This window comes from Leptospira chreensis, from assembly GCF_016919165.1.
GTDB lineage: Bacteria > Spirochaetota > Leptospiria > Leptospirales > Leptospiraceae > Leptospira_A > Leptospira_A chreensis.
Map to the genome: position 1 here is coordinate 113,135 of NZ_JAFFPS010000008.1, position 57,671 is coordinate 170,805.

General features: G+C 41.6%; 53 protein-coding genes (2 of these 53 running past the window's edge). 24 read left to right on the forward strand and 29 right to left on the reverse strand.

What is annotated here, in order from left to right; all coding sequences use genetic code 11:
* Together JWG41_RS02325 and JWG41_RS02330 are read right to left on the reverse strand one after the other, a co-directional pair.
* A protein-coding gene (locus JWG41_RS02325; protein WP_205268460.1) for a tetratricopeptide repeat protein crosses the window boundary here: on the reverse strand, positions 1-34 show its beginning. 1,409 nt of this gene lie to the left of the window's left edge; the window shows 34 of its 1,443 coding nt (coding positions 1-34); the start codon lies at positions 32-34; the stop codon falls past the left edge of the window.
* Between the two features lie 32 nt (positions 35-66).
* Positions 67-447, reverse strand: a complete 381-nt coding sequence (locus JWG41_RS02330; protein ID WP_205268346.1) for a YopX family protein — start codon at positions 445-447, stop codon at positions 67-69.
* A gap of 94 nt (positions 448-541) precedes the next feature.
* Here JWG41_RS02330 and JWG41_RS02335 point away from each other — a divergent pair, with 94 nt between their 5' ends.
* The gene (locus tag JWG41_RS02335; RefSeq protein WP_205268347.1) at positions 542-1,315 is read left to right on the forward strand and encodes a ParA family protein; all 774 of its coding nucleotides are present in this window, start codon (positions 542-544) and stop codon (positions 1,313-1,315) included.
* Positions 1,316-1,339: 24 nt separating this feature from the next.
* Here JWG41_RS02335 and JWG41_RS02340 read toward each other — a convergent pair whose 3' ends face one another.
* Positions 1,340-2,704 (reverse strand): cyclic nucleotide-binding domain-containing protein, encoded by a 1,365-nt coding sequence (locus tag JWG41_RS02340; protein ID WP_205268348.1) that lies wholly within the window; start codon positions 2,702-2,704, stop codon positions 1,340-1,342.
* A 79-nt stretch (positions 2,705-2,783) separates the two neighbouring features.
* Between JWG41_RS02340 and JWG41_RS02345 the strand changes: the two genes are divergently transcribed.
* Positions 2,784-3,104, forward strand: a complete 321-nt coding sequence (locus JWG41_RS02345; protein ID WP_002982683.1) for a YbaB/EbfC family nucleoid-associated protein — start codon at positions 2,784-2,786, stop codon at positions 3,102-3,104.
* A gap of 107 nt (positions 3,105-3,211) precedes the next feature.
* On the opposite strand, the gene JWG41_RS02350 is transcribed toward JWG41_RS02345, so the two are convergent.
* Positions 3,212-3,943, reverse strand: coding sequence for an OmpA family protein (locus JWG41_RS02350; RefSeq protein ID WP_205268349.1), 732 nt, complete (start codon positions 3,941-3,943; stop codon positions 3,212-3,214).
* A 101-nt stretch (positions 3,944-4,044) separates the two neighbouring features.
* Positions 4,045-4,893 (reverse strand): flagellin N-terminal helical domain-containing protein, encoded by an 849-nt coding sequence (locus JWG41_RS02355; RefSeq protein WP_205268461.1) that lies wholly within the window; start codon positions 4,891-4,893, stop codon positions 4,045-4,047.
* A gap of 204 nt (positions 4,894-5,097) precedes the next feature.
* On the opposite strand from JWG41_RS02355, the gene JWG41_RS02360 reads away from it, so the two are divergent.
* Positions 5,098-5,664, forward strand: a complete 567-nt coding sequence (locus JWG41_RS02360; RefSeq protein ID WP_205268350.1) for a cob(I)yrinic acid a,c-diamide adenosyltransferase — start codon at positions 5,098-5,100, stop codon at positions 5,662-5,664.
* The gene (locus JWG41_RS02365; RefSeq protein WP_205268351.1) at positions 5,643-6,974 is read left to right on the forward strand and encodes a peptide MFS transporter; all 1,332 of its coding nucleotides are present in this window, start codon (positions 5,643-5,645) and stop codon (positions 6,972-6,974) included. Before JWG41_RS02360 ends, JWG41_RS02365 begins: the two co-directional genes overlap by 22 nt.
* Positions 6,975-7,050: 76 nt before the next feature.
* On the opposite strand, the gene ptsP is transcribed toward JWG41_RS02365, so the two are convergent.
* The 6 genes from ptsP to JWG41_RS02395 all read right to left on the reverse strand — a co-directional run bounded on the left by ptsP (position 7,051) and on the right by JWG41_RS02395 (position 13,714).
* Positions 7,051-8,778: a phosphoenolpyruvate--protein phosphotransferase gene (gene ptsP / locus JWG41_RS02370; RefSeq protein WP_205268352.1), complete on the reverse strand. Its 1,728-nt coding sequence runs from the start codon at positions 8,776-8,778 to the stop codon at positions 7,051-7,053.
* 62 nt (positions 8,779-8,840) lie between these two features.
* Positions 8,841-9,749, reverse strand: coding sequence for a UDP-3-O-acyl-N-acetylglucosamine deacetylase (lpxC, locus tag JWG41_RS02375; protein WP_205268353.1), 909 nt, complete (start codon positions 9,747-9,749; stop codon positions 8,841-8,843).
* Positions 9,750-9,928: 179 nt separating this feature from the next.
* Positions 9,929-10,702 carry a mammalian cell entry protein Mce gene (mce, locus tag JWG41_RS02380; RefSeq protein ID WP_205268354.1) on the reverse strand — a complete coding sequence of 258 codons (774 nt, stop codon included), beginning with the start codon at positions 10,700-10,702 and terminating at the stop codon, positions 9,929-9,931.
* A 32-nt stretch (positions 10,703-10,734) separates the two neighbouring features.
* Positions 10,735-11,523, reverse strand: coding sequence for an ABC transporter ATP-binding protein (locus tag JWG41_RS02385; protein WP_205268355.1), 789 nt, complete (start codon positions 11,521-11,523; stop codon positions 10,735-10,737).
* 8 nt (positions 11,524-11,531) lie between these two features.
* Complete coding sequence (locus JWG41_RS02390) at positions 11,532-12,308, reverse strand: MlaE family ABC transporter permease (RefSeq protein WP_205268356.1); 777 nt, start codon at positions 12,306-12,308, stop codon at positions 11,532-11,534.
* Complete coding sequence (locus JWG41_RS02395; RefSeq protein ID WP_205268357.1) at positions 12,305-13,714, reverse strand: hypothetical protein; 1,410 nt, start codon at positions 13,712-13,714, stop codon at positions 12,305-12,307. The genes JWG41_RS02390 and JWG41_RS02395 overlap by 4 nt, the downstream gene beginning before the upstream one ends.
* A gap of 47 nt (positions 13,715-13,761) precedes the next feature.
* On the opposite strand from JWG41_RS02395, the gene JWG41_RS02400 reads away from it, so the two are divergent.
* A complete protein-coding gene (locus JWG41_RS02400; RefSeq protein ID WP_205268358.1) occupies positions 13,762-14,811 on the forward strand; it encodes a D-alanine--D-alanine ligase in 1,050 nt (349 codons plus the stop codon).
* Here the strand turns inward: JWG41_RS02400 and JWG41_RS02405 are convergent.
* From JWG41_RS02405 to JWG41_RS02425, 5 genes are read right to left on the reverse strand one after another with little or no spacing between them, the layout of a single operon-like run.
* The gene (locus JWG41_RS02405) at positions 14,780-16,180 is read right to left on the reverse strand and encodes a high affinity choline transporter 1 (RefSeq protein WP_205268359.1); all 1,401 of its coding nucleotides are present in this window, start codon (positions 16,178-16,180) and stop codon (positions 14,780-14,782) included. The genes JWG41_RS02400 and JWG41_RS02405 overlap by 32 nt on opposite strands.
* A 3-nt stretch (positions 16,181-16,183) precedes the next feature.
* Positions 16,184-16,459, reverse strand: a complete 276-nt coding sequence (locus JWG41_RS02410; RefSeq protein ID WP_205268360.1) for an exodeoxyribonuclease VII small subunit — start codon at positions 16,457-16,459, stop codon at positions 16,184-16,186.
* A 9-nt stretch (positions 16,460-16,468) separates the two neighbouring features.
* The gene (gene xseA / locus JWG41_RS02415) at positions 16,469-17,743 is read right to left on the reverse strand and encodes an exodeoxyribonuclease VII large subunit (RefSeq protein ID WP_205268361.1); all 1,275 of its coding nucleotides are present in this window, start codon (positions 17,741-17,743) and stop codon (positions 16,469-16,471) included.
* Complete coding sequence (locus tag JWG41_RS02420; protein WP_205268362.1) at positions 17,744-18,853, reverse strand: AI-2E family transporter; 1,110 nt, start codon at positions 18,851-18,853, stop codon at positions 17,744-17,746. It lies immediately after the preceding gene.
* 2 nt (positions 18,854-18,855) lie between these two features.
* On the reverse strand, positions 18,856-19,287 hold the full coding sequence (locus JWG41_RS02425) for a hypothetical protein (RefSeq protein ID WP_205268462.1): 432 nt from the start codon (positions 19,285-19,287) through the stop codon (positions 18,856-18,858).
* A gap of 120 nt (positions 19,288-19,407) precedes the next feature.
* Here JWG41_RS02425 and JWG41_RS02430 point away from each other — a divergent pair, with 120 nt between their 5' ends.
* The 5 genes from JWG41_RS02430 to clpA are packed head-to-tail and all read left to right on the forward strand — an operon-like array spanning position 19,408 to position 26,980.
* On the forward strand, positions 19,408-20,019 hold the full coding sequence (locus JWG41_RS02430; protein WP_232373626.1) for a DedA family protein: 612 nt from the start codon (positions 19,408-19,410) through the stop codon (positions 20,017-20,019).
* Between the two features lie 27 nt (positions 20,020-20,046).
* On the forward strand, positions 20,047-23,196 hold the full coding sequence (locus JWG41_RS02435; RefSeq protein WP_205268364.1) for a PP2C family protein-serine/threonine phosphatase: 3,150 nt from the start codon (positions 20,047-20,049) through the stop codon (positions 23,194-23,196).
* Positions 23,197-23,211: 15 nt separating this feature from the next.
* Positions 23,212-24,375 carry a GNAT family N-acetyltransferase gene (locus JWG41_RS02440; protein WP_205268365.1) on the forward strand — a complete coding sequence of 388 codons (1,164 nt, stop codon included), beginning with the start codon at positions 23,212-23,214 and terminating at the stop codon, positions 24,373-24,375.
* Positions 24,375-24,716, forward strand: a complete 342-nt coding sequence (clpS, locus tag JWG41_RS02445) for an ATP-dependent Clp protease adapter ClpS (protein ID WP_015679845.1) — start codon at positions 24,375-24,377, stop codon at positions 24,714-24,716. The genes JWG41_RS02440 and clpS overlap by 1 nt, the downstream gene beginning before the upstream one ends.
* Positions 24,713-26,980, forward strand: coding sequence for an ATP-dependent Clp protease ATP-binding subunit ClpA (clpA, locus tag JWG41_RS02450; protein ID WP_205268366.1), 2,268 nt, complete (start codon positions 24,713-24,715; stop codon positions 26,978-26,980). Before clpS ends, clpA begins: the two co-directional genes overlap by 4 nt.
* On the opposite strand, the gene JWG41_RS02455 is transcribed toward clpA, so the two are convergent.
* Both JWG41_RS02455 and JWG41_RS02460 read right to left on the reverse strand, forming a co-directional pair.
* Positions 26,977-27,525, reverse strand: coding sequence for a hypothetical protein (locus JWG41_RS02455; protein ID WP_205268367.1), 549 nt, complete (start codon positions 27,523-27,525; stop codon positions 26,977-26,979). The genes clpA and JWG41_RS02455 overlap by 4 nt on opposite strands.
* On the reverse strand, positions 27,522-27,980 hold the full coding sequence (locus JWG41_RS02460; RefSeq protein WP_205268368.1) for a RidA family protein: 459 nt from the start codon (positions 27,978-27,980) through the stop codon (positions 27,522-27,524). Before JWG41_RS02460 ends, JWG41_RS02455 begins: the two co-directional genes overlap by 4 nt.
* A gap of 155 nt (positions 27,981-28,135) precedes the next feature.
* Between JWG41_RS02460 and JWG41_RS02465 the strand changes: the two genes are divergently transcribed.
* Positions 28,136-28,579: an Hsp20/alpha crystallin family protein gene (locus tag JWG41_RS02465; protein ID WP_205268463.1), complete on the forward strand. Its 444-nt coding sequence runs from the start codon at positions 28,136-28,138 to the stop codon at positions 28,577-28,579.
* Between the two features lie 10 nt (positions 28,580-28,589).
* The gene (locus JWG41_RS02470; protein ID WP_205268369.1) at positions 28,590-28,988 is read left to right on the forward strand and encodes an Hsp20/alpha crystallin family protein; all 399 of its coding nucleotides are present in this window, start codon (positions 28,590-28,592) and stop codon (positions 28,986-28,988) included.
* Positions 28,989-29,094: 106 nt separating this feature from the next.
* On the opposite strand, the gene hisC is transcribed toward JWG41_RS02470, so the two are convergent.
* From hisC to JWG41_RS02485, 3 genes are read right to left on the reverse strand one after another with little or no spacing between them, the layout of a single operon-like run.
* Positions 29,095-30,162: a histidinol-phosphate transaminase gene (gene hisC / locus JWG41_RS02475; protein WP_205268464.1), complete on the reverse strand. Its 1,068-nt coding sequence runs from the start codon at positions 30,160-30,162 to the stop codon at positions 29,095-29,097.
* 31 nt (positions 30,163-30,193) lie between these two features.
* Positions 30,194-31,711 carry a 2-isopropylmalate synthase gene (locus tag JWG41_RS02480; protein ID WP_205268370.1) on the reverse strand — a complete coding sequence of 506 codons (1,518 nt, stop codon included), beginning with the start codon at positions 31,709-31,711 and terminating at the stop codon, positions 30,194-30,196.
* A 9-nt stretch (positions 31,712-31,720) separates the two neighbouring features.
* Positions 31,721-33,088: a hypothetical protein gene (locus tag JWG41_RS02485; protein ID WP_205268371.1), complete on the reverse strand. Its 1,368-nt coding sequence runs from the start codon at positions 33,086-33,088 to the stop codon at positions 31,721-31,723.
* 46 nt (positions 33,089-33,134) lie between these two features.
* Here JWG41_RS02485 and JWG41_RS02490 point away from each other — a divergent pair, with 46 nt between their 5' ends.
* A complete protein-coding gene (locus JWG41_RS02490; RefSeq protein WP_332461274.1) occupies positions 33,135-33,524 on the forward strand; it encodes a VOC family protein in 390 nt (129 codons plus the stop codon).
* On the opposite strand, the gene JWG41_RS02495 is transcribed toward JWG41_RS02490, so the two are convergent.
* Together JWG41_RS02495 and JWG41_RS02500 are read right to left on the reverse strand one after the other, a co-directional pair.
* A complete protein-coding gene (locus JWG41_RS02495; protein WP_205268372.1) occupies positions 33,482-34,252 on the reverse strand; it encodes a glycerophosphodiester phosphodiesterase in 771 nt (256 codons plus the stop codon). The genes JWG41_RS02490 and JWG41_RS02495 overlap by 43 nt on opposite strands.
* 7 nt (positions 34,253-34,259) lie before the next feature.
* On the reverse strand, positions 34,260-34,970 hold the full coding sequence (locus JWG41_RS02500; RefSeq protein WP_205268373.1) for a queuosine precursor transporter: 711 nt from the start codon (positions 34,968-34,970) through the stop codon (positions 34,260-34,262).
* A 145-nt stretch (positions 34,971-35,115) separates the two neighbouring features.
* On the opposite strand from JWG41_RS02500, the gene JWG41_RS02505 reads away from it, so the two are divergent.
* Together JWG41_RS02505 and JWG41_RS02510 are read left to right on the forward strand one after the other, a co-directional pair.
* Positions 35,116-36,687, forward strand: a complete 1,572-nt coding sequence (locus JWG41_RS02505; protein WP_205268374.1) for a glycosyl hydrolase family 18 protein — start codon at positions 35,116-35,118, stop codon at positions 36,685-36,687.
* Position 36,688: 1 nt separating this feature from the next.
* On the forward strand, positions 36,689-37,696 hold the full coding sequence (locus tag JWG41_RS02510; protein WP_205268375.1) for an L-threonylcarbamoyladenylate synthase: 1,008 nt from the start codon (positions 36,689-36,691) through the stop codon (positions 37,694-37,696).
* 23 nt (positions 37,697-37,719) lie between these two features.
* Here the strand turns inward: JWG41_RS02510 and JWG41_RS02515 are convergent, their stop codons facing one another.
* On the reverse strand, positions 37,720-39,354 hold the full coding sequence (locus JWG41_RS02515; RefSeq protein ID WP_205268376.1) for a S49 family peptidase: 1,635 nt from the start codon (positions 39,352-39,354) through the stop codon (positions 37,720-37,722).
* A 40-nt stretch (positions 39,355-39,394) separates the two neighbouring features.
* Here JWG41_RS02515 and uvrA point away from each other — a divergent pair, with 40 nt between their 5' ends.
* Together uvrA and JWG41_RS02525 are read left to right on the forward strand one after the other, a co-directional pair.
* Entirely contained in the window at positions 39,395-42,286 is a 2,892-nt protein-coding gene (uvrA, locus tag JWG41_RS02520; RefSeq protein ID WP_205268377.1) for an excinuclease ABC subunit UvrA, read from the forward strand.
* A 6-nt stretch (positions 42,287-42,292) separates the two neighbouring features.
* On the forward strand, positions 42,293-43,348 hold the full coding sequence (locus JWG41_RS02525; RefSeq protein ID WP_205268378.1) for an acyl-CoA dehydrogenase: 1,056 nt from the start codon (positions 42,293-42,295) through the stop codon (positions 43,346-43,348).
* Here JWG41_RS02525 and JWG41_RS02530 read toward each other — a convergent pair.
* Genes JWG41_RS02530 through JWG41_RS02540 form a run of 3 tightly spaced genes read right to left on the reverse strand, consistent with a single transcriptional unit; the run spans position 43,345 to position 46,019 of the window.
* A complete protein-coding gene (locus JWG41_RS02530; RefSeq protein WP_205268379.1) occupies positions 43,345-44,298 on the reverse strand; it encodes a cation diffusion facilitator family transporter in 954 nt (317 codons plus the stop codon). The two genes, JWG41_RS02525 and JWG41_RS02530, sit on opposite strands and share 4 nt — an antisense overlap.
* On the reverse strand, positions 44,291-45,337 hold the full coding sequence (locus JWG41_RS02535; RefSeq protein WP_205268380.1) for an OmpA family protein: 1,047 nt from the start codon (positions 45,335-45,337) through the stop codon (positions 44,291-44,293). Before JWG41_RS02535 ends, JWG41_RS02530 begins: the two co-directional genes overlap by 8 nt.
* Entirely contained in the window at positions 45,327-46,019 is a 693-nt protein-coding gene (locus tag JWG41_RS02540; protein ID WP_205268381.1) for a hypothetical protein, read from the reverse strand. The genes JWG41_RS02535 and JWG41_RS02540 overlap by 11 nt, the downstream gene beginning before the upstream one ends.
* A gap of 65 nt (positions 46,020-46,084) precedes the next feature.
* Here JWG41_RS02540 and mgtE point away from each other — a divergent pair, with 65 nt between their 5' ends.
* Both mgtE and JWG41_RS02550 read left to right on the forward strand, forming a co-directional pair.
* A complete protein-coding gene (mgtE, locus tag JWG41_RS02545) occupies positions 46,085-47,485 on the forward strand; it encodes a magnesium transporter (protein ID WP_205268382.1) in 1,401 nt (466 codons plus the stop codon).
* Positions 47,486-47,547: 62 nt separating this feature from the next.
* A complete protein-coding gene (locus tag JWG41_RS02550; RefSeq protein ID WP_205268383.1) occupies positions 47,548-48,177 on the forward strand; it encodes an LA_2219 family laminin/E-cadherin/plasminogen-binding protein in 630 nt (209 codons plus the stop codon).
* Between the two features lie 61 nt (positions 48,178-48,238).
* Here the strand turns inward: JWG41_RS02550 and JWG41_RS02555 are convergent, their stop codons facing one another.
* Positions 48,239-49,210 (reverse strand): LEA/WHy family protein, encoded by a 972-nt coding sequence (locus JWG41_RS02555; RefSeq protein ID WP_205268384.1) that lies wholly within the window; start codon positions 49,208-49,210, stop codon positions 48,239-48,241.
* A gap of 32 nt (positions 49,211-49,242) precedes the next feature.
* The gene (locus tag JWG41_RS02560; protein WP_205268385.1) at positions 49,243-50,013 is read right to left on the reverse strand and encodes an exodeoxyribonuclease III; all 771 of its coding nucleotides are present in this window, start codon (positions 50,011-50,013) and stop codon (positions 49,243-49,245) included.
* Positions 50,014-50,063: 50 nt separating this feature from the next.
* On the opposite strand from JWG41_RS02560, the gene JWG41_RS02565 reads away from it, so the two are divergent.
* The 5 genes in view from JWG41_RS02565 to panC are tightly spaced (at most 43 nt apart) and all read left to right on the forward strand, a layout consistent with a single transcriptional unit that may run on beyond the window.
* On the forward strand, positions 50,064-52,814 hold the full coding sequence (locus JWG41_RS02565; protein ID WP_205268386.1) for an adenylate/guanylate cyclase domain-containing protein: 2,751 nt from the start codon (positions 50,064-50,066) through the stop codon (positions 52,812-52,814).
* A gap of 5 nt (positions 52,815-52,819) precedes the next feature.
* Positions 52,820-54,943: a FecR domain-containing protein gene (locus JWG41_RS02570; protein WP_205268387.1), complete on the forward strand. Its 2,124-nt coding sequence runs from the start codon at positions 52,820-52,822 to the stop codon at positions 54,941-54,943.
* Positions 54,933-56,114 carry an LIC11435 family protein gene (locus tag JWG41_RS02575; protein ID WP_205268388.1) on the forward strand — a complete coding sequence of 394 codons (1,182 nt, stop codon included), beginning with the start codon at positions 54,933-54,935 and terminating at the stop codon, positions 56,112-56,114. Before JWG41_RS02570 ends, JWG41_RS02575 begins: the two co-directional genes overlap by 11 nt.
* Before the next feature lie 43 nt (positions 56,115-56,157).
* Positions 56,158-57,450, forward strand: coding sequence for a histidinol dehydrogenase (gene hisD, locus JWG41_RS02580; RefSeq protein WP_205268389.1), 1,293 nt, complete (start codon positions 56,158-56,160; stop codon positions 57,448-57,450).
* On the forward strand, positions 57,447-57,671 hold the 5' end (the start) of the coding sequence (gene panC, locus JWG41_RS02585; RefSeq protein WP_205268390.1) for a pantoate--beta-alanine ligase. 630 nt of this gene lie beyond the right edge of the window; 225 of the gene's 855 nt are visible here — the first part of the coding sequence; the start codon lies at positions 57,447-57,449; the stop codon falls past the right edge of the window. Before hisD ends, panC begins: the two co-directional genes overlap by 4 nt.

Sequence of the window (57,671 nt, forward strand, 5' to 3'; positions counted from 1 at the left end):
CTAAGAGATTGGCACTTAAAGGAAAACAAAACAAAACTAAGGTTGTGAAACTTAAGTATAAAAATCTCAAGATTTACTTTTTAGATACAAATCGAACAAAATGGGATTTTCGTAAGGGTTTCCTACTTTGCGGATAGAAAATAATTGGAGGAGCGGTGGTCCATTTTCTATGTAAAAAGCACCGTGTTCATTGTTGTACCGTATAATGCCTGTATGTTGGGTTAAATTTCCCCCTTTGGCAACGGTATGTTCGATGATGTCTTCTTCGAATAAGTCTTTGTCGTATTTGTCTTTTAAACCGGTAAAACTATTAACAATATAATTGTCTTCGTTAGGGATGGGTTGTCCAAATTTCAAAAGTTTCCCTTCGAGGGTTAGACTAAAGCCTTTCTGAGTGAATTCTTTTTCTTGTTTGTCCCAAACTCGGAACCGAATTGTGAATGCCATAACTGAACCCAAATTAAGTACTACGAAGTCCTTTCCAAGGAAAATTCAAAAAAAATCAGTGGCCAAAGGAAGAATTCAGAGAATTCTATGCCCCATGAAGGTCATCTCTGTTTCCAATATTAAGGGGGGAAGTGGGAAATCCACGACGGCAGCCCACTTGGCCTGTGCTCTTGCCCGGCGAGGAAAAACCCTGGTTGTAGATATGGACATGCAAGGGGACTTGACTGACTACTGTTTGCCCGATTTGGATCTCGCAAAGTTGGAAGAATCCAATGTCATGACGGTTTTACTCGGAATGAAACGGATGACAGATTGCATTCGCGAAACCAAACAATTCGATGTTTTGCCTTCCACTCTCAGTTTGGCCAAACTCACCAAATACAATCCCGATTCCAGTAGCCTTTGTTTGCAATTCAAACGTGCTTTAGACGAGGTTCGTAGTATATATAAATTTGTGATTATCGATACTCCAGGTTCTGCCAAACATGAACTCACCACTGCCATTTATAATTCTGAACTCATTCTGATTCCTGTAACTCCGAGTAAGTGGACGATCCGTGCAGTGAATTTGCTTCTAGATGAAATCACACAAACAGAAACTATTTTTAGCCAAAAGAAAAAAACTGCCTTTGTTCCCTCTTGGTTTGGCCCTTCCAAAAAACATAGAGAACTTCTCGAACGGCTCAAACAAATTGAAGAGATTCCTTGTTTGGGAGAGATTCCCAAATCAGAATCCATCAAAACCAAAACAGAAAAACAAGAACCATTAAAGAAAGATAGCAATGCTTGGCATGCCTTTGATCGTTTGGCAGACGAATCCATTTCCCTTGTGGATCCTGAAAATTCGATTCTTTCGCTAAAACCTTAATTATAGAATCCTATTTAACTAAGATTAGGTTTTTGTTTTTTGAATTCGTTTAGTCGATTGGCTTTTTTTACGTTCCTTGGCAATGTTTTGGATGTGTTTGGCAAACCCTGGATGGTGTTTTAGGATTTCTGCGAACCTATCTTTTCCTAAGGTATACACATCACAATAAGATCCTGCTTTGATCGTTGCGGTTCGCAAAGAATCATCTATCAAACTCATTTCTCCAAAAAAAGATCCAGAGTTCAGAGTGGCGAGTAACTCACCCGATTTTTCTTTGAGTACTTCCACATGACCTTTGGATAGAAAATACATATTGTGCGGAACATCGCCCTCTTTAAAAATGATATCTCCCTTCATATAGAAGGCTGGCTTTAATTCCAAAACCACTTCTCTTTTTAATTCTTCCGGAGCATTTTTAAAAAAGGGAACTACGGAAATCAAATGGTTGTGCAAAAAAAGTGACACATCAATTTTAATTCCGGAAGGAAGGTTGTCCCAAATTTCTGTTTCATCAATCCCGTGTTTGTTTTCCCAAAGATTGACATAGTAGGAACGAATGCGATTAGCGAGGTGGGGTGGTAGTTTTTTATATTTAATGAAACTATCTATGGTGTTTAGTTTTTCTTGAAAGGTAACACGGGAGACATCTAGGTTCGATAATAGTGTAGCAATATTACCAATCACATAACCATAAATACCGACTCCTAAAATCATCACACCCATTGTATATACCGTCTGTTTGTTGGTTATGGGAGTGATGTCTCCATAACCAATAGTGGTAAGAGTGGTCACAGACCAGTAGAGGGCTCGGATGTATCTTGTTGTTATATCTTTGTCTGGTAAAAATTCAGGACCCAGTTGGATCCAACCGCAAGCCACCCAGTGGGCAAATAGACTTGTCCAATACACAAAGAAGATTAGGCGGAAGGTCATGGGGTTGATCACTTCTACCAATTTGAACCGGTCATCCGAGTCCGCACCGAGGGCAAGGAGGCGGAGTGATTTGAATAGTTCAAAGACACGAACCGACCTCAATAGCCGCAAAATTTTTAAGCTATCAGTCACTCCAAAGTATTGAAAGAAAAATCCACCAAAAAGATCGAAGGGAAAAGCAGATAAAAAATCGATGAGGAACCAGGTACGTAAGTAGGTTTTGGTAACAATCTTGCGATTGTGAATCAGAAGGCGGTCTTTTAGAATCGCCGTATTAAAATTCAAAATGACATCGATCCCAAATACAATTTGGATGAACCGTTCGAAGTAATTGACCCCGGCGGAAAGTTTATAATGAAAGACCAGTCGAATCGGAACTTCTATGGCGAAGTAAGTGATACAAATAAAAACAAAAAGATCCCAGATTCGTTTGTATGGAGAATTGGGATGGATCATAGATTCAGTATCGACAAAGACATGTTTTATATTTGCCTTCTTTTAAAGAAAAATAATCCTGAAAGGAAAAGAGGTGCTTATGTTCGGTGGAGCGGGCGGAAACAAGTTTGATATGCTCAAACAGATGAAAAAGATGAGATCGCAGGTGAAAACCATGGAAAAGGAACTTGCCGGTCTCAATTTTGTAGGAATTTCCAAAAACAAACTTCTATCTGTGACTTTGGATGGAAAATTCCAAATGAAATCCATTCAAATCGAAGATGAATTGATTGATAAAAAAGATAAAAATCTTCTAGAAAAGTCCATCCAAGAAGCCTATACCAAGGCCTTACAGGATGCGCAGGCTGGGGCCGCAAAACAGATGCAAGCTATGGGTGGATTCCCTGGTCTTGGAATGTAACTCGAATCATTCTAGATCTTAAAATAGAAAAGCCTACAAAAATGTAGGCTTACTAAAACAACCAAAGGGATCCAGAATCGGATCCCTTTTTTTATGTCTTAAAACTCTTAGCTTGCTGGAACGATTTCTACTTCCACACGTCGGTTGGATCCGTCTTTTGGATCTACACCTTTGATAGGAGTCGTAGAACCTAGTCCTTGAACGGTTCCAATTCGTTTTCCTTCCACACCGTTTTCAGTGATTGCATTCTTTGCAGTCACAGCGCGGTCTTGAGACAATCTTTGGTTTAGATCTTCTGCACCGGTTCGGTTCGCGTGGCCAGAGATATTGATTTTAGTTTCTGGGTAAGCTGCAAGTGCTTCTGCCAGTTTGTCAATGTTCTCTTTTCCTTTTCCTTTAAGGTCTGCCTTTCCATCTTCGAAAGCAATTCCGCCATCCATAGTTGCTGTGAGAGCCACTGTTTCGCCGCCTCTTTCGCTTTTTTCAAGAGTGATTCCTTGTTTTTTCATCTCTTCCGCCATGTTGTCGTACATAGTGTTGAGATAAAAACCAGTTCCAAGTCCTGCCAAACAACCAGCACCAAGACCAACAATCTTACCTTTGTTTTGCGGTTTCTTTTTTTCTAATGCCAAAGAAGATTTGATTTGTCTTTGGATGTCGTTCTTTTTGTCTTTTGAATCTTTTTTTCTTTGTGCTTCATCATAAACGGCACCGAGTGCAAGACCAACTCCGCAACCGATGGAAGTACTAAGAATTAGCCTTTTTGTGTTTTCGGATAGTCCACATGATATAGTGGAAAGTAATGATAGGGAAAGAAGTCCCGAGATGATTTGTTTCAAAGTTAATGTCCTCGCTTACACTCTTCTGTGAAGTATAAGGACAAAGTTTGAAGAAATCCTCCCTGTTTGCAAGGAGGATTTCCGTTTCTTTTTCGGTCGGATTAGTATCTGTCCGTGAGGAGTTTTACTACGGATTCCGGTCGAAGGTTCGCTTGTGCAAGCATTGCCACACCTGATTTGGTTAGGATTTGGTTTCTGGAATATTCTACCATTTCCGTTGCCATGTCGGCATCCCTTACTTGCGATTCAGAAGAAACAATGTTCACATAGTTGTTACTCAGTGATTTCAAAGTTAAATCCAATCGGTTGTAATAGGCACCTAGGTCAGACCGGAGTCGGTTGACTTTGGTGATGGCATCATCCAAAACCTGGAGTGAATCGGAAGCTTTGTTTGGAGTTGAGAGAGTCAACTTGTTTCCCGCTTGTTTCAGTTTGAGGGAAGAACTGGTCATCGTATTGATGTAGAGTTCTATTTTCTCTGAACCGTTTGCACCCACTTGTAATGTCATTGGATTTTTAGAGGAACGTGAAAACCTTCCATCCAATGGTTTGACTTTGTTAAACTCAGCAGAAGTTCCGATCCTTTCCACTTCTTCCACAAGTTGAGATACTTCTAACTGGACAAGTTTTCTGTCTTCGTTAGAATAAATCCCGTTTGAAGATTGAACGGAAAGTTCGCGTAACCTCTGTAAGATCGAGTTTACTTGATCCAAAGATCCTTCGGTGACTTGGAGGAACGACATACCATCCTGGGTATTTCGTTCTGCTTGGCCGAGGCCCCGAATTTGTGATCTTAGTTTTTCGGACACAGCAAATCCCAGAGAATCATCCCCTGGTCTATTGATTCGCATACCCGTTGCTAGGTGCTCCATGGACTTGTCCATGTCACGACCGGTGTTTGTGAGCGCCCGTTTCGCAACTAGCGCGCTGATGTTGTGATTGATAATCATTGTCACACCCTCCTGTGTGTCCATGACCCGCTTGTTTCCCTACATGCGGAGAAAAGTAAAAACCACTGTCCCGGGTATCCGTTCCCATCGAGAAGATAAGGGGTTGCCTTCCCTTGGTTCTTCCGTGAATTTTGCCTTTCCAGAATATTCTATACCAAAAAACTTAAGCCTGTAAAGAAATTTTAGAGCTTAAGGAGTCGGAAATTGAAAATCTACACCAAATTTGGCGATGGTGGCCAGACCTACCTTGCCTCCGGAATCAAGGTTTCCAAAACAGATCGTAGGGTAGACCTCTACGGAAGTTGTGATGAATTGAATAGCACCATTGGCCTTGCTCTTTCTTTTACCAAAGATCTAAACTTAGAAACCGAATTTCTCGATTATGTAAAAAACATCCAAAGTTTTCTTTTTGAAATTGGTTCCGAGCTTGCCGGTTATGTGCCGCGGGAATCCAAGGAAGGAACAGTCGTTTTGCGATCTGATGTAGAAAGTTTGGAAAAGGAAATCGACCGCCTGATGGAAGTTCTTCCAGAAATTAAGTTTTTTATTTTGCCTGCGGGAAGTCCTACCTCAAGTGCCCTTCATATGGCTCGTACCATTTGTCGGCGTTTAGAAAGAGACCTTCTGGTTTACATTGAGTCTGGTGGGGAGATCCATTCTGACTTACGAATTTATATCAATCGACTCTCTGATTATCTTTTTGCGGCGGCGCGGTTTGTTAATTTTTCTATAGGACAAGAGGAAACTATTTGGAAAAGCAGAACCAAATAGAAGCTCATATGCATCCCAAGGGAATCACACCTCTTTTTCTTACGGAAATGTGGGAAAGACTCAGTTATTATGGAATGCGAGCACTTCTTGTTTTGTATTTGGTGAAGTCACTTGGATTTTCTGATGTGGATGCCGGTGCTGTGTATGCATTTTATACTAGTTTTGTATATCTAACGCCTGTTCTCGGGGGATACCTCACCGACCGGTTCCTGAGTTACAAATTTTCAATTTATCTCGGAAGTTTTCTGATGTTTTGCGGGCATATCTCGCTTGCTTTTTCTGATTTATCTTTTTTCTATTTAGGTCTTGTTTTATTAGCCCTCGGAAATGGTTTTTTTAAACCCAATATGTCTACCATCTTTGGAAGATTATACGCAGGAAAACCGGGACTTCGAGATAGTGGATTTACCATTTTTTATATGGGAATCAATTTGGGTGGTCTTATCGGTCCTATCGTCTGCGGGAGTTTAGGCGAACGAGTGGATTGGCATTTGGGTTTTTTATCGGCAGGCCTTGGAATGGCTATCGGAATGGTTGTATTTTATTTCGGTAGCAAACGCCTACCCAATACCATTTGGGAAAAACAAAGGGATTTGGGAGGAACTTTAGCCAATACGACAAACGATTCCCAAACAAAACCGAAGATTCTACTCATTGTTCTTCTCTCCTTTTTTAGTATCTTCTTTTGGATGGCTTTTGAACAAATGGGATCTTCTCTCAATCTATTTGCCTTACGTAATACCGATAGGTCTTTGTTTGGTGTAGAAATTCCTGCATCGGTTTTACAATCCATCAATCCACTCTTTATCTTGTTATTTGGTCCGATTGTTTCGACTCTTTGGGCAAGGCTTGCCAAACGAGATCAAAATCCCAATCCTGTTTTGAAATTTGTTTTCAGTTTGATACTCCTTGGAATCGGATTTTTGGTGATGGTGGTCGCAGCAAAGTATGCAGAAACAGGCATTGCTGTTTCGATTCTATTTTTGGTTTTTGTTTATTTTTGGAATACCTTAAGTGAACTTTGTCTTTCTCCAGTGGGACTTTCCTTTGTGAGTCATATGGCACCGGTAAAATACGCATCTCTTCTTATGGGGATTTGGTTTTTATCCAATGCCTTTGGGCACTACGCAGCAGGAATCCTTTCTGGATATCAAAACCGATGGGGAAGTATGACAAACTTCTACGGCTTTTTTGTTCTTTGTTCTTGGTTTGGAGCCATTCTTTTGTATGGAATCTATTCTTTGAAAAAGAAATCCATTTTAGCTTTGTTAAAAGGGAAGGAAGAAGAAAGAATCATTCCTGTTGCTTAACAAAAAACAAAACCAATGAATCCGTTGGTTTTATAAGTTCTTAGTTAGATCCTGTCTATTGATTTTCGATTTACCATTAGCCCTTGGTTTCTAAAACCAAGGCTTCTATTTCATCAAATTTTTCTTCACCGGCAAGGTTGATCACTTGTTCGGCGAGTAGTTTTGCTTTCCAACTGGAAATCTCCTGTACTTTTTCACCGACTTCTCTCATCAGAGGCAAAGCAGAACTCAAATCCCGAAATCCAAGCCCAATGAGAACTGCGGTAAACATGGGATCACTTCCAATCTCTCCACAGATACTAATGGGTTTCTTTTGTGAATTGGCCACATCGGCAATATTCTTTAGAAGTAACAAAAACACCACTTGCCAAGGATTGTATAGATCTCCCACCAAATGGTTGTTCCGTTCCACGGCCAAAAGATACTGTAAAAGGTCGTTGGTTCCCACACTATAAAAGTCTACATGATTTCCAAGAAAGGGAAGGTTGAGCGCACAGGCAGGAGTTTCTACCATAATCCCTAAGGGAATTTTTTTGGTGATCGAAAGCCCTGTGGTTTTTAACTCTTCCAAACATTCGGCAAACAATACTTTGGTTTGTAAAATTTCAGACCTGGTGGTGATCATCGGAAGCATGATGCGCATGGTTCCAAATTCGCTGGCACGAAGCAGGGCTCTTAATTGTTCCTTAAAAAAATGCGGATGGCGAAGAAGGTAACGAATCCCTCGGTTTCCGAGAAAGGGATTGGCCTCTTCATATCCATTCTCCATTTTATCTGCCCCGATATCCCAAACTCGAAAAGTTACAGGCCGGCCTACCATCTTTAGTAGAATTCGTTTGTAGACTGCAAACTGTTCTTCTTCCGTGGGTTTGAATTCTACATAACGAATGAAAAGGATTTCGGTTCTGACAAGTCCAATCCCATCGGCTCCTTGTTCAAAGGCCAGATCCACTTCATCTTCCGAATCAATATTAGCACGAAGGGAAAACTTTTTCCCATCTTTGGTTTTGATTTCTTTTGGCCCATCACTGATTTCACGAATCGGTTGGACTTTATGAATTTCGCTTCTGATTCCAGCTAGTTTGATTTCATCAATCCCTGGAGAGCGGTTGAGGATTCCTTTCGTGGCATCTAACAAAATGTAGTCGTCGTCTTCTACATGTGAGGTGATATTTTTTAAACCCACAATGGTGGGGATTCCATAATTTCTCGCAATGATGGCAGTGTGACCAGTTTTCCCACCAAAGTCTGTGGCAATTCCTCGGAGGCGTGATTTTCCGAGTTGGATCATTTCCGAAGGAGTGATCTCACGTGCGATGAGGATGACATCTTCTGGAATTTTGGTTTGGTCGGCTAGTTTATCGGGATAAAGATTGGACTCAATTCGTTTGCCGATGTCCAAAATATGGTCGGCCCGTTCCCGAAAGAATTCATCAGGGATGGATTGGAATTCGTCGTATAACGAACTAACTGCGGTTTCCAGAGCAAGGCCCGCCGATTCATTGTTTTGTGCAATTCGTTCAAAAACCCGGGCACGAAATAGGGGATCATTCAAAAAGACAATTTGGGATTCTAAGATTTCTGAAAGTTCGCGATTTGTTTTTGATTTTTGGACGAGGTCGGCAAGATCATCCTCGGTTTTTTGTAGGCCTTTTTTTAAGAGTTCTACTTCTTCTCTGATTTCATCGGGAGATAGATCCGTGCGGTCTTCTCGTTTTCGTTTGGATTGTTTCCAACGAAAAACCTTGCCATAAACTGTGCCTGGATAGGCAGAAATGCCTTTGAATGTGGTTTTTTCTTCCATCCGTCCCTTTGCCAAAAATACTTTCGGCAAGGCCTCGTTTGGAAAGTAAAAAAAGGCGGATTCTAACGAGCTGCTTGTTTTTTAGCGAAAAGTGGAACTCTTTTGCTTTTGAACTGAGTGAGTTCGTTTCCTGTGACTTGGCTCATAATGCACTTGGCAAGAGAGATGTCTAGAGCGTGACCCGCTTTGGAAGCAATCAAGTGGCCTCGGAAAGGGCGACCCATCACAGCCAAGTCCCCAATGAGGTCGAGGATCTTGTGACGAACGCATTCATTGTCGTAACGCAAAGTTTCGTTCAAATACCCATCATCGGTCAAAACTACAGCATTGTCTAGAGATCCACCCATGGCAAGGCCACGAGCTTGGAGGGCTTCCACGTCTTTCAAAAACCCAAAAGTCCGGGCAGGAAGGATGTCTGTTCCCAAAATGGATTCGTCAAGAGTGGTGGTGTAGGATTGGCCTCTGAGGAGAGGATGATTGAAATCGATGCTATAAGTGACTTTGAGTTCGTCGGAAGGTAACATAACGAGGTATTTGTCCCCGTCTACCACCCAAATGGGGTTGGCGATGGTAATGGGTTCAATGGTTTCATCCAGAACCCGGATTCCTGCAGAACGAATCCCTTCCCAAAACGGCAGGGAGGAACCATCCATAATCGGAACTTCTACGGAATCAATTTCAAAAATACAATCAGTAATGCCTAGAGTGTGAACGGCGGCGAGAAGGTGCTCTATGGTTTGCACCCGGTTGGAACTTCCATCTCCAATGGTAGTGGCGTTACTTGTGTCGACAACATGGTCGAGGGAGATGGGGATTCGAATCTTTTGGATGCCTTTGTAAAGGTAGAAAATAAGTCCTGTATTTGCTTCTGCCGGATGGAGCCGTAAGGTCACCATTTTTCCGGAATGTACGCCAATTCCCCGAAGTGTGATCGAGTTTTGGATCGTTTTTCTGTGTATCGCCGTTACCATAAATCAGTTCCTACTTACAAATTTGTAGAAAAGGGGGGAGGGACAATTCCAAAACCGTGGACCCAAGTCAAAAAAATGTCTCCTTTTTACAACAGTGTGGTGGGAATGTGACGGCCCCCATTTGTGCACCAAACCAAAGATTTTTACTACAAAATGGGTCGTATTTTACGTGTTAGCGCTTAAAAAGCACTGAGGGCAGAGCGAATGAAACTGGTCACAGGTGCTTGTTCCCTTGTGTCTTCTAGGCCTTCCCGGAGCTCTTTCAAAACGACCTGAGCATCCCCAAGGGTGGTATTTACCGACTTGTGGACATCGCTTTCGTTGATGAGTTTTCCTAGAGTTCCCTGGCCTTCGTTGATTTTCCCCGTGATATTGGCTATATTTTGCACGGTTTTACGAATGTCAGAGCGGTTTTCGGCTATGAGTTCAGATAGAGAAACGAGTGGGTCTTGCGTGACCTTTCCTTGGATGGGCATCAGTTTTCCTGACCTAGGAGAGATCTCTACTTTGGTGAGGGCCGGTTCTGCGAGCATGTATTCTTTGGTTTTGGGATCGACCGGAAACTTGGAACCAGGATCGAGAGCCACGACACGACCAGAAAGGAGGCTTTCGTTTTTGATTGTGATTTCGTAATTGGAGAAGAGTTGCACCTTTCCTTTCAAAAGGAGGGTGAGTTCCACCTTGGTTCCAATCCCGGTTTCGCCATCCGGAAGAAGAGTTCCATACTCATCAATCTGCACCAAACGAATTTTGGAAACATAACCAAAGGGAACCCCGTGGATTGTTACTTTGTTTCCAATTTTAATCCCTTCGGCATCAGGAAAGTAGACGGGGAGTTGGTATCCTGATTTTTGGAAGGGGCCACCTTCTGTGACGATGGTAAAGTAACCCACAGCCAAAAGTGAAAAGATAAAAAGTAGTCCGACGATGAGAGCGCGACCTATGGTAGGCATTCCCTAAAGTTCTCCTAAAGTTAGAGGCAAAGTCAATTGGATTTTCCTTTTTTTAATTCAGAATGATCGAGAATCATTGGACCTACTGTATTTCCATGAATGAACTGTTGGATGATGGGATTCGGTGAATTTTGGATCTCTTCCGAAGTCCCGCAAAACAGAACTTTCCCGCCGTAGAGAAAACTAATCCTGTCAGCAATCCTATAGGCTGAATTCATATCATGAGTGACCACAATGGATGTTAGACCTAATTCTTTTTGCAAACGGATGACTAAATCATTGATGACATTGGACATCACCGGGTCAAGGCCCGAGGTGGGTTCATCGTATAACACGATTTTAGGTTGGGAGGTAAGAGCTCGGGCAAGACCCACACGTTTTTTCATCCCTCCAGAAATATTACTGGGTAACGTGTCTTTGGCGGGAACCAGATCCAACCATTTTAATTTTTCCATTACAATGCGATCAAGCTCTGCCCCTGATGCAATTTTATGTTCTCGCAAAGGAAGGGCGACATTTTCATAAACAGTGAGCCAATTGATAAGGGCGCCTGACTGGAATAAGACGCCAAGCTTAGAACGAAGTTCTTCTCTTTTCCTTTCGTTCCCATGGACAATGGATTCCCCAAAAATATAACAGTCTCCTTCATCGGGATCAAGTAATCCCGTGATATGTTTGAGACTGACGGACTTTCCGGTTCCAGAAGGACCAAGGATGACCATAGTCTCTCCTTGTTTTACCTGTATGTTCATTCCTTGTAAAATCTTTCGTTTGCCAAAAGTTTTATGGACGTTTTTCATTTCAATGGCAAAGGTTTCCATACTTTCCTTCATTTATAAAATAGAGCTGTCAGCACATAACCAGAAAAAATGACCATTAGAAAAGAAGTGACCACTGCTTTTCTTGTGGTTTGGCCCACACCAATGGCTCCACCTTCCGTGCGAAGTCCTTGGCTGCAAGAAATTGTGGAAATAGCGATTCCAAAAACATATCCTTTCAAAAGTCCGACATACAAATCTTTTAGGCCTGGAACCGAGGAGATCCGATAGTATACATCTTGAAAGTAACTAATCATATCAATACCGAGTTGGAAATGGCCTACAATTCCTCCACCTAAGATTCCTAAGGCGGCAGAATATACACAAAGTACAGGAACCATGAGTGAAAAACCGATAATCCTTGGCATCACGAGATAACGAACGGGATTGATAGACATCACTTCTAGGGCGTCAATTTCTTCCGAGACTTTCATGGTTCCAATTTCTGCGGCCATAGCAGAACCGACGGACGCCGCAAGAATCAGAGAGGTCATAAAGGGAGACATCTCCCGAGTGAGGGTGATCGTAAGTAAAAGTCCAATTTGCCCTTCTGCCCCAAAGTCCCGAAGGCCAAGGCCGGTGTTCAGACCCAGGATCATTCCCGTAAAAATAGAAACAATGGAGACAACAAAAAGAGAACCTACACCCGCAATGAACATTTGTTCCAAGATTTCTTTTCGTTTGAAGAAGAGATGGTGGGACTGGCCAATGGATCGAAATAGTAGGAGAACCGTATAACCAACGGCATAGAGTAGTGGTTCCAATGTTTTGGAGTACAGACGTTTCATAGTTCCCACCAAAGGATTTTGTATTTGTTTTTTGTTTCTCTTGTATCAATGCCGAGAAAACCGTAACCCAATTCATACCGAAAACCTGATTGTGATTTTGAATATTCCACAAGGATCGGTATATGGATATGAGTTTCTTCCTCTGTCCATCGATGGCTATAGAGTCTTGTGATTAAATGCAGACGTTTCTCTCCATTGGAGGACCTTTTGTATTCAATAATGGAAAAAATGGGTTCCCAAACATCTTCCATCACTTCAAAACGAACCGGAATGATGGCAAGGGTATTCCATCCAAAATTTCCATCGGGGTCTTTGTGATACCGAAACAGAGGCCAAAGTTTCCAATAATAATCTTCTCTACCTGTTTGGACATATTCACTTTTCATATGGGAATAAAAAGGTAATAAAAAATGCGAAGTTGCTTTTAAGTGGGAAGTATTTTGCGACAAACGGATGTAAAACGGAGTGATGAATTCGGCTTCCTTGTTTGCAAAATAAGAAAATCCATAGAAAGGAAAAAACACGAGTTTCTGTGTATCCTTTTTCTCCGAAGTTGTGTATTGGAAAAAGATAAAGAGCGCCGTGTAATTGGTTTGTCCTGTTTTTTTGTCATACCCATAAGAAAATAAGGAATTGAGAATGGGAAACCAAAGATAGGCCCGACTTTTCATATTCCCATCTTTCGAATCTTTGCTGTTATACAGTGGAAAAAAAATCGAATAGGTTGTGGGTTCCTTTTTATCCAACCGTTCTTCCCCCCATTGGAAAAAAGGCCAGAGAAAGGATTGGCGTTTGTATTTTCCTTCATGTTCTTTCTTTGAATATAAAGGAAAGATCCGAAAGTCACTCCTTGTTTCGGAACCACCCCACATCACAAAGGGCCAGAGGATGGATTTGGCTTCATAGGTTTTGTATTTCCATTCGGAATACACTGGAAATAAAACATAACTTAGTTCTTGGTAAGAAAGTTTGTTTCGAATTTTGCCATAGATCGGAAAGACACTAAAATAGTTTTCTCTTTGGGACTCACCCTTACCCCAAATGAAAAGGGGAGTGAAAAGGATGTCTTCGTCTTCGTCTCCCTCTTCATGTTTGAATCCCGTCCCACTAAAGAAAAATAAAGAAGACCAAGTATACCAGTAATTGGTTTCTTCTTTGTAATAAAAAGGAGAGAGATAACTTTTAAATCGGAAGGCATAGGTTTTGTCTTGGAAACCCATATAGAATGGACGAAAGGCTAAATAACTTTGGCGGCCCCTCTTTTCCGATTCATATAAAAACCAAAACTGGTGGTAGTCGGATTTGATGTCTTCGGTAAAGGAATTGGGAAGTTTGGCAAAAAGAGTGGCACTCTGAAAGAAGAGACAAAAAACAATTCCGAATTGAATTTTAAAGCGGGAATCCACGTAATTTCAATATCTTCAAGTTTCAAGAAAAGGAATCAAGTGATTTCATGATCCAAACCAAAATCGCACTGCTTTTCGGAGGTATCTCCGGGGAACATATCATCTCCATTCGTTCTTCTTATTTCATTTTCAATACAATCGATCGGGACAAATACCAAATTTGTCCTGTTTACATTGACCAAACCGGAAAATTTTGGATTCCCCAAGGTAACGATCCGGTTTACCCAGACCCCACAGGCAAAACAGAATCGGAATTTTTAAAAGAATTTTCTGCGCTCAACCAAATTTCCGAACCCAAATCAGGGGCTGGACTTCTTGAATATGGATTTCAGGCCGCCTTTCTCGGATTACACGGGGGAGCGGGAGAGGACGGACGGATCCAAGGATTTTTAGATGTATTAGAAATCCCTCATACAGGATCGGGTGTGTTGGCTTCGGCTCTGGCCATGGACAAATTCAGAGCCAATCTTTTATTCCAAACCATCGGCATTCCCGTGGCTCCTTTTGTGGATTTAGAAAAGGGAAAATCTGATGCGAGAAAAACAGTTTTAAATCTTCCTTTTTCTTTTCCTGTTTTCATTAAACCGACGCTAGGTGGGTCCAGTGTCAATACGGGAATGGCAAAAACACCAGAAGAGGCCATGGTTCTTGTGGATAAAATTTTTGTCTCTGAAGACCGAGTGCTCATCCAAAAGTTGATTTCAGGAACAGAAGTATCCATTGGTGTTTTGGAACGAAAGGAAGGAGGAAAACGAATTCCTTTTGCACTTGTGCCAACAGAAATCAGACCCAAGTCCGAGTTCTTTGACTTTGAAGCCAAGTATACCAAAGGAGGAAGTGAAGAAATCACTCCCGCACCGGTGGGTGATGAGATCACAAAAAAACTCCAGGAGTATACATTGCAGTGTCACGAGGTGCTTGGTTGCAAAGGATATTCGCGTACCGATTTTATCATAAGTGACGGTGTGCCTTATGTTTTAGAAACAAACACTCTCCCAGGAATGACAGGGACAAGTCTTATCCCCCAACAAGCAAAGGCTCTCGGGATAGAGATGAAAGATGTGTTTACTTGGCTTCTAACGATTGCTCTTTCTTAGGAAAGAAGTACATTCCGACAAGGATGGCGATAAGACTGGCTATGGTTCCATAGAAATGGCTTGTCATATCGTCGCCGTAAACTTCCAAAACAAGCCAAGTTCCGATTCCCACAAATAGAGAAAAGAGAGCGGCTCTTTCATCAGCCTTTTGGCTCATCAGTCCAAAGACCATCGGGATAAATAGTGTGACAAGGGAGATGCCACCAGAGTCTTCCACAAGAGCGTAGATAGATGGTTTTCCCACAGCCAGTAAAAAAGAAATCCCCGCAATGATAAGGACTGATGTTCTAGAAAGCAGGAGTAACTTTTTATCATCCATATCTTTAAATGCGTATTTTAGAATATTCTCAGATAGGATAGAAGACGGAGCAAGGATGGCCCCGGAAGCCGTGGAAAGAATCGCCGAGATAAGGGCAGAAAAAAACAAAACCTGAACCCAAGGACTGGAAAACTTAGAAATCATAGTGGGGATGAGGAGTTGTCCCGTTTCTCCATGTAAGTCAAAGTCAGGAAGAAGGCTTTTGGCATGGAGTCCTAAAAATAAAGGGATGAGAGCAAAAAGAAGATAAAAAATAGAAGAAAGATAGGAGGCGGTGATCGCGACTTTTTCCGATTTGGCAGACATCACCCTTTGGAAAATATCCTGTTGGGGTAAAGATCCAAAACCTACGACCATCCAAGCCGAAAGATACAAAGTCCAGGCATGGTAATTGGATTCTGGAAAAAATCGAAAGAACCCATCTGGCTTTTCTTGGATGGAAGTCCAAATTGGTTTTACTTCGTTTAACTCGTATATAACGATCACAAGTCCGACAACGATGGATATGGATTGGAAAAAATCAGTTAAGGAAACCGACCACATTCCCCCGAGATAAGTATAAAAAACAACAAGACAGGCTCCAATGACAATGGCTGTGAATTGGTTGATTCCAAAAAGAATCTGCACCATAATTCCGAGGGCTACAAATTGTGCGGCGACCCAACCAAAGTAGGAAAAGATCAAACAAACTCCAGCAATGAGTTCCATTTTTTTCCCATACCGGTTTCTATAAAAATCCCCAAAGGTAAGGATTTGCATCCGGTAAAGATACTTAGCAAAAACAAGGCCAAGTAAAAAAAGACAAAGCGCCCCACCAAACGGATCTTGGATGACAGCTAAAAATCCACCTTTCGCAAATTCAACAGAAGAACCAAGGATGGTTTCACTTCCAAACCAGGTAGCAAAAAGGGCCGCGGTGGAGATAGGGAGAGGAAGGCTTCTACCGGCTAAGATAAAGTCACGAGAGTTTTTTACTTTTCTTGCCGCATAAACTCCGATGGCAATCGTGATGAGTAGATAACCAAGAATGAAAACTGCTTGGAAACTCATTCTTTAAAATAAATCTTCTTCCACAGGTTTGGACGGACTATCGTCTTTTTTCTTTTTGACGGCAGATTTCACAATTTCACCACCAGGTGCTTTGGACAAAAATTCAATTTTTGCTTCTGCATCCACAAGCCGTTCCGAACAAACTTTTTTTAGTTCCATTCCTCTTTCATAGGCTTTGATGGAGTCTTCTAAGGAAAGTGTTCCTCTTTCTAATTTTTCAGCAATGTCTTCTAATTCGCGAAGGGCTTCTTCAAAACTTATCGATTTTTTCTCTACCATTTTCGATTCCTAAATTTTTTCTTTTACTTCTACTAGAAGTTTTCCATCAGAAAGGAATACTTCTAAACTTTCATTTTCACTGATATTATGAATGGAGGATATGACTTGTTTATTTTTATTTCGAACCACAGAATACCCGCGTTTCAACGTCCCTAGTGGCGAAAAATGATCTAATCTTTGTTCTGCGAGTGTGAATTTGTTATGAATTCGTTCCAGATACGATTTCCAATTCTGTGATAAACTATCGAATTTTTGGAATTCACTTTGTTTGCGAACTAAATAGTTTTTACCGAGTAGGGAAATCTTAGTCATCAGTTCGTCAAGGGCAGTGGACCTAACTTCCAATAATGTTTTTGGATTTTGGAAGACTGGCCTTCCTGTGATCCCAACCCACTTTTCTTTTCCAATTCGCACAACATTGGTTAGGGCTGCTCTAATCCTATCTTCCATTTCATCCAGACGCATGAGAGTGTCCGAAACATTGGGAATGGCTAGTTTTGCGGCCGCTGTGGGAGTGGGAGTTGTGGCATCGGCTGCCAGGTCAGAAAGGACACGGTCGATTTCATGTCCCACGGCAGAGATAATGGGAATCCTAGAATTGTAATAAGCCATCACCACGGCTTCTTGGTTAAAGGCCATCAAATCTTCAAAAGATCCACCCCCTCGTCCCGCAATGATTACATCCACTTCCCATTTGGGATCATTGATTTCTTTGATGGCTTCGATGATTGAATTTTCAGCCCCATCTCCCTGGACTAGGCAAGGAGAAACTAATATCTGAATGGAGGGATTGAGGTCGGTCGCAATGCGGATAATATCTTCTACGGCGGCACCTTTGGGAGAGGTAACAATGCCTAGGCGTTTGGGGAATTTGGGAAGAGGGCGTTTGTGTGTGGGCTCAAAAATCCCTTTATCATAGAGAGCTTTTTTTAGTTTTTCTATTTTGAGAAGGATGTCTCCTTCACCAATTTCTTCCACCTTTTGTACAGTTAGGCTATAATATCCACCAGGTTCATAAACAGAAACAGAACCATACACCAAAATCTCCATTCCATTGCGAAGTGGAGTGCCCTTATAATTCTTTGCTTGGAAGGAAAAAAAAGCACATTTGATAACACTCGCCGTATCTTTCAAAGAAAAATACATATGCCCTGAACTATTGGTTTGAGAATGGTTGGATATCTCTCCCCGCACCCAAATGTTTTTGAATTCGGACGCATCTTGGAGTTTGGCTTTGATTAGCCGATTGACATCACTAACACTGAGAGAACTATCTGCTTCCATCTAAATTGTTTGAAATCGAGTCTCTCTAAAAATTTTCCAAAAGTCCCAAAGGATGATGACAAGGGTAAGAGCCATAGGGCCAATGATGATTCCGGCAACACCAAACTCTTGTAATCCGCCAATCAGGGATAAAAAGATTAAAAATGGATGCGTTTTTAGTTTTTTATCTAAAATTTTTGGTTTTACTAAGTTCTCTAAAATCAAATAACTAGCCGCCCCAGCAATCATAAAGAGAACACTTCCTGTCCAATTTTCTTGGACAAGACCAATGTACAAACCAATGGGTAACCATACAACGGAAGTTCCCACAACGGGAATGAGTGAGAAGATGGTCGCAATGCTAGAGAGTAAAAACTTATTCGAAACAGAGGTAAAGAGTAACAATACATAGACGAGAGCCCCTTGGATCAGTGAGACGAATAAATTTCCCATCATCACCGTGCGAATGGCTTCTTCAATACGCCGACCCAGTCTTTCTTCGATTTCTGTGGGAAAGGGAAGTAATACAAAAAGTGCATGTTCCAACCGACTTCCTTCTTTATACAAAAAGAAAAGTAAAATAAAGGTAAAAAATGCATTGAAGATGATGGCTCCCGGCACTTCAAACGATCCGAGTAAAAATCCAGAGGAATTCTTGAGCAAACTATAAATGGAATCTAGGTTTAAGACGTCCATATGTTGGCCCACATATTCCCGATACATCAAAGGAAGTTTGATCCAGAAAAATTCATTTTCAGTGAAGAAGTCTGTGAGCATGGGACTATTCAAAAGTAAAGAAACAATGGATTCTTCGGTGAGTTGGTTTCTGATATAACTGACTAAGTTTAAAGATTCCCGAATGAGAGTGGAAACAATCAAGTAGGAAGGGATAAACACTCCGGCAAGCATGAGAAGAACCATAATATAGGGCGAAAGACCATGAAACTTAACCCCTAAAAGATTTTTTAGTTTTTTATGAATTTTTCTTGTTGTGAGGTAAAAGAGTAAAGCAAGGAAACTGGCCCAAAGAAATGGTTTGAATACAAAAAATAAAGTAAGACAGGTACCTATAAATATGGCACTGAGCAAAAGATAGACGATGATTTCGTTTTTGTTTTTAATCCAATTCATAATTAATAACTGGAATGTTTTCTAAAGTAAAAACGTAGGTAGTTTGCGGAACCACCACCTTCGGAAACAACAATCGAAAGAGATTTTTTAATAAAACCTTCGAGTAAATAAGTTGTCTCTCCGTTTTTTTCCGTTTTATCCACGAGTTTCCAATCCCCTTGGGCTGCTCGAGTTTCAATTCGTTTGCGAATGGCCGCGATCGTTTCTTCCGACTCGAGTAAAATATAAGCTTCTTTGGTATGGATATGACTTGTTTTGAATTCACTCGAATGAAGGAACTTTGCATTTTCGGGAAAGAAGGACTGGGGGAAGGCAGGCGGCGCGTTCGTGGGGTATCTTGTCACAATGATTTGATCAAACCGATAGATTTCGGTTTGGGTAGTGGGAGTACAAGCCCAGAGAAATAGCAATAAAATTGGCAAAAATCGAAGCATTACGGAAAGCAAACGGTGGACTATTGATTCCTTCCATTCATTTTTTTAAATCTTTGTTGCTATCAGGCTAGATGGCTTATCTTTTTCTTTGTGTTGGATTTCCTACAGTTTGATGCCTTTTTGACTCGAATTTTAGAGTTACCACCCCTTGTGCTATGGGCTTTCTTTTGTTTCTCTAATTTTTTGGAGAATGTTTTTCCCCCTTGGCCTGGAGACACAGTCACTGTATTTTCCGGCTTTCTTTCTTCCAGTCCCGGCTCCCCACTTTCTTTTCTTTCTGTAGTGATGGCCACCTATTTGGGTAATCTCCTTGGAGCCCTTGTGATGTACTTCTTTGGGGAAAAGTTTTTAATCTTTCTAAAAAGATCACGGTTCCCTTTTCTTTCGGCCCTCTATGAGGAAGAAAACTTACACAAAACTCTAGAATGGTTCCGAAGGCATGAGATTGTAGTGGTTCTATTGTCCCGGTTTTCTGCAGGAATCCGGTTCTTTGTTTCCATTGTGGCTGGAATGAGTAAAATGAACGTGATTAAATTTGTGGTTTTATACACAATCGCCATTTCCCTATGGTGCGGGCTCCTGCTTTTGGGTGGGTCCGTGATGGGAACTCACTGGAACCAAATCGTTGTTATGCTGTCTTACTACAACCGAGCCATCGGCTTCTTACTCCTATGTTTATTTTTGTACTTTCTGTATCAAATTATGAAGAAAAGAAATACAAAGTTGACATGATTTCCTTTTCTGTTAGGGTTTTCACCGATGAACTCTTGGGGAAATATAGCGTTTGATTTTTATACTTTCGGCTCTCTGGTCGGTGTTATTTTTACTTTTTACAATGCACAATTTTTTTTAACGGTCAAAGAAAAGTCGGAGGCCACCTACCAGCTGGGTATGGGAACACTTTGGCTCGGGCTTTTCCATTTTGGTTATATGATCAACTTCTCCTTTATGGGGCCGGCCTCTGCCTATATGAGATGGCTTGTGATCATCGGAGCCATGGCCGGTGCTTCTTACCTCACAAGTTTTTTTCTAAGTTATCCCGAAGTCTACTTTCCCAGACTCAAAAAATATCTTTTTTGGGGAATGAATACGATTGTTGTTACTGTCACCGGTTACTTTGTTTATCTTAGTTTAACAGCCGGTAGATTGTATTTCTTTAGTGGACACTATTGGGATTTCCCCGTTCCTGTTTTTTATAAAGCCTATGCTTTGATTGTTCTTGGTTTTTTTGTTACCTTCTCTTTGGTAGCAATTGTTCAGATTTTTAAAATGCCAAAGGAGTCAAGGTTTGCTACGGCTAGTATCTTGATTGCTTTTATACTGGTAACCATCATCCCAGGAATTATGAATGCACAGTCAAGAGATGGTGCAATCGGCCGCGGTATTTACCAAACAATAACAGATCTTGTTTTAGTAGTGGGACTTTTTGTAGCCAATGTGGTGTATATCAATAACACCAAAGATAAAACAACGATCATTTCTCGGATCATTGGAATCTCCCTTGCCTCCTTCTTACTTGTTTTACAACTCGTAGCTTATTCCGTCATCCAACAGTCAGAAGCTAATTATGATATGGTGCATACAGCCCGGGCAAAAAACTTTATTGCAGGGCTAGAAACAGACCAAGTCCCCAGTTTCCACTATACCTTTGATACAAACCAAAAAGAGTTCATTCGTAAAAAGGGGATGGATGAATCCTTTGTCGATCCCGCCGGTTATGAAGCCGAGTATTGGAACTACTGGGCACTCGAAACCATTCTCTCATACAAACAAAGTAAAGATTGGAAAAGTAAAACAGAAGACTTACTTTCTTCCCTTCCCGAAACAAGCAAAGGTTATGCGGCTGAAATCAAAAGGCTTTTGGGATCCGAGAAAGTAACGAATCCCGAGTCTCTCATCCACGAACTGGAATCCGAAAAACGAAAGATTCTCTACACAAGAAACAAACTCAGAGAAATACCGATTAAGAATTTTTCGGACAGTGCCGAGTCACTCGTTTCCAAAAAAGAAGGTCCACTTTCCGGTTTTTATGGAGCGGCCCGTTTTGTTTTAGATTCCAACCTCTCGGAAGAAAAAAAATCAGAGGCTCTCGACCAAATGTTTTCTCCCATGCCGAATCATGGAGATAGAAACTATCGCGGCCGTGTGAAGTTTGCTGAAAACAATCCAGAGTATTCGTTTTATGTAAGTTATCTGATAGTCGATAAACCGAAAGGGCTTGTACATGAAATCGGATACCCATACCTAGATTACCGGGAGTTTCAGGAAGAGGTAACACTTCCCTGGATCATCGGCGTTTTATCCCTAGCAGTCCTAGTGATTTTTGGATATAGACTCTTCTTTTTAATTGCACTCCTTAGGCCCATCGAACAAATCATTGAGGGTTTGACAGAAGTAAATTCCGGAAATTTGGAACATCGCCTTACTGTTCACGTTGAAGATGATATTGGATTTATGGCTCGCTCCTTTAACCGAATGGTTCGTTCCATCCAAGCGGCGAGAAAAAAATTAGAGCAGTATGCAGACCAACTAGAAGTTAAAGTACAAGAACGTACCAAGGAATTGGAAAATACCTTGAAGGAAGTCCAATCCTTAAAACACCAACAAGATGGTGATTACTTTTTAACTTCTTTACTCTTGCAACCGTTTAACGCCAATCATGCGAAACATGACAATGTCCATATTGATTTTTTATTAGAACAAAAGAAAAAATTCACCTTCCGCCAGTATGAAAAAGAAATCGGTGGTGATTTGAATATCGCAAACCAAATTTTTCTAAATAATCGTTCTTATACGGTTTTTCTGAATGCCGATGCTATGGGAAAATCTATGCAAGGAGCTGGTGGGGCCTTGGTGCTTGGTTCTGTTTTTGAGTCCATCATCACAAGGACCCAACTCCTCGGAGAAGCGCGCAATACCTATCCCGAACGTTGGATTAAAAATACATTCTTGGAACTCCATAAAATCTTTGAAGGTTTTGATGGATCCATGCTTGTCTCTCTAGTCCTCGGACTCATTGATAATGATACGGGCCTATTATATTTTATCAATGCCGAACATCCATGGATGGTTCTTTACCGAGATGGGATTGCTAGTTTTATCGAAAACGAATTGATGTTTCGCAAACTGGGAACCTCTGGAGTCCAAGGAAATCTTTATATCAAAACCTTCCAACTAGAACCAGGAGACATTCTCATCGCGGGCTCCGATGGTCGGGATGATTTACTCATCTCCCACACCGCCGAGGGAAAACGAGTGATCAACGAAGATGAAAGGTTATTTTTAAAAGTTGTGGAATCAGGAAAAGGGGAACTCGACAAAATTTATGATGAATTGGCTAAGTATGGAAGTCTCACAGACGACTTATCCTTGTTACGTGTTTCTTATATTGAAGAAAAAGAACGCTACAAAATTGAAAAGGAACGTCTGAAAGAAATCCAAGCCCTCCTACTCAAAGCAAAGGAAGCCAGTGAATCTTCTGACTTACAAGAAGCGGTATCTTATCTGGAAGAGGCAAACTCCCTAGAAGAAAACATTCCAGAAATTAAAAAGAAATTCATCCAACTCTATCTGAAATTAAAAGACTATGGGAATGCCAAAAAGATGGCTAAGGACTATAGTTTGTTAAAACCAATGGATACGGAGATTATGTACATCACCGCTTTTTGTGCCCGTAAAGTCGCCGACGTCAAAACAGCCATAGATTTTGGGGAAAGGGTTCGACTTCGCGATCCAAACCATGTCAAAAATTTGATCAATTTGGGGCAGACCTACCTGGCTGATAAAAATCTAAATCGGGCGGAGAATATCCTCAGTTCCGCTTTGGAACTCGATCCCGAAAACCCAAGTTTGCAAAGGCTTTTGGATCACATTCGAAAAAAACAAAATAAACAAGATGCCGTCAGTTAGGGTCTAAGGTTTACATTGAGTGAACTATTTGAGATCAAAATCTCGCATCGGTTTGGGGACTTCCAAAAGGAAGAGTGGAATCTTTTGGTTCCCCCGGATTCGGTCTTTCAGGAATACGAATTTCTCGCGGGTTTAGAAAAGACCGGTTGTATCGGAGATTCCGATTGGAATCCTGTCCTTGTCTTTACCAGGCGAGAGGGAGTTTTATTCGGAGTCCTTCCGGCTTATGTAAGATGTGATTCTTATGGTGAATATATTTTCGATTTCCAATGGGCCAATGCCTTTCACCGGGCAGGGATTCCGTATTATCCGAAACTTACTGTGGCAGTTCCCTTCACCCCAGTAACGGGAAGTCGGATTTTACTCCATCCAAATCTTTCAACGTCCGAAAGGGATTCGTTAAGTGCAGAACTTTTGCAAAAGTTACTCCAGTTCGGAAAGGAAAAGGAAACATCTTCCGTTCACCTTTTATTTTGCAAAGAGGAGGAACAAAAAACAGGAATCCAAAACTCCTTTGCTCCGAGACTCTCTCACCAATACCACTGGTTTAACAAAGGTTTTGCGAGTTTCGATGAGTTTCTATCCACACTTGTAAAGGATAGAAGGAAAACCATTCGCCAAGAACGTCGTAAAATTTCGGAATCTGGTCTTACCATCCAAACGCTAACAGGCGATTCTATTACGGAAGACCATGCTCATACATTCTATGAATTCTACAAAGATACCCATTCCAAAAAATGGGGCCAACCTTACTTAAACCGTCAATTTTTCTTAGAGATGTATCATACCTTTCGCCACAGGCTATTGTTAGTTCTTGCCTCTGATCCATCCGGAAGACCAATCGGTGGGTCTTGGAATGTATTTCGAGAAGGTTTTTTATTTGGTCGGTATTGGGGGGCTCTGGAACACATTCCCAATTTGCATTTTGAATGTTGTTATTACCGATTGATCGATTATGCCATAGAGCATAAAATGGAACGAGTGGAAGCGGGAGCCCAAGGGGAACATAAATTCCTTAGGGGTTACGAAGCAGTTCCCATGTACAGTTTGCATCATATTTATAATGAACAAGGCCGGGCCGCCATCGAATCCTATTTGGAACGAGAGATCGCTATGGAAAGGGAAAATATTTCCGCCTACAATGCGCAGTCTCCTATTAAGGCTCTCCGGGAGGGATAATGTCAGATCCAAAACGAAAGTCCTACACGGACATGAACGTAGAACTTCTCGAAAGAGAAAAACAAAAACAGAAATTAAAGAAACCAGATCGGTATAAGGTGATCCTCATCAACGATGATTACACCCCTCAGGAATTTGTGGTTTATGTTCTCGCCAATGTTTTTCGGAAATCTATGGAAGAATCTCGTCAAATTATGTGGAAGGCACATACTTCAGGTTCCGCGGTTTGCGGGGTGTATTCTCTAGACATTGCAAGAACCAAAGTGGCAGAAGTGCACAAACTAGCGGACGATGCGGGACATCCATTACAATGCCAATTGGCAAAAGAGGAGGACGAATGAACCTTTCCACTGATTTAGAAAAAAGTCTGGAGCTTGCAGGAAAAGAAGCATCCAAATACCACCATGAATTTATTACATTAGAACATTTGTTATATGGTCTCACCTATAACGAAAAAACAAAAGAAGTCCTAGTGAGCGTAGGTTGCGATTTGGACCTTCTTAGAAAAGAACTCACTGAATACTTTGAAGAGGATTTGGCCACCATAGCTGTTCCCAATTTAAAAATCCAACCTCGCTACACTGTGGGAGTTCAATTTGTCATCCAGTTTGCGGCCTTCCATGTCCAAAATTCCGGGAAAGAGGAAGTGGATGGAAACAATGTCCTTGTGGCCCTTTTTCGAGAAGAAGATAGCCAAGCCTATTACCTTCTCGCCAAACAAGAAGTCAACCGACTCGATGTGATCAAATACATCTCCCATGGAGTGAAAAAAGAAAAGGATTCCGACGAACATGAGTTTAACGATGAAGCTTTGGCTGAGGAAGCGGATGGTGGATCTCGTAAATCAGCTTTAGAAAAGTTTTGTGTCAACCTCACCGAAAGAGCCAAACAAGGAAAACTAGACCCTTGTATTGGACGAGAAGTAGAAATCGAAAGAACCATTCATATCTTGTCACGCCGTCGTAAAAACAATCCCATCTTTGTGGGAGAAGCCGGTGTGGGAAAAACTTCCATAGTAGAAGGAATTGCCGAACGTGTGGTGAAAGGCCTTGTTCCTAAAAGTCTTTTGAATATGGAAATTTATTCTTTGGATATGGGTCTTGTCATGGCCGGAACCAAATTCCGAGGGGAGTTTGAAGAACGCCTGAAAGCCATTTTACAAGAAGTTGTTGGAAAACCAGAACGAATCATTTTTGTAGATGAGATTCATACCATCGTAGGTGCGGGCGCTGTGTCTGGGGGAAGCCTAGATGCATCCAATCTGATGAAACCAGCTCTTGCCAATGGAGAACTCAAATGCATTGGAACTACTACTTACAAAGAGTATAAATCAATCTTTGAAAAGGATCACGCCCTTTCTCGTCGGTTTCAAAAAATCGAAGTGACTGAGCCGTCCAGAGAAGATGCGATTGAGATCCTAAAGGGTCTAAAACCAAAATACGAATCCTTTCACGGTGTCACTTATAGTGTAAAGGCGATTGAAGCTTGTGTAGATTTATCGACTTTGCATTTAAGAGACCGGTTTTTGCCAGACAAAGCCATCGACCTGATGGATGAATCGGGCGCCTTTGTTAAGTTACGCGACGAGAAAAAAGAAAAACCAAAAAAACAAGTAGGGATTCTGGAAATTGAATCTCTTGTTGCAAAGATTGCCAAAATTCCAGAAAAAACCGTGAAAGCCGATGACAAAAAGAAATTGGAACATTTGGATTCGGAAATTAAATCCGTTGTTTTTGGCCAAGACCATGCCGTAGAACAAGTGGTGGATGCCATTCACTATTCTCGTTCGGGACTCAGTGACGAAGGAAAACCCATTGGTAGTTTTCTCTTTGTGGGGCCAACCGGTGTTGGAAAAACAGAAGTAGCCAAAACTTTGGCGGAGAAAATGGGAGTGGAGTTCCTTCGGTTTGATATGAGTGAGTATATGGAAAAACATTCTGTATCTCGTTTGATTGGAAGTCCACCCGGTTATGTGGGATATGACCAAGGGGGCCAGCTTACAGATGCCATTGCCAAAAATCCTCACTGTGTTTTGTTATTCGATGAGATCGAGAAAGCCCACGAAGACATATACAATATCTTACTTCAGGTGATGGATCATGCTACGCTTACAGATAGCACCGGAAAAAAAGCTGACTTTCGCAATGTCATTCTTATCTTAACGACCAATACAGGAGCTCAAGAGAGTTCCAAACCTCTCCTTGGTTTTGATACGGAAAGGTATGATGATCGTTCCATGAAAGCTATCGAAAGGACATTCACACCGGAATTTCGAAACCGGTTGACTGCCGTGGTTGAGTTCCATGCTCTATCAATCCCTGTGGTGGAACTTGTGGTCAAAAGAATGTTTCGTACCTTACAGACCAAAGCCGAAGAAAAAGGAATTCATTTGGAATTATCCGAAAAGGCGGTTCGTTACCTAGCTGAAACGGGTTACGACAAAGCCATGGGAGCAAGGCCGATCCAAAGGATACTCAATTCAGAAATTGGAAAACCGCTTTCCAAAAAGATTCTTTTCCACAAAGACAAAGTGAATCGTTACCTTGTAGATGTGAAAGAAAAAGAAGGGAAAGAAGTTTTAGAAATTTTGGAAGTGAATGTTTAAATTCTACCGAGAACCTCATCTTCTTTTTTGAAGGTGAGGTATCCAAATACAAAAGCCCCGAATACCGATCCTAAAAACAAATAAAACGGTATATGGAGTCCTACTTCTTCTGGTTTTACAAAATCATAAAAGTAACGTTTGGGATCCAAATACCCCCAGATCACAAATACGATCGAAACCATTTGCGCAGAAAAAAACCAGATCCTAGTCCATGGCGATTTCCAAAATCCAAGGAAAAAGAAGTTCAGTAGGCTTAAGAGAATGAAAACGGAATTCAACTTGGGCCCAAGAGAAACCGATTCTTCCACTTCAAAAAAACTAATTTGGTAGGAAAACCAAGGAAGGATGGAGAAGAGAAGTTGTAAGAACAAAAAGATAAAAAATATTTTATCAAAAAAAAGTTTGGTTGTCCAATAACGGTAAAGCGAAAGAAAAATTCGTTTGGATAAATGCCACCAAGCAAGGGTTAGCTCAGGAACAAAGGTTACGGCTTCCTTGGTAAAGGAAACTAGATCTATCAATTTTGAAAAAATGGAATTTGTCATTCGACTTCGGCAACCACTTCCAATTCCACACTGGCATCCAGAGGGAGAGAACTCACTCCAATTGCAAACCTTGCATGTTTTCCTTTTTCTCCGAAGATCGCAGCCACAAGTTCAGAAGCCCCGTTGGCCACCAAATGTTGTTCTGTGAATTCAGGAGTTCCTGCCACAAAGACACCTAACTTTACTATGGATTTGATATTGTCTAAGGATGGAATTTGAACTAAGATTGCCGCTAGAGCATTGAGAAGGCATTGTTTGGCTTCTTCTTGTGCTTCAGCAAGAGTCAGGTCCTTTCCGACCTTTCCTGTTTTTCGTAATTTCCCTGCCACCAGAGGCAATTGGCCAGAAGTAAAGATTAGGTTTCCCACTCGTTTGGAAGGGATATAGACGGCAAGTGCTGCAGGAACGGGAGGGATTTCTAGACCCAATTGGTTCAAAGTATCTTGGATAGGCATTGGATTCCAGGCTAGGCGGGTCGGCTTTCCGGGACAAAATTTTTTTTCTCAAATCCTATAAATTTGAAAACATTCTTGACGATTGGCAGTCAAACATTAAGAGTGCTAATGAAAATGGCAGTTCGATAGATCGAGTGCTAATAAGGAGAATGAGCATGTTGTTCCGAATTCTAGACCCACAAACGAAAGCAAATCAATTCTGGCGAGACTTTGACCGATTGAACGATGAGTTGACCCGTTCCATTTTGGACAGCCAATTCGGTTCCACCTCTAATTTCCCTCCGGTAAACGTTTATACGAAGGAAGACGAGGCCCTGGTCACTTGTTTACTTCCAGGCTTGGAACCAGACCAAATCGATATCAATGTAAAAGACAATGTACTTTCCATTCATGGAAAGAAGAAGGCAGAGGAACTTGCGGAAGGAACAGAAGTGCATCGCCGTGAAATCTTTAATGGAGAATTCCATAGAACATTGGAGCTTCCATTTCGAGTGGATCAGGAACATGTTCTTGCTAAATTCACAAACGGAGTTTTGAACATCCACCTTCCTCGTAGAGAAGAAGATAAACCTAAGAAAGTATCCATCATTGCAGGTTAAGGAGAGAATTATGAATACACTCACTCAAGAAAACAAAAAAGAAGTTACAGAGAAAGTAAGTGATAAAGAGAATCATCAATCAGCACGTGTTTACTCACCAAACGTGGATGTGTTGGAAACAGAAGAGGATCTTCTTTTCCGAGTGGAGATGCCAGGTGTCGACCAATCTTCAGTAGAAATTTCCATCGAGAAAGACCAACTGATTTTGGAAGGTAAGTTTCTTCCCCCGCCGGAAGCTCGAGGCCAAGTGCGACTTGCTGAGTACAGAGAAGGAAATTATTTCCGCAAATTTTCTATTGGAAAGGCGATTCATTCGGATAAGGCTATCGCAAAGATGAAGAATGGGATTTTAGAACTTACCATTCCGAAGATGGAGCCGAAAAAAACAAAAATCGAAATTCAAAAATAAATGAATCTTTGTTAGGTGTTTGGTAATTCCTAATTAATTTTTTTTCAAACCCGGTTTGCCCATTCAGGTATTCCGGGTTTGTTTTTTTAGATCAGGTTTTATTATTTTATAAAAGGGTGCGGATCGTTTCCAAAAGTTTTTGGTTTTCTTCTGGGGTTCCGATCGTGATCCGAATGTAGTCTTTCGAAATTCCTGTGGAAAAATAACGAATGAGAATATTCTTTTCTTTTAGTTGTAAATACAGACTTTCCGGAGAGATGCCTTGTTTTGGTTTACAAAACAAAAAATTGGTCGAGGAATTGGGAATGGTAAATCCTAAGGATTCCAATTCCTTTTGTAATTTTGTCCTTTCGCGAATCACCGCCAAACGTTTTTCCAAAAAGTATTCTTTGTCGGCATAAGATGCTTCTGCAATGACCTGTTCTAAGATTCCCACATTATAGGAATCCTTTAGTTTCCGAATCCAGGAAATGACATCGAGAGATCCCACAATAAACCCAACCCGAAGACCCGCTAGCGCATAGGATTTGGAAAAGGTACGAGAGACCACAAGGTTTGGATGATTTTTAATTTCTGAGATTAAACTTGTGTTCGGTTCTGTGAAATCGATATAAGCTTCATCAGAAAGAACAACTCCGGAGAAATTTTTCACTAAGTTTAAAAGCTCAGACTTTTCTTCTTCCACACCTGTGGGAGCATTGGGATGGGCAAAACAAAGTAATTTGCCCTTTTCTTTTAATAAAGATTCGAAATCAAAATGTAAGTTAGGAAGGAGGGGAACTGCTTTGTAAGTAGCACCCACCATCATTTGTTCTGTCAGCACTGGATAATAGGAATAAGTAGGATCTGGTGCTACCACAACGTCACCTGGACCAACCAGAGTATGGAATAACATCCGTAATGCTTCGTCCGAACCGTTGGTGACTAAAATTTGGTTGGGATCCAAATCGTAATCTTTGGCAACAAGTTCTTGTAATTTCCTGGCATGGTAGTTGGGATACTTTCGCAAAACGCCTGTTTGTAAAACTTTTTCTACGGCTTCTTTGATTTTGGGAGAAGGTGGGTAGGGGTTTTCGTTGGTATTGAGTTTGATGGTAGAGGTACTAAGGCCTGGCTGTTCCCCCGGTGTGTATGGTTTGAAGGCAGGTAATTCCTTTCGCACCAGGGCTTCCATAGAAAATGTTAGGTTCTGATTTGTCACAGGATTATAACCGGTTCAGGGCATTGATATAGGCTTTCGCACAGGCTTCAATGATGTCTGTGGAATCTCCTTTTCCTACCACTCGTCTTTCTCCGTCTTCTAAGGTGACGGAAGCTTCTGCCATGGCATCGGTTCCTTCTGTCACGGGAGAAATCACAAGCCGAGATAGAAGGGGAGAAAGTCCAGTCACTTGGTTTATGGCTTTGAAGATACTATCCACTGGCCCATCTCCATGTGCTTCTCCCTGTTTGGTTTCCCCTTTGACAGACAAAGTGATTTTCGAATCAGGAGTTTTGTTCGTTCCTGTGTTTTGTTCAAAGGAAACGAGTCGGTAGATTTCATCGACTTGAGAACGACTGATCTCTCCTTGGAAAAGAGCCGCGATGTCTTCATCGAAGACTTCCTTTTTTTTATCGGCAATTTCCAAGAACCGGTTGTAGGCATTGTCGATCTCTTCTGGTTTCGGATCAAATCCCATACGGATGATGCGATCTTTGAATCCCGCTCTTCCGGAGTGACGACCAAGGACCATACGATTGGATTTCAGTCCTACCGATTCGGGAGTCATAATTTCATAAGTTTGTCTGTTTTTGATCACACCATCTTGGTGGATTCCGGATTCGTGAGCAAAAGCATTGGCACCCACTATGGCTTTGTTAGGTTGGACAACCATACCAGTGATCGTTTTTACTAAATGAGATCCGCGAGTGATGAGAGTGGAATCAATTCTTGTTTCCACACCAAAGGCATCCTTTCTTGTTTTTAGGGCCATCACCACTTCTTCCATGGCTGTGTTTCCCGCTCGTTCTCCGATCCCGTTGATCGTACATTCAATCTGACGACCGCCCGCAAGAACGGTTGCTAGGGAGTTTGCCACGGCAAGGCCTAAATCGTTATGGCAATGGGCAGAAAAAATAACTTTGTCAGCACCCTTCACTTCTTTTTTTAAGAAACGAAATAAATCCATATACTCTTGTGGGGTTGTATAACCGACAGTGTCTGGAATGTTGATGGTGGTAGCGCCCTCTTCAATTACGGCTTCCACTAACTCGCGTAAGAAGGCCCATTCGGAACGTGTCGCATCTTCTGGTGAGAACTCTACATCAGTAACAAAGTCTCGTGCCATCTTGACTGCGGTTCTTGCCATCTCCAAAACTTCTGCAGGAGACTTACCCAATTTATGTTTCATATGAATGGGAGAAGAAGCGATAAAGGTATGAATTCGTTTGAGTTTTGCTGGCTTCAGTGCATCGCGTGCGGCTTCTAGGTCAGGACGAAGGGCTCTAGCCAAACCACAAATGATGGGGCCTTCAATTTCACGAGCAATTCGTTCTACAGCTTTGAATTGGACAGGAGAGGAAACTGGGAATCCAGCTTCGATGATATCTACTTTCATTCGGGCAAGGTGTAGGGCAATTTCCACCTTTTCATCTTCGCTCATCGCAGCCCCGGGGCATTGTTCCCCGTCCCTTAGAGTGGTATCAAATATGCGTACGTAATCTTCCATCTCCTTCCAGATCATAGGTTCGCTTCACTCTGTCAAGTGCGTATGGAATGCTCCTGTGATCCAGTGATAGGGTTTCCCGTCCTTGCCGATGGGAATGGGGGTTTGGTTTCCCTGGCTCCAAAATCGGATGGGTTTTTCTAAGTCGTAAGGCACTTCTTTGTCTGTGATCGAGGAAAACTCGGAGCGGACTCTTTCCCTAGGGAATGGTAGCTCGGAAAGGAAATAGGAGGTTCCGAAAAATACCAAAAGAAACAGGGAGGCAGATATCCATCTGGTATAAGAAAGCAAAACCCAAGTGAGGCCCAAGATTCCAAAAAACCAGATGGGAAATAAATACCGAATCGGATAGGGATGTAAATAAGTGAACCTTCCTACAAGAAGGAGGAGTCCTAGAAGGACCGGAAAAAACACAACGAGAAGGTGGCGGACGAGTTTTGGAAATTTGGGAAAACTAATTAAGACCAAACCCAAAAGGAAAAGAATCGATTTCCCTTGGTAGAAGATATGTTTTGTAAAATCCCAAAGGTAAGTCGCCGAGAGGGAAAAGATTTTCTCGAAAGATTGGTTGGAAAGATAATTCTTTAAGATCTGAAAACTTCCAGGAATATGGAAGGTCTGTCTCAATCCCCAAAATACAAATTCATTGAAGATGAAAAAGGAAATGGCCAAGATCCAAAACCGTTTCTTTCGGAAGTAGGAAACTCTTTCTGACAGAGGAAGGTTTGAATCCCAAATCCGAACGACAAAAAAGGAAATGGCACCCACAGAAAAAGAAAACCGGTCCGAAAGATACAAGAGAGAAAACCCAAAGAAAAAAAATAGAGTTAAGGGTAGAGAAAGATAAGATACAACTCCATTCTCATTTTGATTTGGCTCTCTATCGTTTAACAAAGAATAAAGATAGATGGCAAGGAGAAGGGAGAAAAAAAATCCCGTACTATGGTGGGCCTGGGAAAGGAAATAAACAAAGGGAAGTGGATGGTCGGAAGTCAAATACCCTAGAAGAGATAAAAAAATAAAAAGAAATTCCAATCGATAGAGAAACTGAAGGGAATCGGTTTTGTTTGTATACCGAGAAATAAAAATAGAAATTCCGAGAAATACCAAAAGCATTTGGAGAGTTCCATAGGCTGAAGGAAGATAGCAAAGGGGAACCAAGGGATAGAGGATAAGATTCAAAAATAAATCAGGAAAAAAATAGGGTGATGGCGGAAGGAACCAGTGGCGAATTCCCTCTCCCGATACTAAATCTTTCACAAATAAGGGAAGGTATAAATGATCCGCGGAATGGATGGATTCAAAATAAATCGTTTCGCATAACAGGAAGTTTATTGTCGTGGAGCTGAGAAAGAATAAAAAAAAGGACAATCGCGATGGGGATTGGATCGACATAGGATTCTAAAGAGAGAACCTCAACATAACGAAGCGAGTCATTTGCATAATGAATACCACAAAAAACATGGATTTAGTCCTTCCTCAGTTCTTCTCTGTGAATTTAGACGGTGGTGAGAATACTACCATTCCACTCCGATTCTACCTATCGTTTCTCGGGGGGACTGTCCTAAAAGAAAGTTTTGGTCATTCGGAATTGAAATTGAAATCGGGAGAGTGTTTGGTTTTTTCCAAAATCACGGAACATTGTCCTGTTCGTCCAGGCACCATCACTCTGAGTTGTGATCCCTCCATTCATCAACATCCGCAGTTTCTATCTCTGAAACTTCTGCAATCAGTGCCTGAAAAAACCTATTCTTTGTATGAAGACCCTTGGGGGAATTGGGTTTGGATTTATTTTTTGGATTCTAAAAATTCGGCCAAACGGTCGGGATAATCTGTGATGAGACCCACCACTCCTACATCCATTAACTGGTTCCATTCTTCTTCTGTATTGGTGGTATAAGGAATCACAAGTAACGACCTTTCCTTTAAACCTTGCACAAATTCTTTAGTGCAAGCAGAAAGATGAGGAAGGATCAAATCGGGTTCATAGTCCATATAATCCTTGTTTAGCGAATCTCCCTTTTCGATGAGTAGACCTCGTAACACTTCAGGTTCTTCGATTCGGATTAAATCCACAAGATCCCAGTCAAAACTACTCACCCAAATCCGATTGGTCAGTTTGTATTTTCGAATGAGTTTGACAAGAGCTGTGGCAAGTGCCTTTCTTTCTTCCGCTTTCCCTTCGCTTTTCATTTCGATATCAAAGACCGTGTTTTCCGGAAGGGTTTGGATTACTTGCGAGAGTGTTGGAATTTGTTCTCCCTCAAAGGCTTCCTCAAAAAAACTTCCTGCATCCAGTTCCGCCAGAGCACGGTATTTATAACTCGATACTTTTCCTTTTCCATCGGTAGTGCGGTCGACTGTAAAATCATGGATGACCACAAGTTCCCCCGAGGCACAAAGCATGGTATCCAATTCAAAGTAATGTGTGGACTCAGATCCCACAAGAAACGAAACGAGAGTGTTCTCGGGAGCCAGACCCCGCGCACCCCGATGCCCAATATTGGCAGGAGTTTTTCCTAGAATGGTTTTTAGTCTTTCGATTCTTGGTTGGAACATATTCACCTTACCCGGGTTGGATGGTCGATTCCAGCCCTTCTTCTTCCATCGCCGATCGGAACATTTGGTTTTTCAAAGTTTCCCCTAAATAACGATCAATGTAGATATGGATGGCATAAAGAAGTGGTGTGATGAGGATGGCCACTCCCAGTTTGTATAAGAAGTTAGTATTAGCAATGGCAATGAGTTTGGAAACCGGATGGTATTTTCCGAGAGCAATGAAGATCACCACATAAGAGTCAATCAGTTGGGAAATGATAGTGGAGCCTGTGGCACGAAGCCAGATATGTTTTCCTCCCGTTTTTTTGCGAAGGAAATGAAATACATGTAAGTCAATCATTTGCCCAATCACATAAGCAATGATAGATCCAAGGATGACAAGGCCTGAATTGGCAAACACGCGTTCAAAGGAGGCATCATCAATCGGAGACTCGGGACTCGCTGGAATTTGGATATCGACAACAATGAGAAGATAGGCAAATCCAAGCATCACCATACCGAGAAAGGTTGTAGCTCTGACGACTTTCCTGCCATAATATTCGTTTAATAGGTCAGTGATGATAAAAGTGACAGGAAAAGGGATAACCCCCATAGTCATGGTGAATCCGAAGGCAAAAAATAATTTACTACCGGTCAGTTCGGCAAGTATCAGAAAGGTTAGAAAAAAACTGAGAAGAACCGTGTAGAGAATGACCGGTTTTTGTTTGAGAACATGCATAGATTTCTTTTTCCTTTCATTTTAATTTAGGCTAGGAGAGAATCCCTTCTAAAAAATTATGGGATGAGAAATAGGGTGATGAGTGTTTTCAATATTCTCTACTCTTTTTTTCATCCGCGTTCGATAATCATACTAGAAGTAATATATGCCCGAATCTCAAATCCCATCCTCTCCCAAACGTCCGCTTTCCAATGCGGCTAAATATTCCTTATTGTTTGCCTCTTGGGTCTTTTTATCCACAATCTCCTTCTATTTAGGAATGAATTTGATCCAAACAAGTGGTTCCGCCCTTGTTTTAAATGACCGTCCCAAAGCGGGAAATGCCAATCCTAGTGTTGTGGAAGCCTCGACACCTTCTCTCGGCACTCCCTCTGAGATGGAAACCAAAGAAAACTCTGAGCCCCAAACCACACAAACTGTGGAAGAATCGGCGGAATTGCCAAGTTTCCTTCCGGATGAAAACGTAACCTTTCGTTCTTCTGCTTGGTCCACCGATTGGACAGCGATGAAAAAAACAGTTCATTTGTATAACGAAATCCATCCTTTCATTTATACGATGAAAGGGGGACTTTCTAATAATGGGGAATTGATTTCCAGTTGGTCTAGCACTTCCAAAAAGGAACGTGTTTTGGAACTTCGTGCTCTAAATCCAAAAGTCAAAATCATTCCGACCATCTTTCGTTGGGAAAACCCAAAAGAAAAAATCCAAGAAAATATTGGAATGGGTGGCAGAAACGATATCCGTGACCACCACATCCAAGTCATCGTGAATGAAATTATGACTTATGGTTATGATGGCATTGACATTGATTATGAAGGAATGTCCTGCGATAAAAAAGAAAAGTTTGAAGAGTTTTTTGTCCTTCTTGCCCGGGAAGTTCATAAGAAAGGAAAACTCATTTCTGTTGCGGTTCACCCAAAAACTCCAGCCGAAAAAAGTAAAAAGAAAGAACTGAATTGTCGTGGTCTTTCCAAGCCAATCGCACTGGACTTCCGTGAAAATTGGAGAGGGCCCACAACTCATGATTATGCCTTCCTCGCCAAACACGCGGACCGCGTCAAAATTATGGCATATGAACTCCACCCACGGAAATACCATAACCCAGGCCCTGGTCCCCAAGCACCGAATGTTTGGTTGAAAGACATCATCACTTATGCCAAAAAAAGAGTGCCAATGCACAAACTCTATATGGCGATTCCGACTTATGGATATGATTGGGCGTTAAATTGTAAATCCTCAGCTAAAGCCATTTATCATTCCGATGCACAAAGGATCAAAGCAGGAGCACATAAAAACCGCCAACCAACTGATATCAATCGTATCTTAAACGAAGAAAACAAAGTGGCAAGTTGGAGAAACTTATCTAAGTTCTCTGATATCCATAAAAATCGTGCTTATGAAGATCCTTCGCTTTGGTATACCAGTGGTGGCTGTGACCGAGTTGCTTTTTATATGAACCGTAAAGCCTTTGAAGAAAAAATGACCTTACTACGTAAGTATGATTTGGGTGGATTTTCATTCTGGCAACTGGTTACAGACAATGATCCAGAAATCAATGTTTACTTAAGTAAACTAGTACAAGGCCAACTTCCTCCTGTAGAAAAAGCGAAAGAGGAAGAAGAACCAAAAGAAGAAACAACAGCTCCTTCCAATGATTCTAAAGAAACCTTAAAAGTTTCCGATTCTAAATCCAAATCAAAAACTAAAAAGTTTTAGAATGAAAACCTTAATCTCTTCGGATGTACGTTTGCTTGCGAACCTCATCCAAGAGGGAAAGGTCGTTATTTTTCCCACAGAAACAGTCTACGGGATTGGGGCTTCGACAAAGTTAGAGGTCGCTTGTCTTCGGGTTTATGAAATCAAAGGAAGACCAAAAGACAATCCTCTCATTGCCCATTTTCATTCCATAGATGCCATTGCCGCTGTTTGCGAGTTAGGTGAAGTAGGGAGAAAACTTCTGGAGGAATTTTCCCCAGGCCCCCTCACTCTCATCCTTCCCAAAAAAGACAAATCTCTTTTTCCAAAAGATTTGGAGACACTTGCGGTGCGAATTCCGAAAAACCCTGTGGTTCGGGAATGGATCGAACTTTCGGGAGGACCGGTCTCTGCTCCTTCGGCCAATCTTTCGGGGAGACCTTCCTTAACAAAATTAACAGATGTTTTGCGATACTTTGATGGGGTGGTAGATGGAATCCTTGAGGCGGAGGAACCAAGTTTTGGAATTGAATCCACGGTGGTAAGTCTTGTGGGGAAAACACCCGCACTTCTACGACCCGGATCCATTGAATCCAAGGAACTAGTCTCCATTCTTCCGGATCTTTGGATTCCTGAGACAACTTTGAAAAATGATAGCAGGACCATACCTTTAAGTCCCGGAACCAAATACAAACACTATGCTCCCTCAGCCCGAGTCATCTTAGCATCCACCGAAGAATTTACCTATAGTTTAAAGACAATGAAAGAATCCAAAACGACTGCTTGGATTGGGTTTATCGAAGAAGCTGTGGAACCAAATGGCTCAAGCGAAAGATTCGCTAAACGGGCTTTAGGTGGAATGGCGTGGTTTTGTCCTGTATCCTCTAATGAAGATTATGCGTCAAAACTCTATGCATTTTTTGAATCCTGTGACCTCGCAGGAATCGAAACCATCTTCTGCGAAGTTCCCAAATCAGGACGGGGAGAAGAGGGACTTCGCAATCGATTGGAAAAAGCTACCGGTGGGTAGAGAAAGCCTATTGAATTCTTAAGTTACCTTCTATTTTTCCAAGCCAGCCGAACGGGGGATAGGAGAGAAATTTCATTCAATGATTCCAAGGTTTTTAGCTCGGCAATAAGGCCCCCAAGGATAGGAATTTTATTTCTTAAATTATAAGCCGGAAGTTCTTCCGAAAGAGTGATGGGTCGACCACCCAAACGTTCTCTCACTTCATGCACGGCATCTAAAAGTCCACCAAGGGCATCCACAATTCGGTTTTCTACCGTCGGCAAATACACCCGACCCATTCCAATTTTTGGCATTTCTTCCAAAGGAATTTTTCTTCCTTCAGCCACACGTCTGTAAAACAAACCTTCTGTTTTTTTGATTTGTGATTCTAAATACTGAACACTTTGTTTGGAGAGAGGTTGGAATTCGGAATGGATGTCCCGAAACGGATAAAAACCAACGGCCTCTTTATTCAATTGGAATTTTTTATATAACTTTTGTAAGTTGGCACGAATGCTGACTGCTCCAATGGAGCCGGTGATACAAACAGGAGAGGCTGTGATATGATCGACCGCCGAACCTAGGTAATATCCCCCGCTTGCCACTGTATCTTTAAAATAAGCAGTCACAATCTTGGTTTTCTTTAATTCTAGAATTTCTTGGTGGATTTGTTCGGAGTAAAATGCAGAACCACCAGGCGAAGAAATTTCTAAAATCACTGCTTTGATTTTTTTGTCTTCGGCAAGGGCTTTGAGATTGGGGATGAGGGAGAAGGCTTCGATTTTTCCGTTCTCTCTATTTTTATGTAAAAAATCTCCGCCGGAGATTCCACCTTCTAAAGGAAGAATCACAATCTCGGCCTTTCTTTTGGGAAGGATTCGAAATTCTTTGATACTGTAATGAAGGGAAGGATAGTTTCCAGAAAACAACTTTCGATCTTCTGAAAAAAATTCCGTTTCTGTTTTGATCCCATCAATGATTCCAGCAGATAAGAGTTCATCGGCAGATAACATGGGTTTGTAAAAAACAGATTCCAGTGATTTGTTCCCATTGGTTAGGGCTGTGAGTAAAACTTTGCGCAGATCTAAAATTAAGGTTTCTAAATTCTTTTTTGCTTCTTTTGAAAATTCACCCCGTGTGAAACTTTCTGCAAAGGATTTGTATGGGCCAGAAGCAAAGGCTTGCACTTCAATCCCCCAAGTTTTTAAAAACTTACCGAAAAACATGGGTTCGGCGCTTGGGAGTAAAACCATAAATTCCGATTCCGGAGCCAAATACTTTTCCGTAGCTGCCGTTAGGAGGAGGAGAGTACCTACACCACCTTCCTTAGTAAAGATTCGCACTTTTTTTCCCGATTCTTTGATGGCGATGAGTTGGTTTCTCACTTCATAGAATTCAGAAAGAGTCCATTCGAGAGGGGGAAGTGAGATATCAAGAGTTTTGATCTTCCCATTTTTTTGGATGAGTTTGAGAAGGATAAGGAGTTCTAGTCTAGTGACTGTTTCTTCCTTACCTTGTAATTTTTTGACAAAATAAGACTTATATGAATCTTCAAAAACAGCCGGAAATTCGAGTTCATAGACCTCTCGGCCTCTTTGGAAAACAAGGCTTAGACGTAGGTAAATCTGGTACAGAAGGCGAAAGGGTAAGAAAATTACCAAAAAAAGAATTCGAAACACGGGCGAACCTCTTCCGTCATTTCTTAAAATTCTTTCCAGAATGAAAGAGGAAAACAACCTATCCGATGTGGATTCCTTTATTCGTATTCGCGGCGCCCGAGAACATAACCTCAAAAACTTAAACCTTGACATACCCCGAGACAAACTTGTGGTCATCACCGGACTTTCAGGCTCGGGTAAGTCCTCCCTCGCTTTCGATACCATCTATGCTGAGGGACAACGCCGGTATGTAGAGTCCCTTTCCAGTTATGCCCGGCAATTCCTCGGGCAAATGGAAAAACCGGAGGTGGACCAAATTGAGGGGTTGAGCCCTGCCATCTCCATTGAACAAAAAACCACACACAGAAACCCGCGTTCGACGGTGGGAACTGTGACAGAAATTTATGATTATTTACGGCTGTTATACGCCAGAGTGGGAAAACCTCATTGTCCTAAATGTGGAACGGCCATCTCAAGCCTCTCTGTAGACCAAATTACAGACCGAATCAATTTATTTCCCGAGGGAACCAAACTCCAAATTATGGCTCCTGTCATCCAAGGGAAAAAAGGGGAACACAAAGAGGTTCTCGAACGTTTCAAAAAGGAAGGATTCAATCGGGTTCGTGTGAATGGGGAAGTGTATTCCCTGGAAGACGAAATTCCTTTAAAGAAAAACTTCAAAGCAGATATCGATATCGTTGTGGATCGGATTGTGATGAAACCAGGAATCCAATCTCGATTGTCGGATTCTGTGGAAACCGCTCTCAAGACCGCGGATGGAATTGTGGTGGTGGAAGACGGAGAAAAAGACCATCTCTTCTCACAGAAACTTTCTTGTCCCAAGTGTGATGATGTCAGCATTCCAGAACTCACACCTAGACTATTTTCTTTCAACTCTCCCTTCGGTGCTTGTTCCAATTGCGATGGACTTGGTGCGCTCTTAGAGTTTGATGAATCCCTCCTTGTGACCGATAGAGAGGCTTCTCTTGCCGAAGGTTGTATTGAGGCGTGGGGAGGATCCAAATCCAATTCCTATTGGTATATGGCCACCATACAAGCGTTATCCAAAAAATTGAAATTCAATTTAAACACAGCTTGGAAGGACTTATCCGAAAAAGTGAAAAGTACCATTTTACATGGGGATGCTTCGATTCATATTGATTATGATTTTCGCGGTGCCAATTCGCATTATGAATTTTCCAAAAATTACGAAGGAGTGATTCCTAACCTCAAACGTCGTTATAAGGAAACCAAATCCGATTCGATGCGCCAGTGGTTTGAATCCTTTATGACAAATCATGATTGCGATGAATGTCATGGAAGACGACTGCGCCCCGAAGCCCTGGCGGTGAAAGTTCAAGGAGTGGGAATTGATGCCTATACGGGTTATTCCATCGAAAAGGCTTTAGAGTTTACTAAGGCTTCCGAATACAAAGGAGCAGAAGATACCATCTCCAAACCCATCTTAAAAGAAATCCTCCAACGCCTTCACTTCCTAAATGATGTCGGTGTGGGGTATTTGAACCTAAGTCGTTCCGCAGGAACCCTATCTGGCGGAGAGATGCAAAGGATAAGGCTCGCGACACAAATTGGTTCTCGCCTAATGGGTGTTTTGTATATCTTGGACGAACCTTCGATTGGTCTCCACCAAAGAGATAATACCAAACTTGTCCAAACCTTGAAAGGCCTTCGCAACTTGGGAAATACGGTTCTTGTTGTCGAACATGATAAAGAAACTATGGAAGAGGCCGATTTCATCGTGGATATGGGCCCTGGTGCCGGAGTTCATGGTGGGGAAATTGTGGCGTTCGGTACACCCGAACAAATCAAAAAGAACAAACATTCGGTTACAGGAAAATTCCTTTCTGGGGAAAGAAGAATCTCCATGCCGGAAACAAGACGAGTTGGGAATGGAAAGTTCTTAAAGATCACGGGAGCCACACATAACAATCTAAAGAATGTGGATGTCTCTATTCCATTAGGGAGTTTAACCGTTGTTACGGGGGTTTCTGGCTCCGGAAAGTCCACTCTCATTAATGAAATTCTTTATAAGGAACTGGCAAGTTCTGTGATGGGAATGAAACTCATTCCGGGAAAACATAAAAAAATCCTGGGAAAAGATCAAATAGATAAGGTGATTAACATTGACCAGTCGGCCATTGGAAGAACTCCTCGCTCCAACCCAGCAACGTATACAGGTTTGTTTACTTTTGTTCGGGACTTATACAGCGGACTCGAAGAAGCAAAAGTTAGAGGGTATGGCCCGGGAAGGTTTAGTTTTAACGTGGCTGGCGGGCGCTGTGAAAAATGCGAAGGCGACGGAATCTTAAAAATTGAGATGCATTTTCTTCCTGATATTTATGTGGAATGTGAGGTTTGTAAAGGAAAACGATACAACAGAGAAACTTTGGAAGTCAAATACAAAGGAAAAAACATAGCGGATATCTTGGAGATGACCATCGAAGAGGCGGTTGTTTTCTTTGAAAAAATTCCAAATCTCAAACGTAAGTTAGACACTCTGATGGATGTGGGTCTTGGGTATATCAAACTCGGACAAGCGGCCACCACCTTTTCTGGGGGTGAGGCTCAACGGATCAAACTTTCCACAGAACTATCCAAACGCCCTACGGGAAAAACTCTTTATATTTTGGATGAACCAACCACTGGACTTCATTTCGAAGACATTGAAAAGTTACTTTCTGTTTTGCAAGTCCTTGTCGACAAAGGAAACTCTATGGTCATCATCGAACACAATTTGGATGTGATTAAAGCGGCAGACTATATCATCGATATTGGCCCCGAAGGGGGAGATGGTGGCGGGGAAGTGATAGCCACAGGGACTCCAGAAGAAGTAGTCACCGTAAAACGCTCGTTTACTGGCCAATATTTAAAAAAAGTCTTGGAAGAAGAAAAGGCCCTCGATATCAAGTATGCCAAAAAAAAATCTAAGTAGTCTACTGTGGGACTCGATTCAGAGAATTTGATTCTAAAGTATGGGGTTTCTGGTTCTTCTTATCCCAAAGATACGGGTGGGCCAGAGACCGGCTTCTATCGGAGTTGGAAACCGTATCTCCTTCAGGAGGGATTTTACCATTTCCTTTTGGGACTTGAGTCCTATTTAGAATTTCAAAAGAAACTCTCTTTACTCGCAGAAGAACCAGTGGGAGTATCCCTTGGTCTTTCTTGTATGGTGGAAGTGAATGTCGCCGGTGGAATCCTTCTGCAATCCCAAAACCCAAAACCGAAAGAGTTCCCAAATTATCAAACGGACGAAACCCAAACCCTTCCAAATCATGAAGATTCCCTTTGGTCGGCATTTCAGAACCAAACACCTACAAAGATTTATGCTGTGGGAGTGAGTGAGCCGGGTTGGGAAACCAAACTCCGGAAACTGAAGTCCACTGTTGAGAATGGAAAACTCTCTGGAACCAAATCCTTTATCACCAATGGTGGAGAAGCCGATATCATTTTTTGGGTCACTAAATCCGATTCGGAAAATCCGGTCTATTTAGTCCGTCTTAAAAAGAATGAGAATCCTTTGGTAAAAGGAAACCAAATCATTAAAGAAAGCTTTCATACAGACTTCACTCCTATGGTAAGTCATCTCAAACTGATGTTATGCGAATATCCGATTTTCCCCTCGGATTTGATTCTAGAAAATTATGGGAAATTGGGGATGGAACTTCGACTCAAAGAACTTTTATCTTTAGTTTCTTTGCTGATTGGAAAATCCAAATCGGTCTCCCTCGAGAATGAAGTGGTCGCAAAGGAAAGAGAGAAACTCATCCAATGGAGAGAGGAATTTCTCTCTCCTTACATTGGCAATCCAGATGGAGAATTTTTACTTTCCGGATTTCCTTATCCTACTGATGGATTACTTCAAGCCCTCACAGCCCACTGGAATCTTTTTTCGCCGAAAGAACTGAAGTCCATTGATCCGGATTACCAACTCTTTGTGTGGGAAGATTCTTTTACGAATTACTTAGTCCAAAAGAAAAATAGAAAACTTTCTTAGTGATGGTCGTGAGCATGCCCATGGCTATGGCCATGATGACCAAACTCTCGTTCGGTTTCTCTCACAGCAATTGCCTCGAGTTTTGCTTTCAAACCGGAAGAAAGGATTTCGACAGAAACAAAAGGAACTCCGAATTCTGTTTTTAAAACCTGGTGGATCTCTAAGACAATTTTGTCCCGGTCAGCATCCTTTTTGACTAGGATTTGAACTTCGACAGAGAAAACTCCTGAGGTGAGTTTGCGAACCGTGATGTTATCTACCGATTCGATCCCCCCTAACGCACGAATGTGTTCGAGTAAATGGTCTTTATCGAAATCACTTGTGTCTGCTTCGATTAGGATCTCTATCGATTCTCTGACAATTCCAAAGGATGTTTTTAGAATGAAGATTCCAAGAATAATACTTAAAAAATGATCCACCTCTCGGTAACCCGTAAACCGGATGATGAGAGCCCCAACCACAACAGAAAAGGTTCCTAAAAGATCACTGAGGACATGGAGGTAAGCGGACTTTAGATTGAGGCTGTCTTTGCTAACACCAGCAAGAAGGGCCGCAGAAACCAAATTGATACAAAATCCGATGAGGGAATAAGTGAGCATGGTATCTGCTTCCACATGAATAGGTCCAGAAAACCGGACCAAACTTTCATAGAGGATAAAGATCGCAATGCCGATCAAAAGAAGTCCATTGAAAAGGGCAGCTAAAACCTCAAACCGGTGGAATCCAAATGGGTATTTCGTCGTTGGTTTTTTGGAAGCAATCAGAAGGGCAAAAAGGGAAATGAGATGGGCAAATACATCTGTGATGATATGGCCTGCATCGGCAAAAAGAGCAAGGCTTCCACTTTCCCTAGAACCGATCCATTCAATGATAAAAATGACAATGGATAATAAACCCGATAGGCTTAAGAATAAAACCAATCGAGATCGTTTGGGCCTAGGTTTAGTCATTATTTGTGTTCAGTGACCCCGTAGCTCTCGGAACCACCACAATGTCCACCCGGCGGTTTAGGGCTTTGTTTTCCTTGGAAGTGTTCGGAACAATGGGTTGGAACTCACCATAACCGCCACTGGAAAAATTCTTAGGATTTAGGTTTTTGTTTTGTAACATAAACTCTAAAACAGATAACGCTCGTTCGCTGGAAAGGTGCCAGTTGTTTCTGAATTTTGTTTTGATCGGAACATTGTCCGTATGTCCTTCTACCACAATGTAGTTTTCAGGATATGCCGCTAAAATATCCCGAATCTTTTCAATGGCGGGTAGGATGGCTGGTTTTAATTCAGAAGAACCACTATCAAAAGAAATTTTATCATCAATATTGATGATGAGTTTGTTATGAAAACGTTTGAGTCGGATTTGGCCAGAAGTGATTTCTTTTGCTAACTTCTCTTCGAACTCTTTGGTTTGTTCGGCAAGTCGTTCCAATTCTCTTTTTTGTTCTTTGGTGAGTTTCCGAAGATTTGCAAGTTCCTCTTCTAGGTTAAGAATCCTTTCTTTTAGTTCATCCATTTTGGATTCATAATTTTCGCGGAGTTTTTGTTCTTTTTGAAGGCATTCTCTTTCGCGGTCTTCGAGTTTTTTCTTCAATGCATCCAAATCAGCACGGTCTTTCTCTTCTCGTTTGCGATTTTCATCGGCGAGCAGACGTTCTTTATCTGTTCCTTTCTTCTCTAAACTACGAAGGCGCATATCATAATCGCGCATCTTATCGGAATACTCGTCCTGTTCTTTGGCACGATTTCTTTTTTCCAATTCCAAATCTTCTGTGAGATTACGATTTTGCGTTTGGAGTTCTTTTTTTTCTTCTTCCAAACGATTCAATTCGTTTTGGTGTTGTTTGCGAATGTCAGCCAGTTCCAATTCTAAAGCATATTTTTCTTTATAGATTTGGTTGTATTCATAAGGAAAATACACCCAGTCCGCAGAAAGACCGGAAACAAAAACAAGAGTTAGGAGGAGGTAACTGAAAAATCTCAATCTACTTCGCATCGTCAAAACTATCCTCTAAATTGACTTTAGGCAAACTAGGAGCTTCTGTTTTGACCCGCTCCCAATCCGAGACACGCCTGCGCGCATCTGATTTTTTCTCCGCATATTGGGTTTCATAAATTTCTTTTTTGATGTATTCTGGGTCCGCAGGAGTTTTTCCTTGGGACTCTTGGAACTTAACGGCAATCTCCGAGCGCACTAATTCCAGTTCGGCGATGAGTTCTCCAAGAGCTGCTTCTTTCATTTCCAAATAAGCTTTGTCTTCTTTTTCTTTTTGTACCCAAGTTTTGAAACGTGTTTCTTCTTTCGCGCGTTCCAACTCATGGCCTTGGCTTTCTTCTAGATAACGTTTGGAAGTTGCCGCATCTTCTTTTAATACAAAGTAGGTTTCTTTGGTTCTTGCGAGATCCCTTTGGGAGCTATGTTTTGTGACCTTGGTTTGGGAGATTTTGATGGCTTGGCTCGTCAGATTGTTTGTTTTTCTTTGGGCCGAGACTTCATTGTTGAGTTTGATGATTTTATCAGTAAGGACTCTTGTCGCGTTTTTCTGTTCCGCATTCATCACCTCATCACGCACATAGGCATCGGGAACCTTGCTGATTTTTGGTTCGAAGAGAACACATTGGGAAAAAACAAGGAGAAGAAAAAGATTCGTTTTCAAAATTCGAACTCGTGCCGACATAGGATATAGCCTATGCTCCACGTGACATAACCGTCAATTGCAAATTTCAGGAAATCCGCTGATTTATGGAAGAAGAAAGAAAGAAAGAGTCCGAATTCCGTATCAAAATCGACAGAGACAGCGATTCCTATGATGAGTTTGTCGATCAGATCAAAGCCCTCATTGGGTCCGAGGATTCCAAACAACTCAAAGCAATGCTTAACGGGGCTCACCCTGCCGACATCGTTACCTTATTTCGTGATTTAGAACGCGAAGAGGAATTATATTTATTCCGACTCCTTCCTGCTGAAGACCAAGCTTATTCACTCATTAAAATGGAAGAGGAGACTTTGGAGTCCTTTTTAGAAGAACTCTCTGTGGACGAAATCTCAGATACTCTCAACCATATTGAAACCGATGAAACTACTTATTTACTTTCTTATCTCCCTGGCGCCAAGCGCGAGTTAGTTCTTGCAAATTTAAGTAAAGCCGCAAGTTTTGAGATCAGATCCCAATTAGGATTTCGAGAATACTCTGCCGGACGACTTATGTCCAAAGACTTTGCTACGGTTTCCATTACGGAAAACGTTCGCAAAGGCATCATCAATGTCCGCAAAAAAGCCAAAGAGATCGAAATCTATCAAGTTTACGTTACCGACGAAGACGGAGTCCTCGAAGGTTTTATTCCTTTAAAAGATTTATTCCTCACTCCGATCAATACCAAGGTGGCAAAGATCACTAATTTTTCCGTCTTTGCCTTCCATTACGATGTGGATCAGGAAGAGGTCGCCAATACATTCAAAAAATACGATTTAGTCAGTGCTGCTGTAACAGATGATTTAGGTCGGATCATTGGTCGGATCACAGTGGACGATGTGCTCGAGATCGTAGAGGAAGAAGCATCGGAAGATATCCTACTCATGGCCGGGGTATCAGAGGATGAAAGATTATCCACTCCCATTTTACAATCGGTAAAACGCCGGATCATTTGGTTAAATGTGAATTTACTCACAGCCTTTGTCAGCTCCACTGTCGTTGCTTTTTTTGAAGATACGATCTCGCAGATTGTGGTTCTTGCCACTCTCATGCCGATTGTGGCAGGACTTGGTGGAAATGCCGGCACACAGTCCGTAACAGTTGTGATTCGCAACATCGCCACTGGAGATCTTTCTTTTTCCAACTGGTGGGAAGCTGTCCGTAAGGAATGTACTATTGGGGTTTTGAATGGACTGGTGCTTGGAACCGTTACCGGATGTATGATCTATATTGTAAAGGGTAACCTTGTACTGGGGCTTGTGGTCGGAACGGCTATGTTTGTGAATATGATTGTCGCTTCGCTTACGGGATCTCTTGTTCCCATTGTTTTGAAAGCGATGCGTATTGATCCTGCGATTGCTTCCTCCATTTTTGTTACGGCAACAACGGATGTTTGTGGATTTTTCTTTTTCCTCGGACTTGCCACAGTGTTCGCAAAATATTTAATTTAGGGATTGCCCTTTCTATTTTAAATTCTTGCCACTGGGAGAAACCGCCAAATACTGATGTCGAAATGAAATTCTTGCATTTGTTTGTACCGGTTCTTTCCTTATTTCTTCTCATCCATTGCCAATCGACGCCTCCTACGAGTACAAATGCCGAAGTCACTGCGGAAGTCCTTCCGACAAAAGACTTACTCCCGCCCCCTGGTGGTGAAGGAGAAATCATCATCAACGAAAAGGGAGAAGAAGTGCAAAACCACTCAGGAGAACTTCCTTTTTTCCAAAAGAAAAGTGACCAGCCTACAGAACTATTTCGGGTATTTATTGCTTCCGATTCCTATGCAGTCCGCCAAATCCGCCATTCCGATAAAATTCGTAGAAAACCAGACCCAGGTGGGGATGAACTTTCTAAAGAGGAAATGAAGAAGTTTGATCTCCTTACCTTTGTGGATGATGGAATGATCACGATTGGCCTAAATAGTATCACCGGAAAACTGGAATCCATTGCCTTTGACCGCCGTGTGCCAAGGATCAATGACATTGCAAAGATCATTCAAAATGATGCTTCTCGTTTTAATTATGAACATTCTAGCAAAGACGGAACTCCCATCATCACCAAGTTTTTGATTAGTTATCAAATTCGCCTCTATCCCGGAAAGACGAGAGACGAAATCAAACAGATGTTACAGAAGAAAAAATAAATCCATCAAAGGGCCGAGTGGGATTTCCTTCGCCCTTTCGTTTTTAAACCTTAAAATTATCTCACCACTTAAAGTTCCCTTGTTTTTCATATTGGAAAGGAATGGTTTCTGCGACAGCAGGAACTTTCAGTCCCGAATCTCCTTTTAGATCAAACTGTGCCGTCCGCGATTGGATGGTTTTGTAGAGTGAGGAACTAATTGAAGTTATGGGAAACTTGGTGGCAATTTTGACAGTAGATGTTTTTCCCGAATTTAGAATTTCTTTCGGTGTTCCGTTCAGGAATTTTTCACCCGCTAAATTGAGATCATAGTTAAGACCGGTTAGGTTTAAGTTAGAGGCAGCTTGGTTGGAAAATATAAAATCAAATTCTGTATTTAAGTCCAGTTTGAGACCGGCAAGACCAGCTTTGGCAGCAGAAGTGGCCGGTTGTTTCGTTCCGCCCAGAAGTCCTTTTAAAAATCCCGTAGCAGTGTCGGCAAGGGCATCTGTATTCGAGGCACTTAGGATATCCGCCTCTGTCGGCATCAGGATTTTGAAATTTTGGATTTCTACATTGGGAAGGATGGCCGGGATTTCGCGTTTTTTAACAAAGGGAAAACTAAGGGAATCTTTTCCGAGAAGTTGCCATTGTTTAGGAATGGGAACTTTCATATTTCCTTCGGCACTGACTTCTAACAAAGGTTTGTTTGGAAATTTTTTATAAAGATTGAGTAGGTCAGTATACTTTAGTTTCACTTCCAAAGGAAGTTGTTTTGTTTTTTTTCCTTCAATGGCACCAAGATCCGTTTTGATTTGAGAAAGTTTTAATCCTTCAATTTTGATATCCATATCGAGTAAGGAACTGGGGATAGAAACCGGATAGGGATTTTCTACGGAAGTCACAACATTCAGAGTGATGTCTGTAAACGTGATACTTTTGATCGATAAAGAATCAAATTCAAAAGCAGGCATCGGAATTTTATCTTGGATCACACCAAGAACGGAACATTGAAAACTAAAAAGAGAAAGGATTAGGGGGGCGGCCAATTTCATCTTAAGAAATCTCCCCTGAAACTAGGGCTTTGTCAAGTGAATTGGATTTTCATCACCACCGGAGCATGGTCAGAGAGAACCGGTTCTTTGGCAATGTGAACGGATTCGATTTTGTATTTGGGAGATTTCGTAATGAAAAAGTAATCAATCCTCCAACCCTTATTGTTTTTTCTCGCTTGGAAGCGGTAGGTCCACCACGAGTAATCGTCCCGAACTTCCGGGTGCACCACGCGAAAGCAGTCCAGAAATCCCAAATCCAAAAGTTTAGAAACCCAAGCTCTTTCTTCTGGAAGGAAACCAGAGCTCTTTTGGTTTCCTTTGGCATTGTGGATGTCGATTTCTGTATGGGCAATGTTGACATCCCCACAAACAATCAGAGGTTTTTTCTTCTTTGTATAAGGCTTTGCCATCTCAAAAAACGAATCTAAAAATTTGTATTTCACTTTTTGTCTTTCTTCTCCACTCGTTCCCGAAGGAAAATAGAGATTCCAGAGAAAAAAATCGGGATATTCTAAAAGTAAAGACCTTCCTTCGGACAAATAGATCCCATCCCCAAATCCAACGGCGACAGATTTTGGTTTTTGTTTGGTCAGAACCGCAGTTCCGCTATATCCAGGTTTTTCTGCTAAACAACTATGCACTTCGTATCCCAGATCTCGAAATTCCTTACGGTCAATTTCTGTCACGGGGGCCTTTGTTTCTTGGAAACAAATAATGTCAGGATTTTCCTGACAGATAAAATCGAGCAAACCTTTGCTCAAACTGGAACGAATTCCGTTGCAATTTAACGTGATGATTTTCATCTAGAATTGAGATCGATTGTATGGCGTAATAAGTCGATACTAAAAAAGGCATGATAGAAATTTCCGCAGAAATTCCGTTCCTCCGAACGTCCAAACTCTCGTTTTTGCTCTGGGATGAATCTCCCGGTAGTTTAGAAACCTGGGACTGGAACGAGGGGATTACTATATTCTTCCAAACTCGGCGTGCCGGTGAATTGGAGTTCCGTTTTGGGCCCCCGCTCTGGGGAATCCCCACGGAGACAAATCGTCTTGAGTTTCCTTTTGTTTCCATTCATAACATTGCAACAAACAAATATTTGGCGAATGAACTTTCGAAGTTAGGAGAAGATAAAACTGTTTATGTTTTAGTTCCTAAGGGCCTTGAATTAGAAGCCCGTTCCGTATTTGCTCGTTTGGAATATCTTTGGGATGATAAAATCTCGCCGGATCGGATCACTCATAAATTTGGCCTAACAGGAAAAACAAGTTCTGTATCCGATTCAACTGTTTCGCAAAATCATGTTTCTAAAAAAACTATCTTTAGCCATCCGCCTTTAGAATTTGTGGGTAGATCTGGTCGCAAAAAAGAAAGAGAAGCAGTCCTCGTTTCTGCCAATGACGCACAAGCCCGCTTCGAAGAAGTGAATGCGGACCTTGCATATGAGGAGAGAGAAGAAATTTCTCCGGCAGATGAATCGCCTAACCATCCTTATGATTTGATTGAATCTTCTTTTTCCGAATCGGATGTGATCGAAAGAGAAACAGTAAAAGCGGAACCAGTTTCTGAGCCAAAGCCTGCCCAGACCAATGAAGCCTCCGAGGTACATGCATTAGACGAATCTTCAAATACAAAATTTTCCCTTCAGTTGAAAATGATGGGAGTGATTAGTTTTCTCTTTATTCTTTCTGTATCTGTCATTATCTTTTTTGCTTCTTTCTATTTTAAAAGATCCATTGAACTGCAGTTACGTGATAATAATATCCGTATTGCCGAGATTATTGGCTCCAAGGTAAAATCTGATATTCTAGGTGTTGTGGAAAAGGGTCGCCAAATTGCAATTACTCTCACAACCCAAGGTCTCCCCGAACCAGAAAGAAAACTTCTGATCAAAACTTTCTTTCAAAATGATAAAGAATTCATTTATTTAGGAATCTTTGAAAGAAGAGAAAACACTCTTGTGATGAAAAGGGAAGTTTTCAATGAAGAAGAACTGAAAAAAAGTTCGGTTACCGAAGAAGACTTTCATGCGGTGGTTACAAGAAACCGGGATGCACTCGCGGAAGCCTTTAATGGTCAGGCAGTGCTTTTGAATTCCAGTCCTGGATTCCAAGAACCTTCCTTTGCCATTGCCATCCCTACATCGGAAAACGGGGAAAATGACAATGCTCTTGTGATGATTGTCAAACTGGACAAAATTATTGGTGCCTTTTCCAAAAAGGGAATCGAAACCACCTTTATGGTGAATGGAAACGGAACGGCCCTTGCTCACCCCAAAGAAGACTTAATTCTTGCTGCGACAGATCTTGCTTCCATGCCTATCGTCAAATCCATGTTAACCAGTGCTCCGAATACGGGGCAGATGAGTTATTTGGATGAAGAACTTGGCGGGTCGTATTTAGGATCGTTTCAAAAGATTGGATTTGCAGATGCCGGTGTGATTACCATTGTATCGGAAGAAAAGGCTTTTGCCGATGTTTATAAAAGCCAAAAAACCAATCTTTATATTGCAGGTATTGGTCTTTGTTCGGCCCTGATTTTTGTATTTTTCTTTTCTAAAACCATTACGAAACCCGTATTACAACTTTTAACCGCCACTTTAGAAATTGCGAAAGGGAATTTTAAAATTGGCATCAAACCGACCACCCAAGATGAAGTGGGACTTCTCACCAAATATTTCATTGATATGGGTGCGGGTTTGGAAGAAAGGGAAAAGGTAAAAAACATCCTTGGGAGTATGATTGATCCTGTTGTGGTACAAGAAGCCATGGTGGACCTTGCCGCTTTGAAACGAGGATCAGAAACTCATATCACTGCTTTTTTCTCGGATGTCGCTAGTTTTTCTACTATCTCTGAACAATTAAAGTCTGCCGATCTCGCTGCCCTTTTAAATGAATATTTATCGGCTATGACCCTTCTTTTGAAAAAACACGAAGGAGTTTTGGATAAATACATTGGGGATGCGATTGTGGGAATCTTCAATGCACCGGTTTCTGTTTCGGATCATGAACTGAAAGCCGCACGTGCCAGTGTCGACATGGTGATGAAACTTGCGGAACTACGTAATTATTGGACGGAAAATAATCTTTATTCTAAAGAAGCCCAAGTCATGGATGCACGGATTGGACTGAACTCAGGACCAGCTAAGGTTGGTTTTATGGGAACAGATGCCCTTGCTTCCTACACCATGATGGGAGATACAGTAAACCTTGCGGCAAGGCTTGAAGCTGCAGGGAAAGACTATGGGGTGAACATCCTCATCACTGACCCGATTCGTGATTCCATCCAAGAAGAGATGGTGACTCGTTACTTGGACCTTGTGCGAGTGAAGGGAAAAAATGAACCAGTCAAAATTCATGAACTGATTGGTTACCGTACCCTCGTGACACCAAACGCGGTTGAGGCGGCTGAAATCTATGAATCCGGATTCAATGCCTATTTGGATCAAAATTGGAATTTAGCAATCAAACTTTTTACGGATTCCGAAAAAGCCAAAGGCCAGAAAGACAAATCCAGTCATATGCTCATCGAACGATGTGAAGAATACAAATTGAATCCCCCAGGTTCTGGATGGGATGGTGTTTTCACAAGGACACATAAGTAAAAACCATGAGACTCTTAAACGATACAAGATTTGTAGTTTCTGCTTTGATTCTACTCATTCTTTTATTCTCCTTCCTTCTGAATAGGAATTTGAACTATCGTTTTAATGACACAGCAAGTCCCACCATTGGTGTAATTACTTTTAAAAACAAAACTGTCCTTCGAAAATACAATGATGCTGTTGTTTGGGATTTGATCGAATCCAAAACAGAAGTGAAAAATAGAGATACCATCCGCACGGAAGGTCTATCGGACGCCGTACTTACGTTAAATGATGGAACGAAGATCAATATCTCCGAAAATTCCATGATCCTTTTGGATATCTCTGATAAAAATATCAATATCAATTTTGCTTATGGATCGTTTGAAGCGGCACGGGAAGGAACTGTTTCTGGTGATATGAAAATGAATATCACGGCGGGAGACAAAACTGTGGAAGTGGCTAATGGTGATGTAAAACTGGATAAAACCAAATCCGAGTTAAACATCAAAGTAGATCAAGGAGAAGCAAAACTCACTTCCAATGGGAAAGAAGAAACCATTGCCAAAGACCAAATTGCCAATGTAACGGATTCTGGAGTGAAGGTTGGAAAACCAGTTTATCAATTAGCAACACCGGAAAATCGTAAAAACATCCTTTCTGAGTCAGGCACAGAACGAATTTCTTTTTCGGTTTCCGGTTGGAAACCCGATTCAATAAAACAAACGAATCCTTCGATTGAAATCTCCCTATTTCCTGATTTTTCAAAATCGATCATCAAAGAGAAGTTAACCTCTGCGAATCTATCCAAAAAGTTGGAATCTGGTTCTTATTATTGGAGGGTGTCTTATGAAGATCCCCGTTCCAAATCCAAACAAACAACGGAAGTTTTCCAATTCAGAATTTTGAGTGATCCCTCTCTTCGGATCTTAAGTCCTAAATCGGGAGAAGTATTTACCTATAACCAAGAGACACCAGTGGTTCGGTTTGTCTGGAATCCATTGGATCTTTATTCTTCTTATTCTGTACAAATTGCTAAGGATTCTAATTTTTCTGAAGGCGCCATCTCCAAACAAACCCAGAACCAATCGCTTGCTTTTGATTCCTTAAAAGAAGGAAGTTATTTTGCAAGGATCCAGGCCAAATCCAATCTTCCAGGGATTGCCGAAAAATCATCCACTGTGGTTAGTTTTCAAATTTCCAAAAAAACAAGTACAACACCACCAGAACTATTAGAGCCGGCGCGTGGAAAAACATTTGCGGAAGAACAAACTAAATCCCAACTTTTCTTTTCCTGGAAGGATGATAAAGACTTTAGCGGGTACGAATGGGAGCTTAGTTCTGATTCCAACTTTCAATCTAAAATCAAATCAGAATCTACCAAGAATAACTTTTTGAAACTTACGAGTGGACTCGGTATGGGAACTTATTTTTGGAGAGTGAAAGGGATTGGTTCGAATGGACAGGCCTTGGAATCCAAACCTAGTAACTTTACTGTGATCGCCAAAGAAGAAATGGAACTCATTGCTCCAGCAAACGGAGCTGAGGTGGAAGTAGACGATCGTTCTGTAGTGGTTCTCAAATGGAGAAAATTAACAGGAAAATCAAACTACGAAGTAGAAATTGCCAAACAATCTGACTTCCAACCTCTTGTTTTGAAAGAAACGGTTTCAGGAAATTATTTTGAATTCAAATCCAAAGACTTAGGTAAGTTTTATTGGCGGGTTCGCCCACTCGAAGGTGATGGTGATTTGAGTGCCGTTCGCAATTTCCAGATGATTTCCGGAATGGAGCCGCCAAGCCTTGTGAATCCGGTTCGGAATGAAACGGTGGATTTGTTTTCCAGAAATTCGATTCTATTCACTTGGAAACCTGTCGAGAAAGCGTCGGGATACCGAATCCATTTGATTGATATTTCCGGAATTCGCGAAAAACAAATTCTCAATGAACGAACAGGTTCCACCAAACTGCAGTTTAGCGAAATTCAGAAATTAAATGTAGGGCGATTCCGCTGGGAAGTGGCAGCTTTGTACAAACAACCGGATGGATCGGAGCGGGAGTCAGCTTATAACAAACAGGATTTTTTCATTTCCGTTCCCGAACTCAAGGTTCCTAAAATCCTAACCCCAGGAAAGATCTATGTGGAATAAGTTCCTCAAATTTTTATTATTATCTTTTGTTTTTGTAATCTCTCTTTCTGCACAGACAGGAGAAGAGCCGTCCCAATTCCAGTTGCGTTGGATGGATGTGGATGGTGCAACAGGGTATGTTTTGGAAATTAAAAATTCCAGTGGATACTTGGTGCTTTCGGAACGGGTGAATGGAACGAGTTATGATTTGGTCAATTACACTTCGGGAATTTATGAACACCGAGTGGCAGTGGTCAACAAACTCGGGAAGGTAGGAAGTTATTCCGAGTGGGTGAAATTTGAAGTTGTAGTTTCTAAGGTTCCCACACTCACAAAAGATTCCGTCTATGCCGTTTCTAAAGAAGAAAAGGAAAAGGTATTTTTACTCGAGGGAAAGGATTTTATCTATCCTATGAAAGTTTATATGGTGACAAGTGGTGGGAAACGAATCCTCGCCAAAAAAGTGATCATAGAATCGGATTCAGTAGCCAAAGCTACCTTTGCCGTAGATGCCGATACAGACACAGGGATTTATGATTTAGTATTAGAAAATCCCAGAAACAAAGTTCTCACCGCCAAACAGCGCGTTGTTTTATCCGATTCGAAGGAAAAGGCTGCGAGTTTCGCCGCAAGACAAGAACGCATTGTTCGAAAGGAAATTCCGGAAGATTATTATGAAACTCCGTATTGGTCGACTCTTTGGCGTTCGACTGTAATGCCTGGCTGGGGACAAAAATACATTGATGGTAAAAATTGGAAACTCTATGTATTTCCGGTAGTTGCCATTTCTGCCACTGCTGCTTATGCCAACTCCTATAATAAGTTTATCAGTGCGAGATCAGACTACCAATCAGCGGTTTTACTGGGAGCAGTCCTTGTTGACAGACAGGATGCCCAACTTCTTTGGCTCGTGAATCGAACGAATGCTGAATCTAAATTCAATGCCGCAAAAACGGAGTTAGGTGTAATTCAAGCCGGAGCCGGAATTTTAGGTGTTTTTTTACTTTATAACATTGTGGATTCTTATTTTTCTGCCAAACGAAATGTCGCAAGTTACGAACCTGGATTTCCCTTGGGAGAATCGGCCAAACGGGTACAAGCAACTGTAACCACCGATGCCGGTTGGAACCAGTCAAAAGTTGCTTATGAATACGGGTCACGATACCAAATCGAATTCTCTTCTCGTTTCTGACAAAAAGCTTGTTTAGGGAAGGACTTCCCTCCAAGCTGATTTTATGCCGATTCCTATCTTAAACTGTGACAGAAATTCACGGAATCAATTCGATCGTTTTTTATCCGGGGCTCGGGAAGACCTAAGTTCTGCTACAGATAGAATCCTTCCAATTTTGGAAGCTGTAAAAACAAGGGGAGACAAAGCTTTAATTGAATACACAGAAAAGTTTGACGGCATCAAACTTTCCGCAGTCACTCTTGACCCGCATTCCATCCAAACTAATATTGATCCCAAAATCAAAGAAGCATTCTTACGAGCCAAAGCAAATATCGAATCTTTTCATGAGGCGCAAAAAAGAGAATCCTGGTCTAAAACTATCGATGGAAATCGGTTAGGTGTTAAATACACTCCCATTCCTTCTCTTTCCGTTTATGCCCCTGGGGGAAAGGCATTGTATCCTTCCAGTGTGCTTATGGGTGTCATTCCTGCCAAGATTGCAGGGGTTGCCAATATCCAACTCATCACACCACCTCAAAAAGACGGCCTTCCTGAGATTCTCATTTGGCTCTCTCAGATTCTGGGAGTCAGCCGAATTGTCACCGTAGGCGGGGCCCAAGGGATTGCTGCTGCTGCTTACGGAACCGAATCCATTCCCAAATCAGAATTTGTTGTGGGACCTGGAAATGCCTATGTCGCTGCCGCCAAATCCTACTTAGCGGGTCAGGGGCTGATTGGAATTGATAGTCCTGCAGGTCCAAGTGAAGTTTGTATCATTGCTGATTCCTCAGCCAATCCGAAGTGGATCGCCTGTGATATGTTATCGCAAGCAGAACATGGAGAGGATTCCTCTGCGATTTTACTGACAACTGATATCAACTTTGCTAACCGTGTGAGTGAAGAATTAGAAAAAGCTTTTGTGGAACGACCCAAACGATTGGAAATGAAACAAAATTCCATTTATAAAAATTCTGCGATTCTTGTGTTTCCAAGTATCGATGATTGTATTTGGTTTTCGAATGAACTGGCTCCCGAACATTTAGAAATCCAAACGAAGGTTAACGAAGATGTATTTTCCAAAATTGAACATGCGGGAAGTGTTTTCCTGGGACCTTATTCTCCCGTAGCTATGGGAGATTATATCAGTGGCACAAACCATATCCTTCCCACTGCCAGGGGAAGTCGGATTTATTCGTCCTTAGGTGTAGATACTTTTTTAAAACGAGTCACTTTCCAAGAAGTCACTAAGGAATCCTTAGAAACCTTATATCCTTATGTGAAGTTAATGTCTGAATTGGAAGGTTTGGATGAGGAACATGGAACTAGCGTTAAGGTTCGCACCGAGGAATCTCTATGATTGTTGTTTCTAACATTCAGGAACTTAAAAAACAGATTGGGGATTGGAAAAAGGAAGGTTTTAGCATCGGCTTTTGTCCGACTATGGGAAGTTTGCACCTAGGCCATATGGATCTTGTGGAAGCTTCAAAGAAAGAAACAAACAAAACTATTGTTTCTATTTTTGTGAATCCGACCCAGTTTAATGATCCCAAAGACTTTGCCCAGTATCCAGTAAAAACA

Bases quoted from the DNA above. Each gene is read 5' to 3' on its own strand.
- JWG41_RS02330 (WP_205268346.1), bottom strand. From the start codon at position 447: ATGGCATTCACAATTCGGTTCCGAGTTTGGGACAAACAAGAAAAAGAA.
- JWG41_RS02335 (WP_205268347.1), top strand. From the start codon at position 542: ATGAAGGTCATCTCTGTTTCCAATATTAAGGGGGGAAGTGGGAAATCC.
- JWG41_RS02340 (WP_205268348.1), bottom strand. From the start codon at position 2,704: ATGATCCATCCCAATTCTCCATACAAACGAATCTGGGATCTTTTTGTT.
- JWG41_RS02345 (WP_002982683.1), top strand. From the start codon at position 2,784: ATGTTCGGTGGAGCGGGCGGAAACAAGTTTGATATGCTCAAACAGATG.
- JWG41_RS02355 (WP_205268461.1), bottom strand. From the start codon at position 4,893: ATGATTATCAATCACAACATCAGCGCGCTAGTTGCGAAACGGGCGCTC.
- ptsP (WP_205268352.1), bottom strand. From the start codon at position 8,778: ATGGAAGAAAAAACCACATTCAAAGGCATTTCTGCCTATCCAGGCACA.
- lpxC (WP_205268353.1), bottom strand. From the start codon at position 9,749: ATGGTAACGGCGATACACAGAAAAACGATCCAAAACTCGATCACACTT.
- mce (WP_205268354.1), bottom strand. From the start codon at position 10,702: ATGCCTACCATAGGTCGCGCTCTCATCGTCGGACTACTTTTTATCTTT.
- JWG41_RS02385 (WP_205268355.1), bottom strand. From the start codon at position 11,523: ATGGAAACCTTTGCCATTGAAATGAAAAACGTCCATAAAACTTTTGGC.
- JWG41_RS02390 (WP_205268356.1), bottom strand. From the start codon at position 12,308: ATGAAACGTCTGTACTCCAAAACATTGGAACCACTACTCTATGCCGTT.
- JWG41_RS02400 (WP_205268358.1), top strand. From the start codon at position 13,762: ATGATCCAAACCAAAATCGCACTGCTTTTCGGAGGTATCTCCGGGGAA.
- JWG41_RS02405 (WP_205268359.1), bottom strand. From the start codon at position 16,180: ATGAGTTTCCAAGCAGTTTTCATTCTTGGTTATCTACTCATCACGATT.
- JWG41_RS02410 (WP_205268360.1), bottom strand. From the start codon at position 16,459: ATGGTAGAGAAAAAATCGATAAGTTTTGAAGAAGCCCTTCGCGAATTA.
- xseA (WP_205268361.1), bottom strand. From the start codon at position 17,743: ATGGAAGCAGATAGTTCTCTCAGTGTTAGTGATGTCAATCGGCTAATC.
- JWG41_RS02420 (WP_205268362.1), bottom strand. From the start codon at position 18,853: ATGAATTGGATTAAAAACAAAAACGAAATCATCGTCTATCTTTTGCTC.
- JWG41_RS02425 (WP_205268462.1), bottom strand. From the start codon at position 19,287: ATGCTTCGATTTTTGCCAATTTTATTGCTATTTCTCTGGGCTTGTACT.
- JWG41_RS02435 (WP_205268364.1), top strand. From the start codon at position 20,047: ATGAACTCTTGGGGAAATATAGCGTTTGATTTTTATACTTTCGGCTCT.
- clpS (WP_015679845.1), top strand. From the start codon at position 24,375: ATGTCAGATCCAAAACGAAAGTCCTACACGGACATGAACGTAGAACTT.
- clpA (WP_205268366.1), top strand. From the start codon at position 24,713: ATGAACCTTTCCACTGATTTAGAAAAAAGTCTGGAGCTTGCAGGAAAA.
- JWG41_RS02455 (WP_205268367.1), bottom strand. From the start codon at position 27,525: ATGACAAATTCCATTTTTTCAAAATTGATAGATCTAGTTTCCTTTACC.
- JWG41_RS02460 (WP_205268368.1), bottom strand. From the start codon at position 27,980: ATGCCTATCCAAGATACTTTGAACCAATTGGGTCTAGAAATCCCTCCC.
- JWG41_RS02465 (WP_205268463.1), top strand. From the start codon at position 28,136: ATGTTGTTCCGAATTCTAGACCCACAAACGAAAGCAAATCAATTCTGG.
- JWG41_RS02470 (WP_205268369.1), top strand. From the start codon at position 28,590: ATGAATACACTCACTCAAGAAAACAAAAAAGAAGTTACAGAGAAAGTA.
- hisC (WP_205268464.1), bottom strand. From the start codon at position 30,162: ATGGAAGCCCTGGTGCGAAAGGAATTACCTGCCTTCAAACCATACACA.
- JWG41_RS02480 (WP_205268370.1), bottom strand. From the start codon at position 31,711: ATGATCTGGAAGGAGATGGAAGATTACGTACGCATATTTGATACCACT.
- JWG41_RS02485 (WP_205268371.1), bottom strand. From the start codon at position 33,088: ATGTCGATCCAATCCCCATCGCGATTGTCCTTTTTTTTATTCTTTCTC.
- JWG41_RS02495 (WP_205268372.1), bottom strand. From the start codon at position 34,252: ATGTTCCAACCAAGAATCGAAAGACTAAAAACCATTCTAGGAAAAACT.
- JWG41_RS02500 (WP_205268373.1), bottom strand. From the start codon at position 34,970: ATGCATGTTCTCAAACAAAAACCGGTCATTCTCTACACGGTTCTTCTC.
- JWG41_RS02505 (WP_205268374.1), top strand. From the start codon at position 35,116: ATGCCCGAATCTCAAATCCCATCCTCTCCCAAACGTCCGCTTTCCAAT.
- JWG41_RS02510 (WP_205268375.1), top strand. From the start codon at position 36,689: ATGAAAACCTTAATCTCTTCGGATGTACGTTTGCTTGCGAACCTCATC.
- uvrA (WP_205268377.1), top strand. From the start codon at position 39,395: ATGAAAGAGGAAAACAACCTATCCGATGTGGATTCCTTTATTCGTATT.
- JWG41_RS02530 (WP_205268379.1), bottom strand. From the start codon at position 44,298: ATGACTAAACCTAGGCCCAAACGATCTCGATTGGTTTTATTCTTAAGC.
- JWG41_RS02535 (WP_205268380.1), bottom strand. From the start codon at position 45,337: ATGCGAAGTAGATTGAGATTTTTCAGTTACCTCCTCCTAACTCTTGTT.
- JWG41_RS02540 (WP_205268381.1), bottom strand. From the start codon at position 46,019: ATGTCGGCACGAGTTCGAATTTTGAAAACGAATCTTTTTCTTCTCCTT.
- mgtE (WP_205268382.1), top strand. From the start codon at position 46,085: ATGGAAGAAGAAAGAAAGAAAGAGTCCGAATTCCGTATCAAAATCGAC.
- JWG41_RS02550 (WP_205268383.1), top strand. From the start codon at position 47,548: ATGAAATTCTTGCATTTGTTTGTACCGGTTCTTTCCTTATTTCTTCTC.
- JWG41_RS02555 (WP_205268384.1), bottom strand. From the start codon at position 49,210: ATGAAATTGGCCGCCCCCCTAATCCTTTCTCTTTTTAGTTTTCAATGT.
- JWG41_RS02560 (WP_205268385.1), bottom strand. From the start codon at position 50,013: ATGAAAATCATCACGTTAAATTGCAACGGAATTCGTTCCAGTTTGAGC.
- JWG41_RS02565 (WP_205268386.1), top strand. From the start codon at position 50,064: ATGATAGAAATTTCCGCAGAAATTCCGTTCCTCCGAACGTCCAAACTC.
- JWG41_RS02570 (WP_205268387.1), top strand. From the start codon at position 52,820: ATGAGACTCTTAAACGATACAAGATTTGTAGTTTCTGCTTTGATTCTA.
- JWG41_RS02575 (WP_205268388.1), top strand. From the start codon at position 54,933: ATGTGGAATAAGTTCCTCAAATTTTTATTATTATCTTTTGTTTTTGTA.
- hisD (WP_205268389.1), top strand. From the start codon at position 56,158: ATGCCGATTCCTATCTTAAACTGTGACAGAAATTCACGGAATCAATTC.